Source organism: Cryobacterium sp. TMT4-10, from assembly GCF_004403275.1.
Taxonomy (GTDB): domain Bacteria; phylum Actinomycetota; class Actinomycetes; order Actinomycetales; family Microbacteriaceae; genus Cryobacterium; species Cryobacterium shii.
On the sequence record NZ_SOGU01000084.1, the window covers coordinates 1 to 56,812 of the forward strand.

Below are 56,812 nucleotides of genomic sequence, written 5' to 3' on the forward strand. Positions count from 1 at the left end.
GGTCGAAGCCCCCGTGTCGATGCGCACCGTGAATCAGCTCATCTGCGCCGGCGGGTACCGCAAGATCGTCTTCGGAGTGAACGGGGAGGTCCTCTACCTCGGCGGCAAGGAAAGATTCTTCAGCCAGGCCCAACGCCGCGCGATCGCCGCCCGTGACGGCGGCTGCATCATCCCGGGCTGCCAGGTCAACGCAGCCTGGGCCGAGGTGCACCACATCATCCCCTGGGCCAACCACGGCCCCACCGACATCAACAACGGGGTGCTGCTCTGCTGGTTCCACCATCACAGCATCGAGACCTCGGGGTGGCTGATCCGCATGGTGCGGGGCAAACCCGAGGTCATGGCCCCGGTCTGCCACGACCCGGCCCGCACCTGGGTACCGGGCCAGGACCACCGCGCCCACCGGGCCAGCGGTGCCGGCCGCGGCAACCGGGCCAGGACCCGCGCCCACCCCCAGGCCACGGTTTCAACCGACTAGCCGCCAACAGTCGCGTCAGGCTCGTGAGCGTGCGCGGAAGGCGCCGGGAGTGACCAGGAGGCCATTGCGGGGCTGCTGAGGCTGCTGAGGCTGGTGAGGCTGGTGAGGCTGCTGAGGCTTGTGAGGCCTGCTGTGACTCCTACCCGACCGTGTTCATCAGCAGTGGGCCGCAGAATGAAGAACGCCCGGCCCCGCAAGCGGGGCCGGGCGTTTCTACTGTGGAGCCACGGGGAATCGAACCCCGGACCTCCTGCTTGCAAAGCAGGCGCTCTACCAATTGAGCTATGGCCCCGCATGATCACGGGGAGTGGAATTGAAGCATGTGTGCAGTGCTACGTGGGGATACCGGGATTTGAACCTGGGACCTCTTCGTTATCAGCGAAGCGCTCTAACCAACTGAGCTATATCCCCCTCTTGGGCAGATTTGAGACTACCCGATGCGGCGGGTAAATCCCAATCGAGCCGGAAATCGGCCCGATCGGGATGACCCGAGACTAGTTGTTCGTGAAACCGACGAGCAAACCGCCGGTGATTTTCACGCTCAGGTTGTACAGAACCGCGTACACGGCTCCCAATGCGGTGATGACGACGGTGTTCAGGATGGCCACCACGAAGGCGAACCCCATGACGTTCCCGATCGAGAGGATGCTCGCCAGGTCCGAGGAGGAACCTGCGATGTCCGTGTACAGGGCGTCGATCTTGTCAAAGATTCCAGTGCCGTTCAGAACGGTGAAAATCAGGAACGTGGCGACAATGGTGACGATGCCGAGGCACAGCGCGACCAGAAACGACAGCTTGACCGCGGACCAGAAGTCGACGTAGACGAGCTTGAGCCGGACCTGCTTGGTCGTGGCCGGCTTGCGTCCGGACTTCTTGGCGAGCTTTTCGGCGACACTACTCATTTACGGGCTCTTCCTCTCCTAAGACGCTCTCCGGGTCGCCCGCGGTGATTTCGGCGACCAGATTACGCTCAGTGTTCTTCGCAATGGCGATGATTCTGTCTTCATCCGCAAACTTGGCGAAGACCACGCCCATCGTATCCCGTCCCTTGGCCGGGACCTCGGAGACGTCAGAGCGTACCACCTTGCCGCTGGCAAGTACCACCAGGACCTCGTCCTCCTCCTCGACGATGAGGGAGCCGACCAGGTCACCGCGGTCGTCATTGAGCTTGGCCACCTTGATGCCCAGGCCGCCGCGGTTCTGCAGGCGGTACTGGTCTGCGGCGGTGCGCTTGGCGTACCCGCCCTCGGTCACCACGAAGACATACCCGTCGTCAGAGACCACGGATGCGTCCAGCAGGCTGTCGGCGCCGCGGAAGTGCATGCCGATCACGCCGGAGGTGCTGCGTCCCATCGGCCGCAACGCCTCATCGGACGCCGTGAACCGGATGGACATGCCCTTGCGGGACACGAGCAGCAGGTCGGAGTCGTCCTCGACCAGCAGGGCGGAGACGAGTTCGTCACCTTCGCGCAGCTTGATCGCGATGATGCCGCCGGTGCGGTTGGTGTCGTACTCGCTGAGGGCGGTCTTCTTGATCAGCCCGTCTCGCGTGGCCAGGGTCAGATACTGGGCCACTCCGTAGTCACGGATGTCCAGAATCTGCGCGATCTGCTCGCCCGGCTGCAGTGCGAGCAGGTTGGCGACGTGCTGACCCTTGGCGTCACGGCCGGATTCTTGGGCCTCGTAAGCCTTGGCGCGGTAGACCCGCCCGGTGTTCGTGAAGAACAGGAGCCAGTGGTGCGTCGTCGTGACGAAGAAGTGCTCCACCACGTCATCGGCGCGCAGCTGGGCGCCCTTGACGCCCTTGCCGCCGCGGTGCTGGTTGCGGTAGTTGTCGCTGCGGGTTCGCTTGATGTAGCCGCCGCGGGTGACCGTGACCACCATTTCCTCTTCGGGAATGAGATCTTCGATCGACATGTCGCCGTCGAACCCGAACATGATCTCCGTGCGCCGGTCGTCGCCGAACTTGTCGGTGATCTCGGTGAGTTCCTCACTGATGATCGTGCGCTGGCGCTCCGGGCTGGCAAGGATCGACTTGAACTCCACGATCAGCAGTTCCAGCTCGGCGGCCTGGTCGATGATCTTCTGGCGTTCGAGCGCGGCCAGGCGGCGCAGCTGCATGGTCAGGATGGCGTCGGCCTGGAGCTTGTCCACGTCGAGCAGTTCCATCAGGCCGGTGCGGGCGTCGTCGACCGTGGCAGAACGACGGATGAGCGCGATCACCTCGTCGAGGGCGTCGAGGGCCTTGAGATACCCGCGCAGGATGTGCGCATCCGCTTCGGCCTTGTTCAGGCGGAACTGGGTGCGCCGAACGATCACTTCGACCTGGTGAGCGACCCAGGCGGCGATGAAACCGTCCAGGGACAGGGTGCGCGGCACCCCGTCGACGATCGCGAGCATGTTCGCGCCGAAGTTCTCCTGCAGCTGGGTGTGCTTGTAGAGGTTGTTCAGCACGACCTTGGCGACGGCATCTCGCTTGAGAACGATCACGAGGCGCTGGCCGGTCCGGCCGGAGGTCTCGTCCCGGATGTCGGCGATGCCGCCGATCTTGGCGTCCTTGACCAGATCGGCGATCTTGATCGCGAGGTTGTCGGGGTTGACCTGGTACGGCAGTTCCGTGATCACGAGGCAGGTGCGGCCCTGGAGCTCCTCGATGCTGACGACGGCGCGCATCGTGATGGATCCGCGGCCGGTACGGTAGGCATCCTGGATGCCCTTGATTCCGAGGATCTGGGCGCCGGTGGGGAAGTCAGGGCCCTTGATGCGCTGGATCAGCGCTTCGAGCAGCTCGTCCCGGGTCGCCTCGGGGTTCTCCAGGTACCACAGGGCACCGGCCGCCACCTCGCGCAGGTTGTGCGGCGGGATGTTGGTGGCCATTCCCACGGCGATACCGACCGAGCCGTTCACCAGCAGGTTCGGGAACCGCGAGGGCAGCACGGTGGGCTCGAGGGTGCGGCCGTCGTAGTTGTCCTGGAAGTCGACGGTGTCCTCGTCGATGTCGCGCACCATCTCGAGCGCGAGCGGAGCCATCTTGGTTTCGGTGTACCGCGGGGCTGCGGCGCCGTCGTTGCCGGGAGAACCGAAATTGCCCTGGCCGAGGGCCAGCGGGTAGCGCAGGCTCCACGGCTGCACGAGGCGCACGAGCGCGTCGTAGATCGAGGAGTCGCCGTGCGGGTGAAACTGGCCCATCACGTCGCCGACGACGCGGGCGCACTTCGAGAAGGCCTTGTCCGGGCGGTAGCCGCCGTCGAACATGGCGTAGATGACGCGGCGGTGCACGGGCTTCATGCCGTCGCGCACGTCGGGCAGCGCGCGCCCGACGATGACGCTCATCGCGTAGTCGAGGTAGGAGCGCTGCATTTCCAGCTGCAGATCGACCTGGTCGATCTTGCCGTGCTGCACGAGGTGCGCGGCCTTGGCGGCGGTGTCTGCTGCCAGCGACGCGGCATCGACCTCGGTGCTGCCCTCGCCCGGGGTGTTGGTGTCGCCGGTGTTAATGTCGTCAGATGTCAAGGAAACGCACGTCCTTCGCGTTTTTCTGGATGAAGTTACGGCGGGACTCGACGTCCTCGCCCATCAGGGTGGAGAAGATTTCATCGGCGGCGGCAGCGTCGTCGAGGGTGACCTGCAACAGCGTGCGAGACTCGGGAGCCATGGTGGTCTCCCACAGTTCCTTGTAATCCATCTCGCCGAGGCCCTTGTAGCGCTGAATGCCGTTGTCTTTCGGGATGCGCTTGCCGGCCGCGGCGCCATCGGCCAGCAGCGCGTCGCGTTCCCGGTCCGAGTAGACGTACTCGTGCGCCGAGTTCGCCCACTTCAGGCGGTAGAGCGGCGGCTGGGCCAGATAGACGTACCCCAGATCGATCAGGGGACGCATATACCGGAACAGCAATGTGAGCAGCAGGGTCGTGATGTGCTGGCCGTCGACGTCGGCGTCGGCCATCAAAACGATCTTGTGGTACCGCACCTTGTCCGGGTTGAACTCTTCGCCCATGCCCGCGCCGAACGCGGTGATCATGGCCTGAACCTCGGCGTTGCCGAGGGCACGGTCGAGTCGCGCCTTCTCCACGTTCAGAATCTTGCCGCGAAGCGGCAGGATGGCCTGGAATTCGGGGTTACGGCCCTGCACGGCGGACCCGCCGGCCGAGTCACCCTCGACAATGAAGATCTCGGAGAGGGACGGATCCTTGCTCTGGCAATCCTTGAGCTTGCCGGGCATGCCACCGCCCTCGAGGAGGCCCTTGCGCCGGGCGGTCTCGCGCGCCTTGCGGGCGGCCATGCGCGCGTTGGACGCCTGAAGCGCCTTGCGGATGATCTCCCGCGCCGGGTTCGGGTTGCGGTTGAACCAGTCGGACAGCTGGTCGTTGGCGACCTTCTGCACGAAGGACTTCGCCTCGGTGTTGCCCAGCTTGGTCTTTGTCTGGCCCTCGAACTGCGGCTCGGCCAGCTTGATCGACACGACGGCAGTCAGACCCTCGCGCACGTCGTCGCCGGTGAGGTTGTCATCCTTTTCCTTCAGGATGCCCTTTTCCCGAGCGTACTTGTTGACGAGCGTGGTCAGCGCGGCTCGGAAACCTTCTTCGTGCGTGCCACCCTCGTGGGTGTTGATCGTGTTCGCGTAGGTGTGCACGCTTTCGGTGTACGCGGTGGTCCACTGCATGGCCACCTCGAGCGCCATTTTCCGCTCATGGTCTTCCCACTCGAAGGAGATGATCTCGTCGTTGACGAGGTCGGCCTTCTTGGCCCGGTTCAGGTACTCGACGTAGTCGACGAGGCCCTTTTCGTAGAGGAACGTGCGGCTGACCGGCTTGCCCTCGTCGTCGAGGTGCTCCGGCCGCTCGTCCGTGAGCGTCAGGCTGAGGCCCTTGTTGAGGAATCCCATCTGCTGGAAGCGCGCGCGCAGGGTCTCGAAGTCGAATTCGATGGTCTCGAAGGTTTCCGCGCTCGGCCAGAAGGTGATGGTCGTGCCGGTCTCGTCGGAAGGTTCGTCCATCGTGAGCGGGGCGTTGGGCACGCCATCGGCGAAGCTCTGTCGCCAGACGTGTCCCTGTCGGCGCACCTCGACCTCGAGGCGGGACGACAGAGCGTTGACCACGGAACTGCCGACGCCGTGCAGACCACCGGATACCGCGTAGCCGCCGCCGCCGAACTTGCCGCCGGCGTGCAGAACGGTCAGGACGACCTCGACGGTGGAACGGCCCTCCGCCTTGTGGATGTCGACCGGGATGCCACGGCCGTTATCGGCGACGCGAACGGCGCCATCCGACAGGATTCTGATGTCGATGGTGTCGCAGTGGCCGGCGAGGGCCTCGTCGACGGAGTTGTCCACGATCTCATAGACCAGGTGGTGCAGACCGCGCGGACCGGTGGAACCGATATACATTCCGGGTCGTTTGCGAACGGCTTCAAGTCCCTCGAGAACCTGGATATCGTCGGCACCATATCCGTGCTCCGGCTCGATCTGTGGTTCAACTGACATCTGAAATTGGGCTCCTGACCGTCGCGCGGGCGACCCTTTAGCTTACCAAACGGGCCAAGCGTACGGGCCACAAACGGGCATCTGAGAGGTTTTATTCGCGGGGTTGACCTGTTTTGGCTACTTAGCCGTAGGTATCGCGCGGACCGCGCCCTGGAATTGATCTGGGACCCTTTTTCCAGGAGGGGGCGTTGGGCCCCTGAAAACGGATTGACTCGATGCCGGCATCCGGGTAACGGACCGCGATCTGAGTCATGATTTCGACCCGCATCATGCGCAGCTGCGTCGCCCACGCGGTCGACTCGCACTGCACCGTCAGCACACCCTCGTCGATTCCGGCCGGAGTGGAGTGTTTCGACGTTTCCTCGCCGGCCAACTCGATCCAGGAGGCCAGCAGCTCGGATTGGGCCAGCGGTGAATTCCAGCCCAGCTGCAGGGTGAGGGAGTTAATGGTGTCGCCCAGTCCCCGGGGGTCCCGACCCGCGCCGAAGGGAACACTCGAGCCGATCTCGGGGCCGGGTCTCCGCCGTGCGCGGATCCGTTTCGCGTTGGGATCGCCGAACACGTCTTTGAATCGCAGGTAGACCCTGGATGCCTCGCTCGGCTCAGCCATCGACGACCGCCCCGGCGTGAATGTGGATCGTGTGTGCCGTCAACTCCTCGGGAACATCCTCGAGCACCGCGGCGGTGATCAGAACCTGCTCGAAACCGGTGACGGCGGCCGCCAGCCGGCGGCGGCGGGACAGGTCCAGTTCGGCGAAGACGTCGTCGAGGATCAGCACCGGGTCGCCCGTGGCAGAATCGCGCCGCAATAACTCGGCCGACGCGAGCTTGAGGGCGAGCGCGAATGACCAGGACTCACCGTGGCTGGCATAGCCCTTGGCCGGCAGGGCATTGAGCATGAAGATCACGTCGTCGCGGTGCGGCCCGACCAGGGTCATCCCCCGGTCGATTTCCTTACGGCGCAGCCCGGCCAGGGCCGTCCGGAAAGCATCCGCCGTCGTGCCCGCGGTGTTCGTGCCGATCGATCCGTCTGGCCCGGTGCCGGACGAGGGCGGCGGGGTTACTTCGCCGGCCGCTTCGTCTTCGCTGTCCGCCCCGGTGATGCTGAGCAGGGGCACCAGTGCGGGGCCGTGATTCTCACCGGCGACGGCCTGGTACGCCGTGCCCAGTGGTTCGCCGAGAAGGCGAACGAGTTCGGAGCGTTCGTCGATGATCTCGGAACCGAGCGACACCAGGCGGTCGTCCCAGATTTCCAGCGTCCCCAGCTGCGTGGTGCGCAGTCCGGATGCCCTGGCCGACTTCAACAGGGTGTTGCGTTGGCGCAGCACCCGGTCATAGTCCGCCAGGACGCCCGTGAGCCGCGGACTGCGCAGCACCAGCAATTGATCGAGGAAGCGCCGGCGCCCGGACGGGTCTCCGCGCACGAGCGCGAGGTCTTCCGGGGCGAACAGCACGCTCGAGAAATAGCGTGTCAGCTCCCGGGTCTTTATCACGGACCGGTTGACCTGGGCCCGGTTCTGGCCGGACCGGTTGATCTGAACCTCGGTCAGGATGTCGCGCCCGTTGTACTCGAGCTTCGCCCGGATGATCCCGGCATCCTGGCCGGCGCGAATCATGGCCGCCGTATTCGATACCCGGTGAGAGCTCAGGGTACTCAGAAAGCCGAGGGCTTCGACCAGGTTCGTCTTGCCTTGGCCGTTGCGGCCCACAATGAGGTTGGGCCCGGGCGTGAACGCCACTTCGACCTGCGCGTAGTTGCGGAAGTCGGTCAGGGACAGGTGAGTTACCCGCACCCGTCTCAGTCGGCCTTTTTGACGGCGTGACCACCGAATTGGCTGCGCAGCGCCGCGACCGCCTTCATGGCCGGCGAGTCGTCCTGTCGGGAGACGAACCGCGCGAAGATGGCTGCGCTGATCGTGGGGACAGGAACGGCATTGTTGATGGCTTCTTCGATCGTCCAACGGCCTTCACCGGAGTCCTCGACGAAACCTTCGATTTCGCGCAGTTCGGGATCCTCGTCCAGGGCCTTCACCAGTAGCTCGAGCAGCCAGGACCGCACGACCGTTCCACGCTGCCAGGCCTTGAAGATGCCCGGAACGTCCTTGATTAAATCGTCGCGCTTCTCCAACAGTTCATAGCCCTCGGCGTATGACTGCATCAGGGCATATTCGATGCCGTTGTGCACCATCTTGGCGTAGTGACCGGCGCCGACCTCGCCGGCGTGCACGAAGCTCTCTTCACGTGGTCCTTCCGGGCGCAGTGCGTCGAAGACGGGCATGGCCCGCTCGACCTGCTCGGCCGAACCGCCCACCATCAGGCCGAAACCGTTCGTCAGTCCCCACACGCCGCCCGAGACCCCGGCGTCGATGTAGTGCACTCCCTTGGCGGCCAGGAGTTCAGCATGGACGAAGTCGTCCGTGAAGCGGGAATTACCTCCGTCGATGACCAGGTCCCCGGCCGTCAGGACTCCCGACAGCTCGGTGATCACGGCATCCGTCACGGCCCCGGCGGGCACCATCACCCAGACCAGACGGGGGGCGGGAAGTGCCTCGATCAGCTGGGCTACATCGGCCACATCCGACACCTGGGCGTTCCGGTCGTAGCCCGTGACCTCGTGACCCCGCTCACGGAGACGGTCGCGCATATTCGCGCCCATTTTGCCGAGACCGATGATGCCAATGTGCATTGTTGTCCTTTAAGTGCTGCCGGTTTACTGCCGGTTTTCTAGTGCTGCTGGGTGGTAGCTGGCTGATCGGCCTAGCGCAGCAGCAGGTTCGGCTGGAGCAGGTACTTATAGCTGTCGGCGCCGGCCTGCTCGCGTGAGGTCTGGCTGGTGATCAGCACGGGGCCGGGCTTGTTGGGGTTCTCGGTCTTCGTGAACGAGATGCGAACGAATTCCGAGTGCACGGCGCCGAGGCCGTCCAGGAGAAACTGAGGCTTCAGCGACACGACGGTGTCGGTGCCGGAGAGGATCGCGTCGATCGTCTCGGAGGCCTGCGCCTGCTCGGATCCGACCGCTTCGAGGGTGAGACCGTCCGCGGTGAAGGTGAAGCGGAGGGCGGCCTCACGCTCGAGCACAAGCTGGACGCGCCGGGTGGCCTCGATCAGATCTGCCGTGTTCATGACCGCGTAGTTGTCGACGTTCTCGGGGAACAGCCGGCGCACGGGCGGGTAGTTCCCCTTGATCAGCAGTGACGTGACGGTCTTTTTGTCGGCCGTGAATGCGATCAGTTCCCGGTCGTCCGTGTTCGTAATGGCGATCGAAATGGTGCCGCTGTGGCCGAACGTCTTACCGACCTCCTGAAGAGTGCGTGCCGGCACGAGGGCCGTGATGGTGTCCGTGCTTGTGGTGCTGCCCGGGTCCCAGTCGATCTCCCGGACCGCGACCCGGTAACGGTCGGTGGCGACGAGGCTGAGGCTGTTCTCGGTGATCTGCAGCTGCACGCCGGTGATGACCGGCGTCACGTCGTCGCGTGAAGCGGCAACGGCGACCTGGGCGACAGCGGCGGAGAATTCTTCGGCCGGAACGAGCCCGGACTGCGCGCTGACCTGCGGGATGCTCGGGTATTCCTCAACCGGCATGGACAGCAGGGTGAAACTCGCGCTGCCGCAGCTGACCGTGATGCGGGACTCGTTGGTGGAAAAGTGCACCGGAGCGTTCGGCATCCGGCTGGCGATGTCCGCGAGGAGTCGGCCGGAGACCAGTACCTTGCCCACTTCTTCGACATCAGCGGCGATCTCGGTCTGCGCCGAAACCTCATAGTCGAACGAGGAGAGGATGAGGCTGGTTGCGGTCGCTTCGATCAGCACGCCGCTCAAAATGGGCAACGTGGTGCGCTGGGGAAGAAGCTTGACAGCGAAGGAGACGGCTTCACTGAAGACGTCCCGGTTGGCCTGAAATCTCACGAAGTCGCTCCTGTTCGGTTTAGACCTGGATACGGCCTCAATGGTAGTCGTGTTTTTGTTGGGACCCCGTGACACCGGCGGTGGCACTAAAGGTTGTTGGATCGAGAGAGATAGAAGTTAATTGTTAATATTCTTAACCAGTGTGGAAACTGTGGATAACTTTGTGGATACGGTTCCCTGACTGGGAACTACAACCGTGTGACTTGTTAGCAGCCTGTGAGCGTTAATCGCTCCTCGGCGGTGGGCCCTCGGAGGCCCCGAGCGAGTTTGCACAGGCATGACCCGAGTTTCTACAGGTTGAACCCAGTTGTGCAAAGTGTTTCCACAGGTTTATCCACAGGTGTGAAAACTGGGTCGAAAGGGACTTATTTGTAGCGGTGGTTCTGCTTGATGCGGTTCGTGAGCTCTGTGACCTGGTTGTAGATCGAGCGTCGTTCCTTCATCAGTTCGCTGATCTTCTTGTTGGCGTACATGACCGTGGTGTGGTCGCGGTTGCCGAACAGCTGGCCGATCTTGGGCAGGGAGAGGTTGGTCAGCTCACGGCACAGGTACATCGCGATCTGGCGCGCCGTGGCGATGGCCTGGGAGCGGGAGGAGCCGTAGAGGTCGTCGACCGAGAGCTTGAAGTAGTCGGCCGTGTTCGTGATGATGTCCACCGGAGCGATGACGTTGTCCTCGTCGAGGGTGATGAGGTCTTTGAGCACGGTCTGCACGAGGTCCATGTCGACAGGGGTGCGGTTCAGGCTGGCGAATGCCGTGACCCGGATGAGTGTTCCTTCCAGTTCGCGGATGTTCGACGAGACCTTGGAGGCCATGAATTCCAGGATGTCGTGGGGGACCTGCAGCTTCTCGCTCTGGGCCTTTTTGCGCAGGATGGCGATCCGGGTCTCGAGGTCGGGCGCCTGCACATCCGTGATCAGGCCCCACTCGAACCGTGAGCGCATGCGGTCCTCGAAACCGGTGAGGTGCTTGGGCGGCAGATCGCTGGTGATGACGACCTGTTTGTTGTGGTCGTGCAGGGTGTTGAAGGTGTGGAAGAAGGCTTCCTGGGTTTCCGCTTTGCCCTGCAGAAACTGGATGTCATCGATCATCAGGATGTCGATGTTGCGGTACCGGGACTGGAAGGCGGAGCCGCGGTTGTTCGCGATCGAGTTGATGAAGTCGTTCGTGAATTCCTCGGAACTCACGTACCGAACACGGATGCCGGGGTACAGGCTCATCGCGTAGTGGCCGATGGCGTGCAACAGGTGGGTCTTGCCCAGTCCGGAGGAACCGTAGACGAACAGCGGGTTGTATGCCTTAGCCGGCGCTTCGGCGACGGCGACGGCCGCGGCATGGGCGAAACGGTTGGACTGGCCGATCACGAAATTGTCGAAGCTGTACTTCGAATTCAGCCGGGTGTCGTGCGGTCGCTCCGGCGATGTGCTCTCGAAAACCGATTGCGGGGCTGCCGGGGTCTCCACATCGGGTGCGGACGAGGACTCGTGGACCGGTCGGATCGATTCCTGTTCCAATTCAGGATTCACCACGACGTAGAAGGTCGAGACCGCAGTGGACTCGTCGAGCTGGCCCATCGCCGTGAGCAGCGGAACGCGCATACGCTGGTTCAGCATGCTCGCCGTGAATTCGTTGGGCACCTCCAGGTAGAAGGTGCCGGCAGCGATTCCCTTGGGTTCGACCAGATTGAGAAAGCCGTACAGCATCGGTGTGATGGTGTCATCGGATTCCAGACTGGTCAGTACTGACCGCCAGGTCTCCTCGATCGGCTGTTCTTCGGTGGCCATGGTTTCCCCGTATCTCTAATTGTTGCCTTCTACGGCGAGAGAGATCGAGGGCTGTGCCCGACTCCGAACGCGTGATCCAGCCAAAGCATCCACAAGGTTATCCACCGCCTGTGTGCAAATAAGGCCGAATTCTCAGGGTTTGTTGAAAACCTGTGGATAACTTTGTCTCACGGTAGCCAATCACCGACGGTGAGGCCAAATTCGTTCGCAGTTCGTGCGCGTGTCGATGACGGAAAAGGGCGAGAATGTGTGTAAAACCAACTGTTCAGGGACTGCGAGTTTGACCAGCACCGGTCGAAGCCGTAGTTTTAATCAGTTGACCCCAGCCCGAGGGCTACCTCACTCTTTCCCGGCCGCTCAGTTTGGCCTACGGAGATTTAACACGTGGAGACAAAACCATGAGCAAGAGAACGTTTCAGCCGAACAACCGCCGTCGCGCCAAGGTGCACGGCTTCCGCCTTCGCATGAAGACCCGTGCCGGCCGCGCAATTCTGGGTGCTCGCCGTCGCAAGGGTCGCATCGAACTTTCCGCTTAAGCACTCTCGTGCTCGCGGGGGCCAATCGCATCACCAGCGGCGACGACTACAAAGCAGTCGTTCGCCGGGGTGTGCGGGTCGTTGGCCCACACCTGGTGACCTACCTGCGCAGGAACCCCGATGGGGTCCCCGTGCGGTTCGGGTTCATCGTGGCGAAGAACGTCGGTGACGCGGTCAGGCGCAACCGGGTTCGGCGCCGCCTGAAAGCCGCGAGTTTCGAGTTGCTGACGGCCGTGCGCCCGGGAACGGATGTCGTCATCCGCGCACTGCCCTCCGCGACCGACGCCGAATGGTCGACCCTGCGCGCAGAACTGTCCGAGGCACTGGAGAAATACCAGCGCAACAACGGTTCCAGGGTCAAACCGACGAGCGCGATTCGAGAGAGTCGGTAAACGTCGGTGAACAGGGTCCTGGTAACACTGCTGCTCCTCCCCCGCAACGCGGGGGTTCTGCTCCTGCGGGCATATCGGGCCGTGATCTCCCCGCTTTACGGCGATGTCTGCCGGTACTACCCCTCCTGTTCGGCGTATGCACTCGGCGCCGTTCAGGAATACGGACTCATCGTGGGTTCAGCTCGAGCCGCGCTCCGGCTGGGCCGATGTCATCCATGGGCCGAAGGCGGGATTGATGACGTTCCCCTCAAGCGGAAGCGTCGCTACACCGTGACGCCGTTTGGTTTTGTTATCGCAGCGAGCCACGGAAAGGGCTGACGCAAAGATGGACCTCCTAGGTACGATTCTCTGGCCTCTGAAATGGGCCGTCGAGCTTCTGCTCGTCGCCTTCCACTGGCTGTTCTCCAACATGGGGATGGGCTACAACGACGGCATCACCTGGGTGCTCTCCATCGTCGGCCTCGTCATCGTGGTGCGGGCCGCCCTGATCCCGATCTTCGTTCGGCAGATCAAGAGCCAGCGCAAGATGCTCGAGGTTGCTCCGCAGCTCAAGAAGATCCAGGACAAGTACAAGGGCAAGAAGGACCAGTTCTCCCGCGAGGCCATGTCCCGCGAGACCATGGAGCTGTATAAGCGCACGGGCACGAACCCGCTGAGCTCCTGCCTGCCGCTGCTGCTGCAGATGCCGATCTTCTTCGCCTTGTTCTCGGTGCTCAACGACGCCCAGAAGAGCCAGGCCGGCGTCGGGCCACTGAACAGCGATCTCGCCAAGAGCTTCGGCAACGCCCTCCTCTTCGGCAACGCCCCACTGCACGACTCGTTCGCCTCCCAGTGGACCAAAATGACGTCTGGTCAGGACTTTAACGCCACGGTCATGATCATTGCAGCCACCATGGTCGTGCTGATGACCGCGTCACAGTTCATCACCCAGCTTCAGATCGTCTCGAAGAATATGTCGCCGGAAACCAAGGCGAGCCCCATGTTCAAGCAGCAGCGCATCATGCTGTACCTGCTCCCCCTCGTCTTCGCCTTCTCCGGTGTCGCCTTCCCCCTCGGCGTGATGTTCTACTGGCTCACGTCCAACATCTGGACGATGATCCAGCAGTTCCTGGTCATCCGCAACATGCCGACGCCCGGCAGCGAGGCCGCCAAGGCCCGCGAGGAGCGTCTCGCGCGCAAGGGCAAACTGATCGCCCCCGACGGTGAGATCATCGTGGTTGAAGAACCCAAGAAGCCCCAGCGTCAGCAGCCGGTTGCGAAGAATCGTGCCAAGAAGCAAACCGGCCCCAAGAAGTAAGAAGAGACGAACGTGACTGAGAACTCAGATGTGATCGCCGCGGATGCCCCGGCAGACGACTCCCCCAGCCTCGACCAGCTCGAGCAGGAGGGGGATATCGCCGCCGACTACATCGAGGAATTCCTCGACATCTGCGACCTCGACGGGGACATCGACATCGACGCGCGCAACGGTCGGGCCTACCTGTCCGTCAACTCCGCGGACGTGGCGAACCTCCGGTTGCTGTCCAAGCCGGACACGGTCAATGCTCTTCAGGAGCTGACCCGGCTCGCCGTGCAGAACAAGACCGGTTCCTTCTCCCGGTTGATCCTCGACATCGGTGGATCGCGCGACGCCCGCCAGGCGGAACTCGCGTCTCTGGTGGCCCGCGCGGTGGAGCGCATCGAAGCCGGTGCCTCCGAGGCCGCCCTGCCGCCCATGTCCTCGTACGAACGCAAGCTCGTGCACGACCTGGTCTCCCTGGCGGGCTATGTGTCCGAGTCCAGCGGCGAGGGCCGGGACCGCCACACGGTCATCTCCGCTTCCTAGTTTCACGTGAAACATTGACTGACGCACTTGAGGTCGAGCCCGCCGCGGCGGCCGTCCTGTTCGGGGACCGGATCGAGGTGGCGCGAGCGTTCGTGGAGAACCTGGCGGCTCAGGGCGAAGAGCTGGGCCTGATCGGGCCGCTCGAGTTGCCGCGGCTCTGGAGCCGCCACATCCTCAACTGCGCCATTGTCGCTCCCCTGCTTCGACCGGGCCTGGTCGGCGATGTCGGGTCCGGCGCCGGGCTGCCCGGTCTGGTTCTCGCGATCGCGCGACCGGACGTGACCTTCGTTCTGATCGAACCGATGGAGCGCCGGGTGGCATGGCTGAACTCCCAGGTCGCCGCGCTCGGGCTTTCGAACACGAGCGTCGTTCGGGCCCGCGCAGAGGAGGTGCGACTCTCCCGCCCTCTGGACCAGGTGACCGCCCGCGCGGTGAGCGCCTTCCGCACGCTGATCCCGCTGACCGCCCCCTTGCTGCGGTCCGGTGGTGAGCTGGTCCTGATGAAGGGTGCGGGCGCCACCGCCGAGGTGGAGTCCGCCGCGAAGGCTGTTCGCAAGTACCGTCTCAGCAATGTTGAGGTAATCACGCTCGGCGAGGGCGTGCTGCAGGACGTGACGAGGGTCATAAGGGCTACAGTGGATTAGGTCCCCGGTGTCTGCGTCTTGTCTGCGTTTTTCAGTGGTGAGACACAACCGGGTCGCCCGTCGGATGGCTCATCAATCGTCGAACGCAAAGGTTTCACGTGAAACATCCTGGCGAATCCCAGCAAGTCAGCAAGACCGCCGCAGGGTACGACGACACCACTCCCCTGGCCCGGGAGATCTCGGATCTGACCCGGCGCCGGCAGTTGATCGCTTCGGAACGTCTGCCGAAGCCGGACAGCACCCGGGTCATCACGATCTCCAACCAAAAGGGCGGCGTCGGCAAGACGACGACGGCGGTGAACCTGGCCGCGGCGTTGGCACGGCAGGGTGCACGTGTGCTGGTGATCGACCTGGACCCACAGGGAAACGCCTCGACTGCTCTGGGTGTGGAACACCGCGCCGACACCCCGAGTGTCTACGACGTGATCGTCAATGACGTGGAGATGGCCGGGGTCGTTCAGAGCAGTCCGGAATTCGGCAACCTGTACTGCGTCCCGGCCACGATCCACCTGGCCGGCGCCGAAATCGAGCTGGTTTCCCTGGTTGCGCGGGAGCAGAGGCTCAGCCGGGCGCTGGCGCGGCACCTGAAGTCGATGGCCGACCCCTACGACTACGTCTTCATCGACTGTCCCCCGTCGCTCGGCCTGCTCACCATCAATGCATTCGTCGCCGCCCGCGAGGTCCTGATCCCGATCCAGTGCGAGTACTACGCACTCGAGGGTCTCAGCCAGCTGCTCAAGAACATCGAGCTGATCGAGAAACACCTGAACCCCGACCTGTCCGTGTCGACGATTCTGCTGACGATGTACGACAGCCGCACCAATCTAGCGAACCAGGTGGCGCAGGATGTGCGCGATCACTTCCCGGAACAGGTGCTCAGCACCCTCATTCCGCGTTCTGTACGCGTTTCTGAGGCCCCCAGCTATGGTCAGAGTGTCATCAGCTACGACCTCAACTCAGCAGGATCGCTCTCCTACCTCGAAGCAGCAGCAGAAATCGCCCGCCGGGGCGCCCCGAAAACAGGAGAAGTTCAGTAATGGCGAAAAGAACAGGCCTCGGACGTGGCATCGGCGCGTTGATTCCCATCCACGATGACCCGACGCAGGCCCGTCCCGTCGACGTGTTCTTCCCCTACTCGGAAGAACTCCGGCCGGTGGCGAACGTGGAGCTGGTTCCGGTCCCCGGTGCGCGCCTCGCTCACCTGGATCCGGGCGACATTGTGCCCAATGCGCACCAGCCCCGCAGCGTCTTCGACGAGACAGACCTCGCCGAACTCGTACACAGCATCAAGGAAGTCGGTGTGCTGCAACCCATCGTGGTGCGCCCGATCGCTGAGATGCCGGGCAAGTTCGAGCTGGTCATGGGCGAACGCCGCCTCCGCGCCACCAAAGAGGCCGGCCTCGCTACCATCCCCGCCGTCATCCGTGAGACCGCGGATGTCGACATGCTGCGCGACGCCCTGCTGGAGAACCTGCACCGGGCGCAGCTCAATCCGCTCGAAGAGGCCTCGGCCTACCAGCAGCTGCTCGCGGATTTCGGCATCACCCAGGACGAACTCGCGTCGAAGATCGGCCGGTCGCGCCCTCAGATCACCAACACCATTCGTCTGCTCAAACTGCCCGAACCCGTGCAGCTGCGCGTCGCGGCCGGGGTCCTGACGGCCGGTCACGCCCGTGCGATCCTCTCCGTCGGCGACCTGGCGGGCATGCTCCAGCTGGCCGACAAGATTGTGAACGAGGACCTCTCCGTTCGCGCCGCGGAGGCCGCTGCCACCTCCCTGCCTCGGCTGGCACCGGTGAGGCCGGCCGCCGGGCGGCGGCAGGGACACCTGGACGAAATCGCCGAACACCTCGGAGATCGCCTGGACACCCGGGTAAAGATTCATCTCGGTGTTCGAAAAGGCCAGATCACGGTCGATTTCGCTACAATTGGCGACCTTAACCGCATCCTCGGTGTTCTGGGGGAACCCGGCTTCGGAACCAGCTAGCCCACCCCCCCGGCGGGAACATGTTTCACGTGAAACATTTGGCACGGTAATACGAGAGTGTCCATCTCGGTGCGGGTACACCGTTGTCCAAGGTGCACGGTGTCCTGGCCGGAGGCGCTTCGGCCACGGGCGAGCAACTGGCCGACTGGAATGTTTCACGTGAAACCCCCGGCGCGGTTGCTCTGCATATGGCCGCGGCCCGACTCGTCCGTGGCGAAGCTGTGGGGACTCTGTCACATCAGCGACAGCGTCACCGACAGCAGCAGGCCCGGCGCGGGCGCCGGTGATCAGAGTGAGTAGTCCTTGAGCGGTCCCTTGTTCAGGGAGGTGCGGTGGCCACCAGGGCGTGTTGGACGTGCCACGGGTCCGTAGTGAACCCCTCTCCGCGCCAGGTCCGTCTCCGTTGATCGAAGGAGCGGGACCCAACAGTGCGTCACTATTCTTCGCGAAGCCCTGGGTCGCCAGACCCGGGGTGTCTTTCTGACCATTTTCGCGTCACCAGGAGGCATGCTAAGGGACGGCCTGGGATAACAGAACGGTCTTTAGGAGGGCCAGAGGAGGTCGAGATGGAGGCGAATCAGCTGGCGGGCGTGACCAGACGGTTGGCAACTCATGTTTCACGTGAAACACTGCAGCGGACCGCGCGGTCCGATTGAGCTCGGCGGCGTCGCCGCGGTCAGGACCCGGCGATCGCCGCCCGGGCGAGGGCCTCGTAGACGGCGCCGAGCGATTCGCCGGTCGCTTCGATACTCAGCGGCGAGAGGGACGTCTCGGTCAGGCCGGGGAGCACATTCGCTTCCAGGAACCAGAGCACGCCGTCCGGGTCGACGATCAGGTCGATCCGCGAGATGTGGCGCAGGCCGAGCAGTTGGTGGATCGCGACCGCGGTTTCGGCGGCGCGGTCGGCGATTTCCTGGTGGATCCGGGCGGGAGTGTAGAACAGGGTCTCCCCCGCGTTGTAGCGGGCCTCGAAGGAGTACACGCCGTCGATGGGCACGATCTCCACGGCCGGCAGGGCCATGGGACCGTGGCCGCGGTCGATCACGGTGACGGCGAGTTCCGTTCCGGTGATCCGCTCTTCGACCAGGGCCACGGTGGCGTAGGTGTACGCGTCCACCATGGCGCGCGGCAGGCCGGCTGTGGACTCGACGATCGTGACGCCCTGGGCGGATCCGCCCTCTGAGGGCTTGACTACCAGCGGGATCGGCAGTGCGGTCAGGAGGTGCTCGAGCACGCTCGCCGCGCCGAGGTCGCGGAAGGTGTCGGTGGAGAGGGCGATGGAATCCGGAGTGGCGAACCCGGCCCGGCGGACAAGCTCCTTCGCAATCGGCTTCGACCAGGCGAGGCGGGCCGGGCCGCCCTGGGAGCCGACGTGAGGGATGCCGGTGGTTTCCAGGAGGGCCAGAAGCGCGCCGTCCTCGCCGGTGGCACCGTGCACGACGGGCCAGATGACATCGGGGTTCCGCCGGGTGAGTTCGGCGAGCATCCCGGCCTGGGGGTCCAGCACCGAGACGGTGTGTCCCAGACTGGTCAGGGCATCGGAAACCCGGCGCCCTGACCGCAGTGACACATCCCGTTCGTGGGAGATCCCACCGGCGAGAACAACAATATCAAGTGGCAAAAAATCGCTCATGATCAGGTATTTTCCTTGCTCTAGCTGGGAAAGTCGAAGAATTAGGCGGTCTCGGGCGGCGGTGAGCCGAATCGAGCGCTCTCGCGCAAGGGGTCCAGCGAGCCCGTGCCGGCGAAGGTCTCGAGCAGGTCGAGCTCGTCCCTGATCACGGTGGCGAGGCGGCGCACGCCGATCCGGATATGTTCCGGGGTCGGATAGCAGAACGACAGACGCATGTTCTGGCGTCCGTCTCCGTCGGCGAAGAACGCGGTTCCGGGCGTGTAGGCGACGAGTTCCTTGACGGCGCGCGGCAGCATCGCCTTGGAGTCGAGCCCTCCCGGCAGCGTGACCCAGACGTAGAAGCCGCCGTTGGGGTTGGTCCAGGTCAGCTCCGGCAGATACTCCTCCAGAGCGCCCAGCAGGGCGTTCTTGCGTTCGTGGTAGACCCCGCGGAAGGTGTTGATCTGGCCCTTCCAGTCCGCCGTGGCCAGGTACTCGGAGATGACCAGCTGGCTGAAGGAGCTGGGCGAGAGCACGGCGGCCTCGTTGGCGAGCACCAGCTTCTCCCGGATGGCGTGCGGGGCCAGCGCCCACCCCACCCGGAAACCGGGCGCGAGCGTCTTGGAGAACGTGCCGAGATAGACGACGCCCTCCTGCTCGAGCGAGCGCATGGCATCCGGTGCCGGCTGGTCGAAGTACAGCAGCCCGTAGGGGTTGTCCTCCAGCACGAGGATGTCGTTCTGGCGGGCGATCTCGAGAATCTCCACCCGGCGTTCCCAGCTCAGGGTCACTCCGGCCGGATTGTGGAAGTTCGGGATCGTATAGAGGAACTTGATGGTCTTGCCGGCCGCCTTCAGCCGCACGATGTGCTGGCGGAGGGCCTCGGGGATGAGTCCGTGCTCGTCCATCGGCACATGGTCGACCTCGGCCTGGTACGACTTGAAGATGACCATGGCGGTGACGTAGCTGGGGCCCTCGGACAGCACGACGTCTCCCGGGTCGAGGAAGAGCTTGCTGACCAGTTCCAGGGCGTGCTGGGAACCGGTCGTCACGACGACGTCGTCGGCGTGGGCACGGATGCCTTCCAGCGCCATGACCTCAAGGATCTGCTCTCTCAGCACGGGAACTCCCTGACCAGAGCCATATTGCAGGGCAACCGGACCCTGCTGTCGCATGACGCTGTCCATGGCGTTGATCACGAGTTCCTGCGGCAGGGCGGCGACGAACGGCATGCCTCCGGCGAGCGAGACGACCTCGGGGCGGGAGGCCACGGCGAACAGCGCCCTGACCTCGGAGGCGCGCAGCCCGGCGGCTCGATCGGCGTAGTGGTGGTACCACGGGTCGAGATTGTTACCGGTCTGGGGGGAGCGCTGTCCTGGCACGTCACTTCCGATCTGGTGAGGTTTCAATCGTATGGGGTATGGCCCGGGCGGAATCACAAAAAATGCCCGCCCGGCGTGAGCCGGGCGGGCATTGCGCCTCAGGGAGACGAGAGTGTTGCTGTTACGCGAGGTACGCGGCCAGGTCCTTCTCGAGTGCGACCTTGGGCTTGGCGCCGATGACGGTCTGGACGACCTCGCCCTTCTGGAACACCTTCATCGCGGGGATGGAGGTGATCTGGTACTTGGCAGCCAGGGCGGGGAAGTCGTCGACGTTCAGCTTGACGATGTCGAGCTTGTCAGCGTTCTCGCTGGCGATCTGGTCGAGGATCGGGCTGACGGCGCGACACGGGCCGCACCATTCCGCCCAGAAGTCGACCAGAACGGTCTTCGAGTTGTTGATGACTTCCTGGTCGAAGGTGACGTCGGTGACGGCGCGTGCAGACATGTGGTTTCTCCTTAGTTCGTGGACGTGGTGAGGACGGTCTCGCCGGCGCTGGCCAGCAGGTCCGCGGGCAGGGAAGCAAGATAGTGTTCCGCGTCGAGGGCGGCCACGGTGCCGGATGCGGCGGCCGTAACGGCCTGGCGATAGGTCGGGTCGATGACGTCCCCGGCCGCGAAGATGCCGGTCTGGCTGGTCTTCGAGGTGCGGCCGGCGACGGCGATGGTGCCCTCAGGGGTCAGGTCGAGCTGGTTGTGCACGAGGTGGGTGCGCGGGTCGTTGCCGATGGCGACGAAGATGCCGCCGACGGGGAGCGGGCTTTCCTCTCCGGAGATCGTGTTGCGCAGGACCAGGCCGTCGACGGCATCCGTGCCCGTGATGCCGGCCACTTCGGAATTCCAGACGAATTCGATCTTGGGGTTGCTGAACGCGCGCTCCTGCATGATCTTGGAGGCCCGAAGGGTGTCCTTGCGGTGCACTACGTAGACCTTGCTCGCGAACCGGGTGAGGAAGGTGGCCTCTTCCATGGCGGAGTCACCGCCGCCGATGACGGCGATGGTCTTCTCCTTGAAGAAGAAGCCGTCGCAGGTGGCGCACCAGGACACACCGCGGCCGGAGAGGCGCTCTTCGTCGTCGAGGCCCAGCTTGCGGTACGCGGAACCGGTGGCGAAGATCACGGCGAGAGCCTCATGCTTCTCGCCGCTGCCGAGGGTCACGGTCTTGGTGGTGCCGGTGAGTTCGAGTTCGGTCACATCGTCGTAGACGACCTCTGTTCCGAAGCGCTCGGCCTGCTCCTGCATCTTGGCCATGAGTTCGGGGCCCTGGACGCCCTCCGGGAAACCGGGGAAGTTCTCGACCTCGGTCGTGTTCATCAGCTCACCCCCGGCCTCGACCGAACTGGCGATCAGCAGCGGCTTGAGGTTGGCGCGTGCGGCATAGATCGCGGCGGTGAATCCGGCCGGGCCAGAGCCGATGATGATGATCTGACGCACGCGTAGACTCCTTCAAGTTGCGGGGGAAGCGATCTGGATTGCTCGCTGCCGGGTACAACACATCCTAATCCGATGATATTCCGAGCCGGCTGAGTGCGGGTCAGGCGCCGGCGCGCGGGCCGAGAACCGGTCAGCGGCGACGGATGCGATCGAGCACCGGGTCGAGGAATCCGCGCAGCTCACTGCTGCGCATGAGCAGCAGCAGGCCGAAGTAGACCGCCGACATGCCCAGGCCGATGACGCCCATGGCCAGGACCGCCTGGATCTTCCCCGACAGCGCGAATCCGGCTTCCCGGGTGCCGCCGAGTACCTGCAGGAGAGCGACCCCGGCCAGGATCGCGGGCACGGTGGCCACGGAGTACGTGGCGAGGCTGCGCAGAATGCGCCGACCGTCGATGCCGCCCAGCCGTCCCCGCAGCAGCCACGCGGCCAGCCCGGCCTGCGCGATGCCCGACACGGTGACCGTAAGGGCGACGCCGGCCGCGATCCAGGCGCTGGGCAGGAGTGCGCAGGCGAGGACGCCGATGATGACCAGGGTCACCTGGAACAGGGTGAAGAAGAACGGGGTGCGGGTGTCGCCGAGGGCGTAGAACGTGCGCTGGATGACGAACAGGACGCAGAATGCCACCAGGCCGAGCACGTAGGCGATGATCACGTTGCCGATGCTCAGCACCTGGCCGTACGGGGCCACGAAGACGCGGGCGAACGGGTAGGCGCAGACGGCGATGACGGCAGAGGCGAGCATGATGATCAGGGTGGTCCCCCGGATGGCGGAGGAGGCATCCGTTCTCACCAGAGCCAGCTTCCCCACCGAGGCGTGCTCGCTCATCCGAGTGAAGTAGGCGGTGGCGACCGACACGGTGATCACCGAATGCGGGAGCATGAAGATGAGCCAGGCCGTGTTGAGCGCGGCGACCGACGCGTCGGTGTCGCCGGCGAGCGTGACCACCCGGGTCTCGACGATTCCGGCCAGGGTGGTCAGCAGCAGCATCCCGAAGGTCCAGCTGGCCATCCGGCCGGCCACGCCGAGACCGACGCCGCGGAAGCGGAAGTCGGGGCGGAAGCGTAGGCCGATGCGGTGCCAGAAGTAGAACAAAACGACGGCCTGCAGCACGACGCCCAGCGTGGCAGTCCCGGCCAGGACGGCGATCATCGCGGGCGTGAACCCGGTGGCGAGCCGGGCGCCGTTCGGGTCGGCTCCATAGAGGGCCGAGAAGACGAGCAGGCCCGCGATGGCCACGACATTGTTGAGCACGGGCACCCAGGTGAACGGGCCGAACGACTTACGGGCGTTGAGAACCTCGCCCAGGACCGTGTACAGGCCGTAGAAGAAGATCTGCGGCAGGCACCAGAACGCGAAGGCCGTGGCGAGGGCCAGCGATTCCGGCTTCATGTTCGACCCGTAGAGCACGGTCAGCATGGGGGCGAGCGCGGTGGCTGCGATGGTCGTGGCGGCGAGGATGGCCAGGGCCAGAGTGAGGAGCTTGTTGATGTAGGCCGTGCCGCCGTCGGCGTGCAGGCTGGCCCGCACGATCTGCGGCACCAGCACGGCCGTCAGCACCCCGCCGGCGACGATGACGTAGACGGTGTTCGGCAACTGGTTCGCCACGGCGAACGCGTTCGTGCTCTGGCCGACCTGGCCGATCACCCCGGCGAGCACGATCAGCTTCACGAAGCCGAGGATGCGGGAGACGATGGTCCCGGAGGCGAGGAACGCGCTGGCCCGGCCGATGCTGTCGGTTTTAGGCACGGGGCTCCGTCGTGGGCTCGGAGGCGGCGCCGCGGATGGCCGCAGGGTCGACCTCGACATCGGGTTCGATCAGCTCGCGCCGGCGGCGCACGATGTTGCGCCAGACCCCGAAGCCGAAGAACAGCACCACGAGCGCGGCGAACAGGAGCGAGCCGAGGCCCTCCCAGTCGGCGCGCACGTTGATCGGGATGAGGTGCGGCTGGTCGATCATGCTTCCGGCGGGGGTGAACAGGGTCACGCGCAGGGTCACGGAACCGTTGCCGACCGCGGCCGTCACGGGAATCGTGACGGTGCGGGCCGACTCGGCCTCGATCGTTGACTCGACGTCGTCTTCGACCAGGAGCCGGCCGTTGGAGGGGACGACCTGCACGCGCACGGTCACCGCCTGGTCGAGGGCGTTGTCCAGGGTGACCGGAATGTCCACCTTGCTGCCGACCACGTTGATCGGGCCCTTGGTGGAGACCGTGATCGAGCTGAGCAAATCGGAGGATGCCAGCAGGCTCGTGGTCGACGCGTCCAGCCAGCTGGCCCGGTGCGACGCCCACGACGTGGCGAGCAGGGCCATCAGGTCCAGGCGGTGGCCGCCCGTGACGGCCCCGGGGTCGGACAGGGCGGAGGAGAACGCGGTTACGTCGCTTTCTCGCTCCAGGAGCCGGCGGGCCAGGTTCACGCGGTCGTCGGGCTCGGCCTGGCTGTCGAAGGTAACGTCATCCGCGGCCGCCGCGCTGCGGGCGTCCTGCAGGGAGGCCGGCGAGTGCCAGAGGAGGACCGTCAGAGCGTCGAGGGTTTGGCTGAGCCGGGCGGAGGTGGGCGGCCAGCCCCGGCCGAACGTGGCCACGAGCGTGCGGGCCGTGCCGGGCTGTTCCGCCGAAACGACGGCGAGCTGCGAACTGACCTCGGCCATCGCGACGCTCCAGGCTTCGTCCGTGGTCGCCAGGGCGGCCCGCCGGAGCGAGTCGGAGACGGGACCGTCGGATACGAGCCCCACGCCCCGCCCGGCACCCAGTGCGACAACGCTGTTCGGGGTGAGGTCGGTGGCCTGATGGGAGACGTTGGAACCGGTCAGGATGGTCGTGGTGAGGCCGTTCGCGGTGAAGGTGCCCAGGTCGGCGTCCGCGACCACTCCCTCCGCCGGCCACGCTATGTCCGTAGCGGTATATTCCCACGCCAGCAATTCTTCCGTGGTCGGCGGCGTGCCGTCGGCCGGGGACGCCGGTGGCGTCTGTGCCGGTGCCGTGGCCGGTGCCTGATTCTGCGGCGTCTGGTCCGCCGGGGTCGTCTGGGCCGGCGTCGGCGGCTGGGTGAACAGGGTCGGGTCGATGGCCTGGTCGAAGGATGTCGGTGCCAGCAGGGTGTCGCCGCCCGCCTGGGCCTGCAGCGCAATGTCGGTATCCGCATAGCTCAACGGGAATATATCGTTTCTCGCCAGTGCCAGCCGGTTCAGCCACGCGGTTGCGCTGGGCGGCGCGGACGTGCCGAGGATGCGAATGGAGGCGATGATCATCGGGTCGATGGCGAGCGTGACCGGTCGGCCGATCACGCCGTCCAGCTGTCGGGTCAGTACGCCCGTCGGGCCGGTGAAGCTCTCCAGCGCCTTGGCGGTGATCAGGCCCGTCGACTGTTCCGGAACGGTGATCGGCATGACCACCGAAAGGTTGACCGGGGTGACCTCTTCATCGGAATACCAGACGAACGTGCCGCGGCCCTGCGCCCGCGTTGTTCCCTCCGTGGAGAGGGTGACGGCGATTCCGCGGGCACCCCACGCATTGCCAGTGGTGAGACCCACGGAGTCTGCGGGCACGGTCAGGGTCAGGACCTCGGTGCTGTCGGGCTGGATCGAGACCTTCATAGCCTCGCTCATCAGCAGGTCACCCGGCCTCGTCGATTTCTCGGGATGGAGCCACTTCTCCAGGGCGCCGCGGGTGATGAGGGCGCGTTCGGCCAGATAGACGTCGAGGGTGCCCGGAGCGATCGGATCGGCGGTCGGATTCGTGATCGTCACGGTCACGGCCAGGTCCTGGCCCATTTTCAGCGGTGCCAGCGTCGTCGGCGTCACGGAGATCGCCACCGAATCGGCCGAGGTGGCGGCCGGCGATGCAGGGGATCCGGCAGCGTGCGCTCCAGTCGTGAGGCCGGCCAGCACGGGAAAGGCGGGCAGGAGAGCGGCCGAAGCCACCGGGAGCACGCCGGCGAGCAGCCCGATCAGGACGACTCCGGCAGAGGCTCGCACTCGCCGCCGGAGGCCGCGGACGGCGTCGGGGTGAGCGGGCCGGCGCGCAGGAACTGAGTCGGCCACCATAAGGGGATTCTACGGCGTGCCAGGTGGGATAACACTGCGCGGGCACGTCCGGACCGCCGCCGGCAACTAACATGGGGGGCATGCAGAGCGTCGCGACAGCCCTCACGCGGCTGGGCGACCTGGCTGCCAGCCCCACCGTTTCCCGACTGGCGAACGCGTTTTCCGCGGCCGGCCATGAACTCGCCCTCGTCGGCGGCCCGGTGCGCGACGCGTTCCTCGACCGGCCGATCCACGACCTCGATTTCACGACGGATGCCACCCCGGACGAGATCCTCAAGGTGGTCAAGCCCATCTCCGACGCCCACTGGGACATCGGCCGCGCGTTCGGCACGATCGGCGCCCTGGTCGCCGGTGAGACCGTGGAGATCACCACCTACCGGGCCGACAGCTACGACGGCCAGACCCGCAAACCGGAGGTCGTCTTCGGCCTCAGCCTCGAGGACGACCTGCTGCGCCGCGACTTCACGGTCAACGCCCTCGCCCTCCGATTGCCGGAACTGGCCCTGGTCGACCCGGCGAACGGCATCGCTGATCTTCTGGCCGGAATTCTGCGCACCCCGATTTCGCCGGAGCGGTCCTTCGGCGACGATCCGCTGCGGATGATGCGGGCCGCCCGGTTCACCGCGCAGCTGGGATTCAGCCTCGACGCGGACACCAGGGTCGCGATGGAAGCGATGGCGGACCGCATCCTGAACATCTCGGCCGAGCGCGTGTGTGACGAGCTGTCGAAGCTGCTGAAGTCGGACAGCCCGCGGGTCGGAATCGAACTCCTGGTGGACACCGGCCTGTTCGGCCGGGTGCTGCCGGAGATTCCGGCACTGCGGCTCGAGATCGACGAGCACCATCACCACAAGGATGTCTACCAGCACACCCTCACCGTGCTGGACCAGGCCATCGGCTACGAGAAGTCCCGCGCCAGTTTCAACGGGCCGGACCTGATCGTGCGGCTCGCGGCGCTCATGCACGACACCGGCAAACCGGCCACGCGCAAGCTCGAGCCGGGCGGCGTGGTCAGTTTCTACCACCACGACCTGGTCGGGGCGAAGCTGGCGAAGAAGCGCCTGCGCGCCCTGCGGTTCGACAACGACACCATTTCGGCGGTGGCCCGCCTGATCGAACTCCACCTGCGATTCTTCGGCTACACCGAGGGCGCCTGGACCGATTCCGCCGTGCGCCGCTACGTGAGGGATGCCGGCGACCAGCTGGAACGACTGCACATCCTGACCCGGGCGGACGTGACCACCCGCAACCGTCGCAAGGCCGACCGGCTCGGCTTCGCTTACGACGACCTGGAACAGCGCATCAAGGAACTCGCCGAGCAGGAAGAGATGGCGGCCGTGCGCCCCGATCTCGACGGACAGCAGATCATGGCGATCCTCGGCGTTTCGCCGGGCCGTGAGGTGGGCGAGGCCTACCGCTTCCTGCTGGAGCAGCGGCTGGACGACGGACCCCTCGGCGAGGAAGAGGCCACCCGCCGCCTGACCGCCTGGTGGGCCGCTCGGGCCCGGTAGGCCTGGCCAGACTGGCCGGACTGGCCGGACTTGCCGGACTTGCCGGACTTGCCGGACTTGCCGGATTTGCCGGGCTTGCCGGGCGCGACCGGCCCCGGGTCGACGCGGCCCGAGTCGACCCGGCTCCGCTCGCGTCGAGGTCGCCACTTCCGGTCGACGTCGGCAGGTGTGCCGGGCGAACTCGACCGCAACTGGCGAGCTCGGCGCATCCGTCTTCCCCTCCACAGGATGTGCCGACCTGGGTTCGTTCACCGTCCGCCGCATTGCCGGCCGGGCGCCGCGCGGCTCGGCCAGCATCGGGGGCGTGGATAATCGCGATTTTCCCTATCGAACTGACCTCCGGCGCACCAGCGACCAGGAGCTGATCGGTCACGACGGCCGAGCCCTGCGGCGGGGGGTCACGGCGGGTGAGCAGGAGAGGCTCCTCCGGGGCATCTATGTGTCGTCTCCGGTGTGGGCCGCCGCGGACGACGACGCCCGGTATCTGCTTCGCATTCAGGCGGTCGTCCTGACACGCCGTTCCCGGCCGGTTCTCTCGCACCTGTCGGCCGCCCGGATCTGGGGCCTTCCCGTGCTGGGCCGGTGGCCCGCCGAGGTTCACCTGATGTGCGGCGGCGATGCTCATCGCCATGCGCGCAATGGTGTCGTCTGGCACTACGACCGCATCGACGATGACGAGGTCGTCGAGATCAACGGCTTCCTCGTGACGAGCCGATTACGCACGATGGTCGATCTTGCGCGAACCGAACGATTCGCAGCCGCCGTCGTCGCCCTGGACGCCGGCCTCCGGACGCCGTTCGTGCTGCCGAGTGGCTCTCGCGAGCAGGACATCACCCACGCTGAATTCCAGGAGGCGGTCACCCGGCTGGGTGCGGTGCGCGGCTGCCGCGGCGCACGCCTGGCTGCCGCGTTCGCGGACGGGCAATCCGGTTCCGCCGGAGAATCGGTGAGCCGCGCGAACATCTACCTGGCCGGGCTGCCCGCGCCGGAGCTGCAGGTGGCTTACCTTCGGCCGGCCGGAGGGGAAGACAAAGTGGATTTCAGGTGGCACGCCCGACACAATGTTCGCCGAGTGACTCTCCTGGGCGAGTTCGACGGGAAGGTCAAGTACACACGCGACCAGTACATGGCCGGCCGCACAATCCAAGAGGTCGTGTGGGACGAGAAGGTGCGAGAGGACCGCCTGCGCGCGCCGGCTGGAGGGCCGGATCGAGGAATGGTGCGCTGGCTGTGGGATGTCGCGGTGAGTCCTGTTCGGCTCCGCGCGGTTCTGATCGGTGCCGGGCTGAGGCCGGAACGATGAGCCGCCGCACCGAGTTCGGCACTTCCGGTCGAGTTCGACCGGCGCACGTGGCGACCTCGTCCGGAAACGTCGAACTCGGCGACTCTCCCGGAACGATGAGCGTCGGCGCGGAGGGCGCCGCGCCGGAGCGTTGGCGGATCGCCGCGGCATCCGGTAGTCTTGGCAGGTTGTCTACGCGCCGGATTCCCGGCCTCCGTTTTCGACACATGCACAACCCTCCTGTTGCAGAGATTCTGCAGCCGTTTAGTCCGAAGGAGGTGGGTTAGTCATGCATCAGTACGAGTTGATGGTTATCCTCGATCCCGAGATCGATGAGCGCACCGTAGCTCCCAGCCTTGACAAGTTCCTCAACGTTGTTCGCAACGATGGTGGAACCATTGACAAGGTTGACGTTTGGGGTCGCCGCCGTCTCGCCTACGAGATCAACAAGAAGTCAGAAGGCATCTACGCCGTCGTCGACTTCACCGCGAACGCTTCTGCCACGGCCGAGCTCGACCGCCAGCTGAAGCTGTCGGAAGCCGTCATGCGCACAAAGGTTCTTCGCGCAGAAGAAGGCATCGCCCAGGTTGCCGTCGCAAGCAAGCTTGCCGCCGAGAAGGCCGCCCGCAAGGCAGCCAACCCGAAGGTCATTGCTGCGAAGGCTGAAGCCGCCGCTGCCGCTCCGACCGCCAAGGTCGCCGCGTCCGCAAAGCCCGCCTCGGCGGTTGCTGCTGCAGCGGTCAAGGCTGCTCCGGCCAAGGTCGAAGCTCCGGTCGCCGACGCTCCTGCTGCGGCAGAGGCTGAGGCTCCCGTTGCTGCCGACAAGGCAAGCGACAAGTAGCCCATGGCCGGCGAGACCGTAATTACCGTGGTGGGCAACCTCACCAGCGATCCGGAACTGCGTTACACGCAGAACGGGCTGGCGGTTGCCAACTTCACCATCGCTTCCACTCCGCGCAATTTCGATCGCGCTACGAGTGAGTGGAAAGATGGCGAGTCGCTCTTCCTGCGCGCGAGCGTTTGGCGTGAATTCGCCGAGCACGTGGCTGGTTCGCTGACCAAGGGTACCCGTGTCATCGCTACCGGGCGTCTCAAGCAGCGTTCGTATGAGACGAAGGAAGGCGAGAAGCGAACGAGCATGGAGCTCGAGATCGATGAAATCGGTCCTTCGCTGAAATACGCCACCGCTCAGCTCACTCGAGCGCAGTCATCGTCCTCCCCCCGTGGCGGCGGCGCACCTGCCGTCTCCGGGAACGACGAGCCCTGGGCCGCCAGCGCCCCCGCCGCGAACACCGGCGGAGATGTCTGGAGCACCCCGGGCAACTTCAGCGACGAGACACCCTTCTAAGCCGAGCCTCCGGGCAGTCGGCTGAAAAACACTTCATAAGAAAGTAAGGAAATCATGGCTGGAAAGTCGAGCGGCGACCGCCGCAAGCCGCTCCGCGGAGCTAAGGGTGGCAAGAACGCCGCTCCCGCGAAGTCCATCCGGGTTGGTGTCATCGATTACAAGGATGTCCCCACCCTTCGCAAGTTCATCTCCGAGCGTGGAAAGATCCGCGCCCGTCGCATCACCGGTGTTTCCGTTCAGGAACAGCGCCTCATCGCCCGCGCCGTCAAGAACGCTCGCGAAATGGCGTTGCTCCCCTACGCCGGTTCAGGCAGGTAGGACCTCATGTCAAAAATCATTCTGACGCACGAGGTCTCCGGCCTCGGTGCACCCGGTGACATCGTCGAGGTCAAGAACGGGTACGCCCGCAACTACCTCTACCCCCAGGGCTTCGCTGTCTCCTGGACCCGCGGTGGCGAGAAGCAGATCGAACAGATCAAAGCTGCTCGCGTCGCCCGCGAGCACGCCACCTTCGAAGAGGCACAGGCACTCAAGGCTGCACTCGAGAACACCAAGGTCAAGCTGGTCGTCAAGGCCGGCGAAGGCGGACGCCTGTTCGGCTCCGTCAAGACCACGGATGTTGCCGAAGCAGTGGCGGCAGCCGGTCTCGGCGCCATCGACAAGCGCAAGATCGAGCTCAGCCCGATCAAGATGACCGGTGAGCACCAGGCAACGGTTCGTCTTCGCGACGAACTGAGCGCCACCATCACACTGCTGGTGGTAGCCGCCAAATAGCATCACCCTCGAGGTGTAGCGGCGGGCTCCGAATGGAGCTCCGCCGCTACACCTTTTTAAGCTGTCCCGCTCACCCTGTTCAGGGGTGATTTCAGATCTTGAAAATGAGCCTTTGTACACAGGTTTGCTCACAGCACATGAAGCTTCAACACATTGTTTAGATTAGTTTTCCCACAGAGCTGTGAATAGTATAAAAGCCTGATCAAAATGCATTTTTTACGGGAAATTCTTAAGTTTTCCACAGGACAGTGCACAGGTTGTGCACAAGACACGCGGCGTTTCGCCCAGATTCTCCACAGGGTTATCCACAGCCCGTTTTGGAGCGGCCGAACCGGGTACGTAGGGTGGGCAGGCGGCCACAATCGAGGTGTGCGAGGGGTGCCGGCAGTCGGTGTCAGTGGGCCCTGATAGACCAGCACCACGAGCAGAAGGAGGCACGAGTGTCGATCGCTCACCTGGGTCTGGCAGATAAGCGCGGGAGTGACCAGCGCGGCGGAATGGAAGCCCGGCACACCGAGCGCACGCTCCCCCACGACCTCCTCGCCGAGCAGAGCGCGCTCGGCGGCATGATGCTGAGCAAGGACGCCGTCGCCGACGTCGTCGAAACCGTCCGGGCCGCCGACTTCTACATCCCCAAGCACGAGATCATCTTCGACGCGATCCTCTCCCTCTACGCGCAGGGCGAGCCCACCGATGTCATCGCCGTCACCGACGAACTCACCAAACTGGGCGAGCTGTCCCGGGCCGGCGGCGCGGACTACCTGCACACGCTGACCAGCCTGGTTCCGACCGCGGCCAACGCCGGTTTCTACTCCTCGATCGTCGCCGAACGCGCCCTGCTGCGCCGCCTGGTCGAGGCCGGCACCCGCATCGCACAGATGGGCTATTCCGGCGAGGGCGAGGTGCTCGACCTGGTGAACAACGCCCAGGCCGAGATCTACTCCGTCACCGGAGGCACCGAGACCGAAGATTACGTGCCCCTCACCGACGCGGTCACGGCCGCGATCGAGGAGATCGAGGCCGCCAAGCTCAAAGACGGCCAGATGACCGGTGTGCCGACCGGCTTCGCCGACATGGACGAGCTCACCAACGGATTCCACCCCGGCCAGCTGATCATCGTCGCCGCGCGACCGGCGCTGGGTAAGTCCACGTTGGCCCTCGACTTCGCCCGGGCGGCTTCAATCAAGCACGACATGCCCAGCATCTTCTTCTCCCTCGAAATGGGACGCAGTGAGATCGCCATGCGCCTGCTCGCGGCCGAGGCATCCGTGCCCCTGCAGAGCATGCGCAAGGGTGCCGTCGACGCCCGCGACTGGACCACCATCGCCGCCACGCGCGGCCGCATCAACGACGCCCCGCTCTACATCGACGACAGCCCCAACATGACGCTGGTGGAGATCCGGGCCAAGTGCCGCCGGCTCAAGCAGCGGGTCGGCCTCAAGATGGTCATCATCGACTACCTGCAGCTGATGACGTCGGGCAAAAAGGTCGAGTCGCGCCAGCAGGAGGTCAGCGAGTTCTCCCGGGCGCTCAAGCTGATGGCCAAGGAACTCCAGGTTCCCGTCATCGCGCTTTCCCAGCTCAACCGTGGTCCCGAGCAGCGTGCCGACAAGATGCCGGCCATCTCCGACCTCCGCGAGTCGGGCTCCCTCGAACAGGACGCCGACATGGTCATCCTGCTGCACCGTGAGAGCGCGTACGAGAAAGACAACCCGCGCGCCGGCGAGGCCGACCTGATCGTGGCGAAGCACCGAAACGGCCCCACCCGCACGGTGACCGTCGCGTTCCACGGCCACTACTCCCGCTTCGCCGACATGGTTCCGGGCGCGTAGCAGGCCCATTCGGCCACGGGCCGGATCGATTCTGCCGCCGGTCATATTCTCCGGCCGGCAAGTGATCACCGCTACGCTACGAACGGAAGATGCAAGTGCCGCCCCAGTTCGGATCGATCCGTTCTCGCTCTCGCGTCCGCCGCTAAGGAGACATGCGCGTGAAGGTTGGCATCAGGCGAGAACGTCTGCAGGGTGAGCGCCGCGTCGCGGCCACCCCCGAGACGGTGACCCAGCTCACGGCCCTCGGACTCGAGGTTCTGGTCGAGTCCGGTGCGGGCTCCGAATCCGGGCATCCCGATGGCTCGTACACGGATGCCGGCGCCACCGTCGTTCCCGAACTGGGCCTCGGCGAGCTCGACGTGTTCTGCCACGTGCGCCCCCTCAGCCCCGACCTCGTCGGCGGCCTCCGTTCCGGCACGATCACGATCGGCCTGGCCTCCCCCGCCTCCGAGCTTCCCACCGTCGCCGCACTGGCCACCGCGGGCGTCACCTCGTTCGCCCTCGAGCTGGTGCCGCGCATCTCCCGCGCCCAGTCGATGGACGCCCTGACCTCCCAGGCCCTCGTCTCCGGCTACCGCGTGGTGCTCGAGGCGGCCATCCGCTTCCCCCGATTCTTCCCGCTCTACATGACCGCCGCCGGCACGATCCCGCCGGCGCGCGTGCTCGTGCTGGGCGCGGGCGTCGCCGGCCTGCAGGCCATCGCCACGGCCAAGCGCCTTGGCGCCCGGGTCTCCGCGTACGACGTGCGCCCGGCCTCGGCGGACGAGGTGACCTCGATGGGCGGAACCTTCATCACCCTCGACCTGGACGCCGTGGAAGGCACCGGCGGGTACGCCCGCGAACTCAGCGAGGATCGGTCGGTGCGACAGCGGGAACTGCTGGCGCCCCACGTGGCCGCCGCCGACGTGCTGATCACCACGGCCGCCATCCCGGGCCGCCCGGCCCCGCTGCTCGTGACGCAGGACATGGTCACGGCCATGCGGATGGGCTCGGTCGTGATCGACCTTGCCGCCGAGACCGGCGGCAACGTCGAGGGCGTCGTCGCGGGGCGGGACACCCAGGTGCCCACCCGCACCGGGGACGGCACCGTCACCCTGGTCGGAATGAAGGACGCACCCTCGACGATGCCCGCCGACGCGTCCCGGCTCTTCGCCAAGAACGTGGCCAACCTGCTCGCCCTGATGACCGAAAGCGGCACGGTCTCCCCCGATTTCACGGACGAGGTCGTTGCCGGGGCCTGCCTGACGCACGGCGGCACGATCCGGCACGAGCCGACGGCCACGGCCCTGACAGGAGAACAACACTGATGGATCCGATCACTTTGCTGACAGTCGTCGTCTTGGCGGTCTTCGTCGGCTTCGAGGTCGTCTCGAAGGTGTCCAGCACCCTGCACACCCCCCTGATGAGTGGCGCCAACGCGATCCACGGCATCATCCTGATCGGCGCCATCACGGTCGCCGGCCAGACCCTCAACCTCTGGCTCCTGACGGTCGCTCTAATCGCCGTGGTTCTGGCCACCGCCAACCTGGTCGGCGGCTTCGTCGTCACCGACCGGATGCTCAAAATGTTCGCGCCGCGCAAACCGGCCGGCGCCGACACGAAGGATGCCACGAAATGAGCCTTCTCTCGCCGGAGTGGACCAGCATCCTCTACCTGATCGCCGCGGTCTGCTTCATCCTCGCCCTCAAGGGGCTCTCCTCGCCGAAGACCGCCCGCCGCGGCAACCTGATCGGTGCCGCCGGTGCGCTCCTCGCCGTGATCACCGTCTTCCTGTCGGCCCGGCTCGACAACATCCCGGCCATCCTGATCGCCATCGCGGTCGGCTCGGCGATCGCCGCCCCGATCTCTCGGCGCGTGGAGATGACGCAGATGCCCCAGCTGGTCGCCCTGTTTAACGGGGTCGGCGGCGGCGCCGCGGCGCTCGTCGCGGTGCTCGAACTCGGCAACAGCGAGGGCCCCTGGGTCAAGGTCGCCGTGGTGTTCACCATGCTCGTCGGCGCGGTCTCCTTCTCCGGCTCGGCCGTCACGGTCGGCAAACTGCAGGGCCTGATCAGCTCGCGGCCGCTCATCTTCCCCGGCCTCGCCGTCGTGATGGGTGCCATCGTTCTGGCGGCTCTCGTGGCCGGCGGCTTCGTCGTCGCGACGGGCGCGACCGGATGGGCCATCGCACTCCTTCTCCTGGGACTCCTGGTCGGCGCGCTCCTGGTGCTGCCGGTCGGCGGTGCGGACGTGCCGATCGTGATCTCCCTACTGAACGCCTTCACCGGGCTGGCAGTCGCGGCTTCCGGCATCGTGCTGGGCAACCTGCTGCTCGTCGTGGCCGGCACCCTCGTCGGCGCCAGCGGAACGATCCTGACCCGCGCCATGGCCTCCGCCATGGGCCGCGGCGTGAGCGGCATCCTGTTCGGTGCCTTCAAGGGCGGCTCGACCGCCGGATCGACCGCGCAGAGCGACCGGCCGGTGCGCAGCTCGAACCCCGAAGACGTCGCGGTGCTGCTCAACTACGCCCAGCGCGTGGTCATCGTGCCCGGCTACGGCCTGGCCGTCGCGCAGGGCCAGCACACCATCGCCGAGCTCGCCACCACCCTCGAGGCGCGCGGCGTCGAGGTGGTCTTCGCCATCCACCCGGTGGCCGGCCGGATGCCCGGGCACATGAACGTGCTGCTGGCCGAGGCGAACGTGCCCTACGAGTCGCTCAAGGAGATGGCCGAGGTCAACCCGGAGTTCAAGAACACGGATGTCGCCCTCGTCGTCGGCGCCAACGACGTGGTCAACCCCGCGGCGAAGACCTCGCCCGGCTCACCCATCTACGGCATGCCGATCCTGGATGTCGGCGAGGCCCGGCAGGTCGTGTTCCTCAAGCGGTCCATGCGCCCCGGCTTCGCGGGGATCGAGAACGAACTGCTGTTCGACCCGAAGACCACGCTGCTGTTCGGCGACGCGAAGGACTCCCTGACGAAGATGCTGAGCGCGGTCAACGCGCTCTGATCAAACGTGCTCGGGTCGGCGCTGTAGTGTTCAGACAGGAGCCGAACCCGAGCGGGTCCGCCGAGGGAGAGCCATGACGACCAGATGGGCGAGATTCGTCCGTGGCTGGCTCACGGCATCCGTCGCCGTTCTCGTCGCCGCCCTGTCCCACGTCGCGGCGGGCGGGAACGCGCCCGGCCTGCTCAGTGCCGCCCTCGCCCTCGCCTTCGCCGGCATGGCGTCGGTGTTCCTGGCCGGCAAGAGCCTGTCCCTGCTGCGCCTCACACTGTCCGTCGGCGTCAGCCAGCTGCTGCTGCACGTGCTGTTCGGACTCGGCGGCACCTCCGGCATGACCATGACGAGCTCCCACCACCACGGCGCCGTGACCGTGGCCGCCGACGCCGCGGCCCGGCCTCTGATGGCCGCCGAGGGCATCCTGCCCGACAGCGCCTGGATGTGGGTGGGGCACGGCCTGGCCGCCCTCGTCACGATCGTGGCGCTCTACCGCGGCGAGAAGACCTTCTGGGCGCTCCTCGCCGAAGCCACGAACCACCTGACCCGGGTCCTGATCCGGACCCTCGCGCCGGTCGCGATCCAGACGGATGCCGCGACCGTGCGACCCGGCTTCGGCGGAGTCTTCGTGCCGGCCGACCTCGGCGTGCTGCTCGGGAGCGTGCTGCGGCGCGGCCCGCCGGCCCGCGCCCTGAATCCCTGACCCGCCGCTCGGCCTGACTCGAACGACCCCGTTCGCGACCCGGTGTGGTCCCGGCGTTCACGCGCGCCTTCACGCACCCACCTCGACGACCGGAGTAATTCGATGACGCACGCCCCCCGACGACGCCCGGCAACGGCGGTATTTCTCACCCTGATCGTGATCGCCCTCTCCGTTTTCAGCCCGGCGGCGCCGGCGGCGACCGCTCACGACCAGGTCCAGTCGACCGTCCCGGCCGACGGGGAACGCCTCGACGTCGCGCCATCGACGGTCACCATCCGCTTCACCGACGAGATCCTCGAGATCGGTGCGATCGTGCTGGTCGTCGACAGCGAGGACCGCAACTGGGCCGAGGGCGAGATGCGCCTCGACGGGCCGGAGGCCACGCAGGCACTCGCGGCGGGGATGAAGGACGGCGCCTACCAGGTGCGCTGGCGGGTCGTGTCGGCGGACGGGCATCCGGTGTCGGGGGCGTTCGCCTTCTCGATCGGAACGGCGGCGCCGTCCGAGCCGGGCGCGGGCGCGACCGCGGCCCCGAACCCGTCGACCGGCCCCGGCGCTGCGTCCGACGCCGACGCCGACCAGTCGGATGCTGCGGGCCTCCCGCTCATCGCGGTCGGACTCATCGGGGCCGGCGGCGGCCTCGCCGCCTTCGCCCTGTTCGCCGCCTGGCGCGCCAAACGCCGCAAAAACACCTGAAACACCTGAAACACCTGAAACACCTGCAACACATCACCCTTCCCATCGGCTTGTTTCCACACCAGGAGAACCACTCATGAAGATCACCTCCACCCCCACCCGTCTCGTCGTTGCCGCCGCCGCGTTGCTGCTCACCCTCTCGGGCTGCGCCGGCACGGCCGAGACGCCGGCGCCGGCAGCCGACACGACGCCGGAGGGAAGCTCCCTGAGCATGACGGATGCCTGGGTCAAGGCCGCAGACAGCGGCATGTCCGGCGCCTTCGGGCTGCTCGAGAACTCCGGGGCGGAGGACGTCACCGTCACCTCCGCCGGGTCACCGGCGGCACCCATGCTCGAACTGCACGAGACCGTCGCCAACGACGCCGGCGACATGATCATGCAGAAGAAGGAGGACGGCTTCGTCATTCCCGCCGGCGGTTCGATCGAGCTCGCGCCCGGCGGCAACCACATCATGTTCATGGGGCTCGCCGCCCCCCTCGCGGCCGGCGACGACGTCACCGTCACGCTCAACCTGTCCGACGGCTCGAGCTTCGTCTTCACGGCCCCGGTCAAGGACTACACGGGCGCGAACGAGACCTATGAGGGTGGCAACGCCAAGTGAGTGACGGACGGCAGGAACAGCCCGACCCGGCGCGTCGGCGCCTGAGCCGGCGGCACCTCCTCCTGGGTGGTGCCGCCGCCGGCATCGGCGCGACCGGTGCCGTCGCCCTCGACCTCGCCGTCAAGGCCGGCGCCGCCGCTCCGGCGCGCACGGCCGAGCCGATGGTCAGCGGGTCGGACACCGTGCCGTTCTTCGGCGCGCACCAGGCGGGCGTGGACACCGCCCCGCAGGCGCACGCCAGCTTCGTCGCCCTGGTCCTCCGAGACGGGGTCGATCGCGCGGGGCTGCGGCGGATGATGCGCATCCTCACCGACGATGCGGCCCGCCTGACCCAGGGGGACGCCGCCCTGGCCGACTCCGAACCCGAACTGGCCGTCGTTCCAGCCCGGCTCACGGTCACTTTCGGCTTCGGGGCCGCCTTGGTGGCCCGGGCCGCCGGGACCGCCCCCGGCTGGCTGAAACCACTGCCCGCGTTCACGGTCGACCGGCTCGAGCCGGCCTGGACCGGCGGCGACCTGCTGCTGCAGATCGCCGCCGACGATCCGATGACGATCGCCCACGCCACCCGGATGCTGCTCAAGGACGTGCGCTCCTTCGCGAGCGTGCACTGGGTGCAGCCGGGATTCCGCCGCTCAGCCGGCTCGGAGAAGCCCGGCACGACCATGCGCAATCTGTTCGGCCAGGTCGACGGCACGGCGAACCCCGTGGTCGGCACGGACGACTTCAGCGCCCTGGTCTGGGGCCCGGCCGACAACCCCGCCTGGCTCACGGGCGGCACCGGCTTCGTGCTGCGCCGGATCAGCATGGACCTCGACAAGTGGGACAAGCTCGACCGGTCCGGACGTGAGTCCGCGGTCGGGCGCACGCTCGCCACCGGAGCGCCGCTGACGGGAACCAGGGAGAAGGACGTGCCCGATTTCGCGGCGACCACCGCGCTCGGGTTCCCGGTGATCCCCGAATACTCCCACCTGCGTCGGGCCCGGTCGGAGGACAGGAGCCAGCGCATCCATCGCCGAGGGTACAACTACGACGACACCCCCACCGGAACCGCCGTCTCCAATTCCGGGCTCCTCTTCGTGTCCTTCCAGGCGGACGTTGACGCGCAATTCGTGCCGATCCAGCAGCGCTTGGACACCCTCGACCTGCTGAACCAGTGGATCACCCCGATCGGCTCGGCCGTGTTCGCCATTCCGCCCGGCTGCGCGGCCGACGGCTTCATCGGCGACACCCTGCTGTGAGTGCTCATCGGGCCCGGCCGGCGCCCCGGGCGGAGGGCGCCGGGCCCATCGGGGCACATCGGGCCGGCCGCGTAGACTAGGCCAGTCTTCAACCCGCAATGAAAGAGGTCGCCGCGTGGCCAACGCCCAGGCATCACACTCCGTCGGTACCCGCTACTGGAGCGTGCCGATCGTGCGCGCCGCACTCGCCTTCGTGCCGGCAGCCGCCATCACCTTCAACGCGAACCACTCGGCGCAGTTCGGCCTGGTCGTGTTCGGCGCCTTCGCGCTGGTCAGCGGCGTGGCCGTCGGCCTGCTGAGCCGCCGCACTCTCACGGATGCCCGCGAGCGATCGCTGTTCCTCCTGCAGGGCGTGGTGGGCATGGCGGCCGGCGCGCTCGCGCTGGCCTTCAACGCCGGCGGGCTCGGCTTCTTCCTCTACCTCGTCACGGTCTGGGCGGCGGTGACCGGTTTCCTCGAGCTGTACAGCGGCATCCGTGCCCGGCGGCGCGACCCAGGTGACCGCGACTGGCTCGTGGTCGGCGCGTTCACCGCCGTGCTCGCACTGGTCTTCCTGCTGCTCCCGCCCAACCCGGTCGTGTCGGTCGGTCTGCTCGGCGCGTACCTCGTGATGCTGGGCGTCTACCTCGTCATCGCGGGGCTCTCCCTCAAGTGGGCGTCCACGCCAGATCCCCGCACGCTCACGGCCTCACCCAACGATTCGGACACCCTGTGACCCAGAACACCCCGCGCAAGCCCGGCCGCTCCGCGCTGATGACGCCCAAGGAGACCTTCGGTTTCTCCGGCGTGATGGCCCTGTTCCTGGGGCTCGTGGTGCTGATGAGCACCCGCGACGTGCTGCTCGCGCTGTTCGGCACCGCCGTGACGTTCGTCGTCGTGCTCGGAGTGATCCTGGTGCTGATGCGCGCCATGAAACCGAACAGCGCCGAGCAGACCGACACCGACGGCGAGACCCACGGCTTTAACCTCAACCCCTGACCTGCGGCGCCGCGCGGGAGCTGCGCCGCTCCGCGGGTGGCACGCCACCCGCGGAGCGGCGACCCGCTACGGCAGGTAGTCGAGCAGTGGGTCCGCGAGGCCCACGTAGCCTGCGGGCGTGAGCTCGAGCAGGCGCGCCTTGGCGGCGTCGCCGATCTCCAGGCCGGTCACGAACGCGACCAGGTCGTCCCGGTTGATGCGCTTGCCGCGGGTGAGTTCCTTGAGCAGGGCGTACGGATCCTCGATCGACGAGCGGCCCGCCGACACCTCGGCCCGGATGACGGTCTGGATCGCCTCGCCGAGGATCTCCCAGTTCGCGTCGAGGTCCCGGGCCAGGGCGTCCCGGTCGATGTCGATCTCGCCCAGACCCCGCACGATGTTGTCGAGGGCGAGCAGAGAGTGCCCGAAACCGACGCCGATGTTGCGCTGCGTGGTCGAGTCGGTCAGGTCGCGCTGCAGGCGCGAGGTCACCAGCGTTGCCGCGAGCGAGTCGAGGATCGCGCTGGAGAGCTCGAGGTTCGCTTCGGCGTTCTCGAAGCGGATGGGGTTGATCTTGTGCGGCATGGTCGATGAGCCCGTGGCTCCGGCCTGCGGGATCTGACGGAAGTAGCCCAGGGAGATGTAGGTCCAGACATCCGTGGCCAGGTTGTGCAGCACCCGGTTGACGTGGGACATGCGCGAGTAGAGCTCGGCCTGCCAGTCGTGGGACTCGATCTGGGTGGTCAGCGGGTTCCAGGTCAGGCCGAGACCCTCGACGAACTCGCGAGAGACGGCCGGCCAGTCGACGGCGGGATCGGCCGCGACGTGGGCGGCGAAAGTGCCGGTGGCACCGCTGAACTTGCCCAGGTACTCGCTGTTCTCGACCTGCTTCGCCAGGCGCTCGAGACGGTAGACGAACACCGCCAGCTCCTTGCCGACCGTGGTGGGCGTGGCCGGCTGGCCGTGGGTGTGGGCGAGCATCGAGTCGGCCCGGTAGTCGAGGGCGCGCAGGCGCAGGGCCCCGATCACGGCGCGGAACTTGGGCAGCCAGACCTCACGCACGGCGTCACTCACGGTCAGTGCGTAGGAGAGGTTGTTGATGTCCTCGCTGGTGGCGGCGAAGTGGGTGAGCTCGCTGATGTGGTCGAGTCCGAGCGTGGTCAGGCGGCGACGCACGAGGTATTCGACGGCTTTCACATCGTGCCGGGTGGTGGCTTCCAGCGTGGCGAGTTCATCGATCTCGGCCTGGCCGAAGTCGGTGACCAGGGCGCGCAGGGACAACTTCTGCTCGGGCGTCAGCGGCACGGAACCGAACAGGCTGCGGTCGGTGAGCGTGATCAGCCACTCGACTTCGACCTGCACGCGAGCCCGGTTGAGGCCGGCCTCTGACAGGTACTCCCCCAGTTCGGTGACGGCGGCGCGGTAGCGGCCATCGAGTGGGCTGAGGACCTGGGGCGGTAACGGACTCATCGGACTCCCTGTCGGATTGCGGGTGCAAGTTGCGCGAAGAGCGCTTCATTTGCGCTCTCAATCATGCCAAGAACCGTGTCAAAAAATGCATCGTCGGAATAGTACGGGTCCGGCACGTCCCGCAGGCCGGCCTGGGCCGGGTCGAAACTGAGCAGCAGGCGCACCTTGCTGCGGTCCCGGTCGGTGGCGGCCCAGTTGCGGAGGATCCGTTCCTGCCCCCGGTCGAGCACCACGACCAGGTCGAGGTCGTCGAACCAGGCCGGGTCGAACTGGCGTGCCCGGTGATGGCTCCCGTCGTAGCCTCGCTTGGCCAGGGCGGTGATCGTGCGGATGTCCGCCTGCTCGCCCACGTGCCAGTCACCGGTGCCGGCGGAACTGGTGGTGATCAGCCGGCCCAGGCCGGAACGCGTGACCAGGTCACGCAGCATGACCTCGGCCATCGGCGAACGGCAGATGTTCCCGGTGCAGACGAAGACGATCCGGAACGGCGTCGATTCGTCCGGTGTGATCGACGCGAAAGCCATACCTCCATTGTGTTGCACCCGCCACCCCTCCACAGCCGTCCGCCGGTCGTACATTCCGTGAACTTGCGGGTGGACCCCGCCCGGCCACCGGGAGGTGGCACGCTCGCTGGCAGCATCGTCGCGACGGGGGTGCAGGGAGGAGGGCCGTGTTCGGTTCAGACGGCACGTTCATCAGCGACTCCGGCCTGCCGGCTCGCCTGGCCGAGCTCCGGGAACGACGGATGCTGCTCCGCGCCCTGCGGGACGACGTCGAGATCGCCGCCCGCTCCCTGGCGCCGACCGACCTGACCGGGTCCTGGCGGTCCGCGGCGCAGCGCGGCTACGCCGAGCGGCGCAGCGAACTCGCCGGGGAACTCCACCGGGCCGCCCGCCACCTGGAGGACGCCCTCGCCGCGGTGGCGGCGGAGATCGAGGAGGTCCAGGTCGTCCTGGCCGCGGCGTCGACCCGGACCCCGGGGGCTCCGTGACGGGGCTTCCGGCGACCCCGGCGACCCCGGCGGCGGACGAGGATCCCGCGGCCACCCTGATCGTGTCCGGCGGGGGCACCACCCTCGTGGCCACGGATGTGCTGCTGGCAGAGGCGTCGTGGCTGCGTGCGCTGCAGGCCGACGCCGAGGGGTGGCAGGCGCGGCTGGCGGGCATCCGTGCCCTGGACTCCGCGCCGGCGCCGTCCCCGGCCTGGACGGGCGGCGAAGCGGCCGGCTGCGTCTTCGGGGTCGGCCGGGCCATCGACCGGGTGGCGGAGCACAGCCGCCACCTCGCCGACTCGCTCATCGCCGCCGCGGAGGGGTACGGCGAGGCGGAACGGCGGAGCGAGCGCGTCGCCCGTGCGGGCGGCGTCTGGCTGGGATTCACGCTCGGCCGGCTGGCGCCGTTCCTGGCGCTGGCCGCCCTGCCGGCACTGACCAGCGGCGCTGCCGGATTCCTGCTCGGCAGCCTGCTCACCGGGCCCGGCGACGGCCCCGCGACGGCGGCTGGCTGGTTGCGGGCGAATCCGCGCGCGCTGACCGACCCCGTCGTGGTCGCGGCGGTGCGGGTGCTCGTGTCCTCGGTGGATGACGCGGCGGTCGGAGCCGCGGGTCTGCCCTATCCGGTCTCCGCCCTGCTCGGGGACGAGGGCCTCGGCCTGCTCGGTGTGGCCACGTCGGCGGCGGGGGTGCGGGCGCTGTCCCGCCCGCTCGGCCTGTTCCGGGAGACGCCGGTGTCGGTGGTGCCCGTGCCGGTGGTGCCCGTGCCGGTGGTGCCCCTGGGCGGGCCGGGAGTGGCCGGGCAGCGGCCCGCGACCCGGGCGACGCCTCCGCCCGCCGGGTTCGCCGACCTGGCCGACCGCATCCCGTCGGTGTCCGAGGACGGCTCCCAGGTGCGCATCGAGCGGTACGGCAGCGCCGAGAGCCCGTCCTGGGTGGTCTACATCGGCGGCACGGTGGAATGGAGCCCGGTCGCCGCGGAACAGCCCTGGGACCTCACCTCCGACCTCTCCGCCGTCGCCGACCAGGACTCCGGCTCCTACCGGGCGGTGGTGCAGGCCATGCGGGAGGCCGGGGTGCGGCCGGCGGACCCGGTGATTCCGGTGGGCCACTCGCAGGGCGGCCTCGTCGCCGCGCAGGTGGCGGCGTCCGGGGAGTTCAACACGGTCGCGGTCGCCACGTTCGGGGCGCCCGACGGCCAGATCACGCTGCCTCCCGGCGTGGACGCCGTGACGGTCGAACACTCCGACGATCTGATCCCGGCGCTGGGCGGCACGCCGGGTGCCGAGGATGATCGCCTGCTCGTGCGGCGAGAGGTGTTCGCGGGGCGGGAGGTGCCGCCGGATCAGCCGCTGCCGGCCCACGCCCTCACCGCCTATCGGGCCACCGGGCGGCTGATGGACGAGTCCCCGGAGCCGCGCCTGCAGGAGTTTCGGGCAACCATGGCGACCGTGGTCGGCGCGGAACCGGGACAGGCCTCCCGGTGGCGGGGCATCCGGGTGGCCGGTGAGTGACCAATGGGCGACTCGCCGGCGCCCATACGGTCTTACCGGCTGGGTCTGGCGGGCCGGAACACCAGGTTCAGCAGCCAGCTGATGATGCCCAGTACCAGGGCGCCGAGCACGCCCCACCAGAAGTCCTCGATCACGAGGCCGAAACCGATCACGTCCGTGAACCAGGCGACCAGCATCAGCAGGAGGCCGTTCACGATCAGCGAGATCAGGCCCAGGGTGAGGACGTAGAGCGGGAAGGCGATGATGCGCACGAACGTGCCGACGACGCCGTTGACGAAACCGAACAGGAGCGCGATCAGCAGGTAGCTCATGACCACGGAGAAGGTGTCGTTCGCATAGGGCTGCAGGGAAACGCCGGCGACGAGCACCGTGGTGAGCCACAGGGCGACGGCATTGAGGGTCAGCTTGAGCAGGAATCGGGCCATGCCTCCATGATGGCACCGCGCCCGGCGATGCGCAGGGCCGGCCACCGGGCCGAACGTCGCCAGCATTATGCGGCCACGCGAATATGCTCCGGCGTAGAATCGCCGAGTGAGCCCTTCAGACCAGCCCTCGGTCCGCCTGCGCCCCGAGATTGTCGCACTGCCGGCCTATCGGCAGGGACAAGCCGCCGCCACCACCGCGTTCAAACTCTCGAGCAACGAGAACCCCTTCGACCCGCTGCCCGGCGTCATCGCCGCGGTCAACTCCGAAACGGCGTACAACCGCTACCCGGATGCCTCCGCCCTGGCCCTGCGGGAACGCCTGGCCGCCCGCTTCGATCGCAGCGTCGACGAGGTGCATGTCGGGGCGGGATCGGTGGCCCTGCTGGCCCAGCTCATCCTCGCCGCCGCGGGTCCGGGCGACGAGGTGCTCTACTCCTGGCGGTCGTTCGAGGCCTACCCGAGCCTGGTCACCGTCGCCGGGGCCACGAGCATCCGGGTGCCGAACCGGGACGACCACGGTCACGATCTGCCCGAGATGGCCACCCGCATCACCGAGCGCACCCGCGTGGTCATCGTCTGCAGCCCGAACAACCCGACCGGCACCATCGTCACCGCCGACGAGTTCGAGGCCTTCATGGCGGTCGTCCCGAGGGATCTGCTCGTCATTCTGGACGAGGCATATATCGAGTTCGTCACCGATCCGGAGGCGGTCAACGGCGTGCCGCTCCTGAAGCGGTTCCCGAACCTGGTCGTGCTGCGCACCTTCTCCAAGGCCTACGGCCTGGCCGGCCTCCGCGTCGGCTACGCCCTCGGTCCCGTCGCCGTTCTGGACGGCGCCCGTGCCACCGCGATCCCGCTGTCGGTGACCGGTGTGGCCGGGGCCGCGGCGATCGCGTCACTTGACGCCACCGACCAGCTGCTGCGGCGGGTGCGCACCCTGACCGAACGCCGCGACGCGGCCTGGCGCGCGCTGACCGAACAGGGCTGGAACATCCCCGCACCGCAGGGCAACTTCATCTGGCTGCCCACCGGTGAGGAAACCACCGACATCGCCGACGTGCTTTCGGCGGTCGGCCTGATCGTGCGCCCCTTCCCGGAGGGCATCCGGATCTCGATCGGCGAGGAAGAATCTGTGGAAAAGCTCCTGGCTATCTGCTCAGACATTGTCGACGATCTACCAACGGGACACTCGGCCCGGCGGCTAGGTTAGTACGATGCCAGCGACTGAAGACGCCTCGCCCATGGTGCGACTCCTCTCCCCCGAGGGCGTCTTCGCGCCGAGCGAATCCGCCGCCGAATTCCTGCCCTACCTGGACCGGCTGACCGAGGCCGACTACCGGCGTTTCTACCGGGACATGGTGGTCGTCCGCCGATTCGACACCGAGGCCGCCAACCTGCAGCGCCAGGGCCAGCTGGCCCTCTGGGTGCCCAGCCACGGCCAGGAGGCCGCCCAGGTCGGTTCCGCCCATGCGACCAGGCCGCAGGACCACGTCTTCCCCTCCTACCGGGAGCACGTCGTCGGCATGATCCGAGGACTCGACCTGGTCGACATCCTGCGGATGCTGCGCGGCGTCACGCTCGGCGGCTGGACCCCCGAAGAACACGGTAACTTCCACCTGTACACCCTGGTGCTCGCCTCCCAGACCCTCCACGCCACGGGCTACGCGATGGGCATGCAGCTCGACGGCGCCACCGCGACCGGCAACCCCGAGACCGACCAGGCCGTCATCGTGTACTACGGCGACGGGGCGTCGTCGCAGGGCGACGCCAACGAGGCGCTCGTCTTCGCGGCGAGCTACCAGACCCCGCAGGTGTTCTTCCTGCAGAACAACCACTGGGCCATCTCGGTGCCGGTCACCCGCCAGTCGCGCACCCCCCTCTACCTGCGCGCCGGCGGGTTCGGCATGCCAGGCACCCAGATCGACGGCAATGACGTGCTCGCCAGCTACGCCGTGACCGCCAAGCACCTCGACGACGCGCGCGCCGGCAAGGGTCCGGCCCTGATCGAGGCACTCACCTACCGCGTCGGCGCCCACACCACGGCGGACGACCCCACGAAATACCGCGACCCGGAGGAGCTCGCCTACTGGGTGGCCCGGGACCCGATCGTGCGGTTCCGCAGCTACCTGCGGGGCCTCGGCGTCGAACAGGAGTTCCTCGACGCCGTCGACGAGGAGGCGGAAGACCACGCCGCGGATGTGCGCCGCCGGGCCCTGGACATCCGCTCACCCGAGACGAACGTCATCTTCGACAACGTCTACGCCGAACCTCACCCCCTGATCGACGAGGAGAAGGCCTGGCTCGCCCGGTACGAAGCATCCTTCGAAGGAGGCGCCGCGTGAGCGACACGATCGAAATGAGCCCCGCCGGCACCCCGGCGAGCACCCCGGCGAGCACCCCGACCGTGGCCAACCTGCCGATGACCAAGGCGCTGAACGCCGGCCTCCGCCAGGCCATGCGGGACAACCCCAAGGTCCTGATGATGGGCGAGGACATCGGCCCGCTCGGCGGGGTCTTCCGCGTCACCGAGGGCCTTTTCGCCGAATTCGGCGACAAGCGCGTGCTCGACACCCCGCTGGCCGAGTCCGGCATCATCGGCACGGCGATCGGGCTGGCTCTGCGCGGCTACCGCCCCGTCTGCGAGATCCAGTTCGACGGATTCGTGTTCCCCGGCTTCGACCAGATCACCAGCCAGCTCTCGCGCATGCGCAACCGGCATGAGGGTGAAGTGATCATGCCCGTCGTGATCCGCATCCCCTACGGCGGCCACATCGGCTCGATCGAGCACCACCAGGAGAGCCCGGAGGCCTACTTCGCGCACACGCCGGGACTGCGCGTGGTGAGCCCGTCGAACCCCCACGACGCGTACTGGATGATGCAGGAAGCCATCCGGAGCGACGACCCGGTCATCTTCTTCGAGCCCAAGAGCCGCTACTGGCCCAAGGGCGAAGTCAATCTGGCCGAGAGCGGCACGCCGCTGCACGCCAGCCGCGTGGTGCGGAGCGGTACGGATGCCACTGTCGTCGGCCACGGCGCCATGGTGAGCGTGCTGCTGCAGGCCGCCGACCTCGCCGCGGAGGAGGGCACCAGCATCGAGGTCATCGACCTGCGGTCGATCTCGCCGATCGACTACGGCCCGATCCTCACCTCGGTCGAGAAGACCGGGCACCTGGTCGTCGCGCAGGAGGCCCACGGCTTCGTCAGTGTCGGCTCGGAGATCGCCGCCACCGTGATGGAGAAGGCGTTCTACCTGCTCGAAGCCCCCGTGTTGCGGGTCTCCGGGTTCGACACCCCGTTCCCGCCGGCCGCCGTGGAGACGCACTTCCTGCCCAGCCCGGACCGCGTGCTCGAAGCCGTCGACCGCGCCCTCTCCTACTGAGACCACCCGAGATGACCACGCAGTCCCCCCGGCAGTCACCTTTCCGGTCCAGAGTGACCGTTCCGCGGGGCACTCTGGACCGGAACGGCCACTCTCGCCTCACCAATCGCAAGGAGCTCGCTTCATGAGCGTGTCGAAATTCACCCTGCCCGATGTCGGCGAGGGTCTCACCGAGGCCGAAATCGTCGAGTGGAAGGTGGCGCCCGGCGACACCGTCGCGATCAACCAGGTGCTGGTCGAGATCGAGACCGCCAAATCGCTGGTCGAACTCCCGTCGCCCTATGTCGGCGTGGTCGGCGAGATCCTGGTGCAGCCCGGAACGACCGTCGACGTCGGAACCGTGATCATCACCATCGTCTCCGACGCCGGCACCGATGCCGAGGTGTCCGCTCCCCCGACGGGGGCGAATGAGAACGAGCTGGCCGGCGCGGCAGCGGATGCCGGTTCCACGATCTCCGACGAACCGGCCGAGAAGGCCGGCCCCGTGCTCGTCGGCCGCGGTGCCACCGCGACCATGCCCACCCGGCGGAAGCGCCACGGCAGCACCCCGGTCGCCCACGAATCGATCGCGCCGCCGCCCGTCATCGCCCCGCGCGCCGCGGCGGCGCCCCTTCCCCGGCTCCCGCGTGCGGCATCCGCCGGACCGGTCATCGCCAAACCGCCGATCCGCAAGCTCGCCAAGGATCTCGGAGTCGACCTGTCCCTGGTCGAGGCGACCGGCCCGGTCGGCGACGTGACCCGGGAGGACGTGCTGCGCGCCGCCACCCAGGCCAGCGTCTTCCGCAACATCCAGACGCCGGAGTGGCCGAGCGACCGCGAGGAGCGCATCGCCGTCAAGGGCGTGCGCAAGGCCATCGCCCAGGCCATGGTCTCCAGCGCGTTCACCGCACCGCACGTGAGCCTCTTCGTCGATGTCGACGCCACCCGCACCATGGAATTCGTCAAGCGGCTCAAGGCATCCACCGACTTCGCCGGCGTGCGGGTCTCCCCGCTGCTGATCATGGCCAAGGCCATGATCTGGGCGGTGCGGCGCAACCCCACGGTCAACTCGATCTTCACCGACGAGGAAATCGTGATCAAGCACTACGTCAACCTCGGCATCGCGGCGGCGACCCCGCGGGGCCTGATCGTGCCCAATGTCAAGGAGGCCCAGGACATGAGCCTGCTGGAACTCGCGGGCGCGCTCGAACGACTCACCCTCACCGCGCGCGACGGCAAGACCACCCCCGCCGACATGTCGGGCGGCACGATCACGATCACCAACATCGGCGTGTTCGGGATGGACACGGGCACCCCCATCCTCAACTCCGGCGAGGCCGGCATCGTCGCCCTCGGCACGATCAAGCAGAAGCCGTGGGTGGTGGACGGCGAGGTGCGCGCCCGCTTCGTGACCACGATCGGCGCGAGTTTCGACCACCGGGTCGTCGACGGGGATGTCGCGAGCCGGTTCCTGGCGGATGTCGCCAGCATCATCGAGGAGCCCGCGCTGCTCCTCGAATAGCCGGTTGAATATTTGGGAAGCCTTGCCTCACCAGTTCTTTTGCTCGCCGGTGAGGTAAGGCTTTCCACGCTGGCGGGGGATGCCGGCTTGTGTTCTGATATTCGTTATGACCTCACTCACGTCCGCTGGAATCGCTTCCCTCAGTCCCTCGGTTGCTGTTGCCGCCGCCGAACCGAAGCGCACCGAGAGCCATGCCGGCCGGCTCAACTGGCTGCGTGCCGGGGTGCTCGGCGCCAACGACGGCATCGTCTCCGTTGCGGCCCTCGTCGTCGGTGTGGCCGGGGCGACCGGCTCCACCGCCGCCATCGCGGCGGCAGGCACCGCCGGCCTCGTCGGTGGGGCCATCTCCATGGCCCTCGGCGAATACGTCTCGGTCAGCAGTCAGAGTGACAGCCAGCGCACCCTGATCGAGCGCGAGAAGCGCGAGCTCAGTATCGACCCCGAAGGCGAACTGCAGGAACTCGCGGAACTCTACGAAAAGCAGGGACTCGCCCCCGCCACGGCCCGGCAGGTCGCCGTGGAATTCACGGCGATCGATCCCGTGCGTGCCCACCTGCTCGCCGAGCACAACATCGCCGAGGACGACGTCGTCAGCGCCTGGCACGCCGCCTGGGTCTCGGCCGCGGCCTTCACCCTCGGCGCGTTGCTTCCGTTCCTGGCAATCCTGCTCCTGCCCGAGAGCGTGCGCATTCCGATCACCTTCGGTGCCGTGCTCATCGCCCTCGCGGCGCTCGGCATGACCGGCGCCCACCTCGGCGGCAGCCCGAAGCTCCGCGCGACCATCCGGGTCGTGCTCGGCGGGGCCGCGGCTCTGGTCGTCACCTTCCTGATCGGTTCCCTGCTCGGCACGTCGGGCATCGTCTAAACCGGCCCCGCCCCGTCCTGACCCCCGAAAAGGTCCCGGGTCACCTCTCGCGCGGCGCGCACCTAATGGTTTTGACAATCATTATCAATAGGCCTAGCCTTGAACCGTGATCAAGAAGCGATTCGTCCTCCCTGTGCTTGCGGCCGCGACCGCTCTGCTCCTGGCCGGCTGCGCTCCGACCGGGGGAGTTGATTCCGGCGCTGCCGACGACCTCCAGGTGGTCGCGACGACCACGCAGGTGGCCGATTTCACTCGCAATGTCGTCGGCGACACCGTCGGCGTCTCGGTCACCCAGCTCATCCTGCCCAACCAGAGCGCGCACAGCTTCGACCCTTCGGTGGCTGACCTGACCGCCCTCGGAGCAGCCGATGTTCTCGTGATCAACGGCGTCGGACTCGAGGAGTGGCTCTCCGACGCGATCAGCGCCAGCGGATTCGACGGCGTGACCATCACCGCAGCGACGGGAGTCGAGGTCCTCGGCGGCACCGAGAAATCCGGCAACCCGCACATCTGGACCGACGTGTCCAACGCGGAGACCATGGTGCAGACCATCGCCGACGGCCTCGGTGCCGCGAGTGTCGACCAGGCCGCGGACTTCGCTGCGAATGCGGCAGCCTACCGGGGCCGACTGGCCGAACTCGACACCTGGATCCGCACCAATATCGACGCCGTTCCCGCGGCGGAGCGCCTGCTCGTGAGCAACCACGACGCGTTCACCTACTTCACCGAGGCCTACGGCATCACGTTCGTCGGTTCCATCATCCCGAGCTTCGACGACAATGCCGAGCCCAGCGCCGCTGCGATCGACAAGCTCGTCGCCGACATCAGGGCCACGGGGGTGAAAGCCGTCTTCTCCGAGGCGTCGATCAGCCCGAAGGCCGCCGACACCATCGCCACAGAGGCGGGCGTCGCCGTGTACTCGGGGGAGGAGGCGCTGTTTAGCGACTCGCTCGGCGCAAAGGGCAGCGACGGCGCCACGTACATCGACTCCCAGGTGCACAACGTCACCCTGATCCTGGAGTCCTGGGGGGCCACGCCCACCGCGGTTCCCGCAGACCTGCGATAGTTGATCTGTGAACGAGAACCCTTCTCAAGTGCGGGCCGGCGCCCCCCTGGCCCTCAGAGTGGTGGGGGCCGCCTTCTCGTACGGCCACCTGCCGGCACTCGAGGGCATCACCTTCGACCTGCGGGCGGGCGAGGCCGTTGCCCTGATCGGGCCGAACGGCTCAGGCAAGTCCACGTTGCTCAAGGGCATCCTCGGCCTGGTGCAGCGGGTGAGCGGCACCGTGGAGGTGCTCGGCGAACCGACGGCCCCGGTCGGCTCGATCGGCTACGTGCCCCAGGCCGGCGACCTCGATCCCCAGTTCCCGGTGACCCTGGAGCAGGTGGTCCTGATGGGGCGCTACCGCACCCTGGGCTGGCTGCGCCTGCCCGGCAAGCGTGACCGCGAGGCCGTTGCCCGGGCCCTGGACGCCGTCGGGCTCACCCAGCGCGCGAAGACCCGGTTCGGCGAGCTGTCCGGCGGCCAGCAGCAGCGCGGCCTGCTCGCGCGGGCCGTGGCGTCCGGCCCGCGGCTGCTGCTGCTCGACGAGCCGTTCAACGGCCTCGACCAGCAGAACCGGGACGCCCTCGTCGGCACCGTGAAACGGCTGAAGGAGGAGGGGGTGGCCGTGCTCGTCTCCACCCATGACCTGCAGCTTGCCCGCGAAGTCTGTGAAGAGGTCCTGCTGCTCAACGGCACGCAGGTGGCGTTCGGCCCCCGCGAGTCGGTGCTGAGCCTGGAGAACGTGCAGCGCACCTTCCACGAGGTCGGCGTGGAGCTCGACGAGCACACCGTCGTCCTGCCGGACCACTCGGGACACTGACGTGGAGCTCCTGAACCCGCTCGTCGACGCGTTCGCCCTGCCGTTCATGACGCGGGCGCTCGTGGTGCTGGGCGCGCTCAGCCTCGTGGCCGGCGTGGTCGGTGTGCTCGTCAACCTGCGGGGACTCGAATTCATCAGCGACGGGCTGACGCACGCCGTCTTCCCCGGCATCGCCATCGGATTCGTCTGGGGCGGGCGTGACGGACTGTTCGCCGGAGCAATGGTCGCCGCGCTCTTCGCCGCGGTCGTGCTCACCCTGATCGTGCGCCGGTCGGTGAGTTCGGATGCCGCGATCGCCATCGTCTTCACCGCGATGTTCAGCGTCGGCGTGATCCTGGTCTCGCGCGAGACGAACTACGTCGGGCAGCTGGAACAGCTCCTGTTCGGCCGACTGCTCACGGTCAGCCCGATCGAGGTCATCCAGACGGTCGTCATCTGCGGCATCGCCCTGCTCCTGGTCGCCTTCACATTGAAGGAAGAGGTGTTCCGGGCATTCGACCGGGTCGGCTTCGCCGCCTACGGGTACCGACCGCTGGCGCTCGACCTCGTGCTCAACGTGGCCATCGCGTTCGTCGTGGTCGCGGCCTCCAGCGCCGTCGGCAACCTGCTCGTGCTGGCCGTGCTGATCGTTCCGGGCGCCGTAGCGCGGCTGGTCACGGCGCGGCTGTGGCTCCTGTTCCCGATCGCGGCCGGGTTCGCGGCCCTGGGCTCCTGGCTGGGCCTGGCCCTCGGCTTCCAGGCCTCCGTGCAGTCCGGGATCGACCTGCCCAGCGGGGCGACCGTCGTGCTGGTGCTCGTCGCCGGCTACGCCATCGTGCTGCTGCTGCGCCTGGCCGTCGACGGGCTGCGGCGGCCCAGGGTCGCGCGCTGATGGGCTACTTCGAGAAGGCCCTCCTGGCGGCGGCCGGGATCGGCGCCCTTTCCGGCCTGGTCGGCGCGCTCGTCGTGCTCCGCCGGCGGACGTTCTTCGCGCAGGCCCTCACCCACGCGACCTTCCCCGGCGCGGTCGCCGCCACGATCCTCGGCATCAGCATCCCGCTCGGCGCCGCGCTGGCGAGCATCCTGATCGTGGGAATCATGACCCTGATCGGGCGGGTGAAGCGTCAGGGCAGCCAGGTGGCCTCCGGCATCCTGCTCACCGCCGGCTTCGCGCTCGGCGTGCTCCTGCAGGCGCTCAACCCGTCGCTGCCGGTGCAGGTGGACTCCTATCTCGTGGGGTCCATCCTGACCGTCACCACCGGCGACCTGATCCTGGCCTTTTCGGTGCTGGTCGCGGCCGTGGCGGTGATGCTCTTCCTGGGCAAGGAAATCCTGTTCTCCACGTTCGACTCGAACGGATTCCGCGCGGCCGGCTACCGGGAATGGCCGATCGAGCTGCTCACCCTGGCCCTCATCACGGCAACCGTGGTCACGGCGATGCCGGCCGTCGGCGCGATCCTCGCGATCGCTCTGATCGCGGCACCCGCCGCCGCCGCCCGGCTGGTCGTGCGCACCACCACCCAGATCCTGGTCGTCGCACCGGTGCTGGGTGCGGTGGCCGGGCTCGTCGGTGTGCTCCTGTCCCGGGCGATCGACGTCGCCGCCGGACCCGCGATCGCCCTCACCGCGGCGGCGTTCTTCGTGCTCGCCCTGGGCGGTCGCCGGCTCGTCCGGGCCCCGTTACGGTTGAGACTATGAAGCGGAACACCTGGCAGCGGGAGGCCGTGCGCACGGCGCTGGGCGCGGCCGAGGGATTCGTCAGCGCACAGGGGCTCCACTCCAACCTGCACGCGACCGGGTCACCGATCGGTCTGGCCACGGTGTACCGGGCGCTCGCCGACCTGGCCCTCGAGGGTGAAGCCGATTCCCTGCAGTCGCCCGAGGGCGAGGGCCTGTACCGCGCCTGCAGCACGACCGACCACCATCACCACCTGATCTGCCGCAATTGCGGCCTCACGGTCGAGATCGAAGCGGATGCCGTCGAGACCTGGGCGAAGAACGTCGCCGCCGAGAACGGGTTCACCCAGGCCGCCCACGTGGTCGACGTCTTCGGCCTCTGCGCCGCCTGCACCGCCGCCGCCCCCGCCGTCTCACCTCCCGCCGCACCCCCCGCCCCAGTCCTCGAGTAGCGAACGAATTCGACGAAGATTCTGCTCCCACAACCCTGTTTTCCCGGCTTCAGCGCCAAAAATGGCAGAATCTCCGTCGAATTGGTTGAGTTTGCGCCGGGGGAGAGCAGCGCGTAGTGTTGGACGCTGCTGCGCATATCTGTGCGTGCACTGCTGGTTCGCCTCGCTTCCGCCTTCGCGGGAATGTCGTCGTGCCAGCCGACAAGAGATCTTGGGAAGGGCATTCGCCCTTCGGTATTGGAGGAGAACCATGGCAGCTACTTGCCAGGTGACCGGAGCCGTTCCCGGCTTCGGACACAACATTTCACACTCGCACCGACGCACCAAGCGTCGTTTCGACCCGAACGTTCAGACCAAGAAGTACTACGTACCGTCGCTTCGCCGTAACGTCACGCTGACCCTGTCCGTCAAGGGCATCAAGGTCATCGACGCTCGTGGCATCGAGTCGGTCGTCAAGGACCTTCTCGCCCGTGGGGAGAAAATCTAATGGCCAAGCAGCATGACGTCCGCCCGATCATCAAGCTCCGTTCGACGGCTGGAACCGGTTACACGTACGTGACCAAGAAGAACCGTCGCAACGACCCCGACCGTCTCGTGCTCAAGAAGTACGACCCCGTAGTGCGCAAGCACGTTGACTTCCGTGAGGAGCGCTAAAAATGGCGAAGAAGAGCATGATTGCCAAGAACAACCAGCGCAAGGTTATCGTCGAGCGCTACGCAGCGAAGCGCCTTGAGCTCAAGAAGGCCCTCGTTGACCCGGCCGGCACCGACGAGTCGCGTGAAGCAGCTCGCCTCGGCCTGCAGAAGCTTCCCCGCAACGCGTCGCCGGTTCGCCTGCGCAACCGCGACGCGGTTGACGGCCGTCCCCGTGGACACCTCAGCAAGTTCGGTATCTCGCGCGTTCGTTTCCGCGACATGGCTCACCGCGGCGAACTGCCCGGCATCACCAAGTCCAGTTGGTAGAGCGCGCGTGACCGCCTAGTCGGTCATTCGGAACCTCCGGTTCCGGAAAAAAGAGAAGATTTCGACTTCGGTCGGCGTCTTCTCTTTTTTTGTCTCATTTTTCGCGTAGAGCGGAAATGGGGCCGTTCCGGAGGGGCAAACCGCCTCGAAACGCCGTAAATCCGCGGAATTCCGGGGAACTCTGCTAGATTCAACCCGGTCCAACCGGCCAACGGAGGCGCTTTTCGAAGCGTCGCCCGACATACGTGAATACCTGTTTTTACAGACAAAGGTCCGAGGAGGACACTCAATGGCTGACAAGTCGCTGAACAAGACCGAGCTCGTTGCCAAGGTTGCCGCAGACTCTGGCCAGAGCCAGGCTGCAGTCGACGGCGTTCTGAACGCTTTCTTTGCAACTCTCGCTGACACCGTCGCGAACGACGGCAAGGTCACCATCCCAGGCTGGCTCGGAGTCGAGCGCACCGCAACCGCAGCGCGCACCGGCCGCAACCCGCAGACCGGCGAAGAGATCGCCATCGCCGCCGGCCACCGCGTCAAGCTGACCGCCGGCAGCAAGCTCAAGGCTGCCGCCAAGTAGGTTTCGCCCCAAGAGGGCAGGGCGTCGACTTCGGTCGACGCCCTGTTTGCTTTTAACGGCCCCCTGTCATGATGGGGGGCGACGACCGCGGGGGAGTCACGGCGCGGCCCACGAGGTTAGGCTTAGTCGGTGCCTCGTCTCGTACGTATTTCCGGTCCGGCAGTACTCCTGCTGGTCGCCATGCTTGCGACGCTCGTGGCCCTGGCCTACGGCGGCGGCTCGGCCGCCCAACTGCTGGCCGATCCCGGGCCGGTCGTGCGCTGGGGCCTTCCCCTGGCCAAACTGCTGGTGAACGTCTCCGCGGCGGGAACCATCGGTGCCCTCGTGCTCACCGTCTTCGCGCTGAGCCCGCGTGAGCCCGAGTACAACACGGCGATCGACTTCGCCTCCGGCTCCGCAGCGGTCTTCACCGTTGCATCCGCCCTGACCGGCTTCTTCACCTTCCTGCAGGTGACGACCATCCCGCTCAGCTTCGACGACCGGTTCAGCGCGACCGCCGGACAATTCTTCAGCGACATCGAAATCGGCCAGGCGTGGCTGGGCACCACCCTGATCGCGGCCGCCGTCACCGTGCTCTGCTTCGCGGTGCGCTCCCAGACCGGGCTCGTCTTCGTCACGGTCCTCGCGGTGGGCGCTCTCGTGCCGATGGCGCTGCAGGGGCACGCGGCCGGCGCCGAGGGACACAATATCGCCATCACGGCGCTGGGGCTGCACCTCGTCTTCGCCGCGATCTGGTTGGGCGGCCTGCTCACCATCATCGTGCTCCGCAAGCAGCTGGCCGGCGGCCGCATCGATGTGGTCATCGACCGGTACTCCACGCTCGCCCTGGTCAGCTTCATCGTGGTCGCGGCCTCGGGCTACGTCGGCGCGGAACTGCGGCTGGGCACCTGGGAACGCTTGTTCACGCCGTACGGCATCCTGGTGCTGGTCAAGGTCTTCGCCCTCACCGCGCTGGGCGTCTTCGGCGCCGTGCAGCGCCGAACCCTGATCCGACGGATGCAACGCTCCGAGCAGGCCGGGAGGCCGCACGCCGGTCGCTGGTTCTGGTGGCTCGTCGTGGCCGAGCTCGGGTTCATGGGGTTGGCCTCCGGCGTGGCGGCCGCTCTCGCGAAGACGGCGACCCCGGTGGCGCAGGTCACGGCGACCCAGGTGCCCACGTCGACGCCCGCCCAAATCCTAACCGGCGAGCTCCTGCCGCCCGAACTCACCTTCGGTCGCTACTTCACCGAGTGGAGCTTCGACCTGGCCTGGGTGCTGTTCTGCGCCTTCGGGATCTTCTTCTACGTCGCCGGGGTGGCCCGCCTGCGCCGCCGCGGTGACCAGTGGCCGGTGTTCCGCACAGTGCTGTGGGTGACCGGCATGCTCGTCCTCTTCTACATCACCAACGGCGGGGCGAACCTCTACGCGCAGTACCTGTTCTCCTCGCACATGCTTATGCACATGGCCCTGACCATGCTGGTGCCGGTGTTCCTGGTGCCGGGGGCGCCGGTGACGCTCGCCGCCCGCGCGATCCGCAAGCGGCAGGACGGCAGCCGCGGTCCGCGCGAGTGGATCCTTCTCGCCGTGCACTCACGGTACGCGGGCATCCTGGCCAATCCGCTGGTCGCCGCTGCCCTCTTCGCCGGGTCGCTGTGGGTCTTCTACTACTCGTCGCTGTTCAGCTGGGCGACCACCGATCACATCGGCCACGAGTGGATGGTGGTGCACTTCCTGATCACCGGCTACCTGT

General features: G+C 66.9%; 58 protein-coding genes, 2 tRNA genes and 1 pseudogene (1 of these 61 cut by a window edge). 42 read left to right on the forward strand and 19 right to left on the reverse strand.

The window, feature by feature from the left end; all coding sequences use genetic code 11:
* Window positions 1–478: HNH endonuclease signature motif containing protein (locus E3T42_RS11070; RefSeq protein WP_134403020.1), on the forward strand; the 478-nt coding region annotated here is incomplete at its 5' end.
* Between the two features lie 219 nt (window positions 479–697).
* Here the strand turns inward: E3T42_RS11070 and E3T42_RS11075 are convergent.
* From E3T42_RS11075 to dnaA, 10 genes are all read right to left on the reverse strand, one after another.
* A tRNA-Ala gene (locus E3T42_RS11075) sits at window positions 698–770 on the reverse strand.
* A 45-nt stretch (window positions 771–815) separates the two neighbouring features.
* A tRNA-Ile gene (locus E3T42_RS11080) sits at window positions 816–889 on the reverse strand.
* Between the two features lie 83 nt (window positions 890–972).
* Window positions 973–1,380 (reverse strand): DUF3566 domain-containing protein, encoded by a 408-nt coding sequence (locus tag E3T42_RS11085; RefSeq protein ID WP_134365374.1) that lies wholly within the window; start codon window positions 1,378–1,380, stop codon window positions 973–975.
* Entirely contained in the window at window positions 1,373–3,916 is a 2,544-nt protein-coding gene (gyrA, locus tag E3T42_RS11090) for a DNA gyrase subunit A (protein WP_241976063.1), read from the reverse strand. The genes E3T42_RS11085 and gyrA overlap by 8 nt, the downstream gene beginning before the upstream one ends.
* 64 nt (window positions 3,917–3,980) lie before the next feature.
* Window positions 3,981–5,957, reverse strand: coding sequence for a DNA topoisomerase (ATP-hydrolyzing) subunit B (gene gyrB, locus E3T42_RS11095; RefSeq protein ID WP_134365372.1), 1,977 nt, complete (start codon window positions 5,955–5,957; stop codon window positions 3,981–3,983).
* 121 nt (window positions 5,958–6,078) lie between these two features.
* Window positions 6,079–6,567, reverse strand: a complete 489-nt coding sequence (locus E3T42_RS11100) for a DUF721 domain-containing protein (RefSeq protein WP_134365371.1) — start codon at window positions 6,565–6,567, stop codon at window positions 6,079–6,081.
* A complete protein-coding gene (gene recF / locus E3T42_RS11105) occupies window positions 6,560–7,750 on the reverse strand; it encodes a DNA replication/repair protein RecF (RefSeq protein ID WP_134365370.1) in 1,191 nt (396 codons plus the stop codon). The genes E3T42_RS11100 and recF overlap by 8 nt, the downstream gene beginning before the upstream one ends.
* Before the next feature lie 5 nt (window positions 7,751–7,755).
* The gene (gnd, locus tag E3T42_RS11110; protein WP_134365369.1) at window positions 7,756–8,643 is read right to left on the reverse strand and encodes a phosphogluconate dehydrogenase (NAD(+)-dependent, decarboxylating); all 888 of its coding nucleotides are present in this window, start codon (window positions 8,641–8,643) and stop codon (window positions 7,756–7,758) included.
* A gap of 71 nt (window positions 8,644–8,714) precedes the next feature.
* Complete coding sequence (dnaN, locus tag E3T42_RS11115; RefSeq protein ID WP_134365368.1) at window positions 8,715–9,863, reverse strand: DNA polymerase III subunit beta; 1,149 nt, start codon at window positions 9,861–9,863, stop codon at window positions 8,715–8,717.
* Between the two features lie 365 nt (window positions 9,864–10,228).
* Window positions 10,229–11,647: a chromosomal replication initiator protein DnaA gene (gene dnaA, locus E3T42_RS11120; RefSeq protein ID WP_134365367.1), complete on the reverse strand. Its 1,419-nt coding sequence runs from the start codon at window positions 11,645–11,647 to the stop codon at window positions 10,229–10,231.
* Between the two features lie 398 nt (window positions 11,648–12,045).
* Here dnaA and rpmH point away from each other — a divergent pair, with 398 nt between their 5' ends.
* The 8 genes from rpmH to E3T42_RS11160 all read left to right on the forward strand — a co-directional run bounded on the left by rpmH (window position 12,046) and on the right by E3T42_RS11160 (window position 17,031).
* A complete protein-coding gene (gene rpmH, locus E3T42_RS11125; RefSeq protein ID WP_104100646.1) occupies window positions 12,046–12,183 on the forward strand; it encodes a 50S ribosomal protein L34 in 138 nt (45 codons plus the stop codon).
* Window positions 12,184–12,191: 8 nt separating this feature from the next.
* A complete protein-coding gene (rnpA, locus tag E3T42_RS11130) occupies window positions 12,192–12,575 on the forward strand; it encodes a ribonuclease P protein component (RefSeq protein WP_134403021.1) in 384 nt (127 codons plus the stop codon).
* Between the two features lie 6 nt (window positions 12,576–12,581).
* Window positions 12,582–12,893 (forward strand): membrane protein insertion efficiency factor YidD, encoded by a 312-nt coding sequence (gene yidD, locus E3T42_RS11135; protein WP_134403022.1) that lies wholly within the window; start codon window positions 12,582–12,584, stop codon window positions 12,891–12,893.
* A gap of 7 nt (window positions 12,894–12,900) precedes the next feature.
* A complete protein-coding gene (gene yidC / locus E3T42_RS11140; RefSeq protein ID WP_134365364.1) occupies window positions 12,901–13,872 on the forward strand; it encodes a membrane protein insertase YidC in 972 nt (323 codons plus the stop codon).
* 12 nt (window positions 13,873–13,884) lie between these two features.
* Window positions 13,885–14,400, forward strand: coding sequence for a R3H domain-containing nucleic acid-binding protein (locus E3T42_RS11145; protein WP_134365363.1), 516 nt, complete (start codon window positions 13,885–13,887; stop codon window positions 14,398–14,400).
* 14 nt (window positions 14,401–14,414) lie between these two features.
* A complete protein-coding gene (gene rsmG / locus E3T42_RS11150; protein ID WP_134365362.1) occupies window positions 14,415–15,044 on the forward strand; it encodes a 16S rRNA (guanine(527)-N(7))-methyltransferase RsmG in 630 nt (209 codons plus the stop codon).
* A gap of 98 nt (window positions 15,045–15,142) precedes the next feature.
* Entirely contained in the window at window positions 15,143–16,081 is a 939-nt protein-coding gene (locus tag E3T42_RS11155; protein ID WP_134365361.1) for a ParA family protein, read from the forward strand.
* Complete coding sequence (locus E3T42_RS11160) at window positions 16,081–17,031, forward strand: ParB/RepB/Spo0J family partition protein (RefSeq protein WP_134403023.1); 951 nt, start codon at window positions 16,081–16,083, stop codon at window positions 17,029–17,031. The genes E3T42_RS11155 and E3T42_RS11160 overlap by 1 nt, the downstream gene beginning before the upstream one ends.
* Before the next feature lie 676 nt (window positions 17,032–17,707).
* On the opposite strand, the gene E3T42_RS11165 is transcribed toward E3T42_RS11160, so the two are convergent.
* From E3T42_RS11165 to E3T42_RS16765, 6 genes are all read right to left on the reverse strand, one after another.
* A complete protein-coding gene (locus E3T42_RS11165; protein ID WP_134403024.1) occupies window positions 17,708–18,664 on the reverse strand; it encodes an ATP-grasp domain-containing protein in 957 nt (318 codons plus the stop codon).
* A 41-nt stretch (window positions 18,665–18,705) separates the two neighbouring features.
* Complete coding sequence (locus E3T42_RS11170; protein ID WP_134403025.1) at window positions 18,706–20,025, reverse strand: PLP-dependent aminotransferase family protein; 1,320 nt, start codon at window positions 20,023–20,025, stop codon at window positions 18,706–18,708.
* A gap of 121 nt (window positions 20,026–20,146) precedes the next feature.
* Window positions 20,147–20,470 carry a thioredoxin gene (gene trxA, locus E3T42_RS11175; RefSeq protein WP_134365357.1) on the reverse strand — a complete coding sequence of 108 codons (324 nt, stop codon included), beginning with the start codon at window positions 20,468–20,470 and terminating at the stop codon, window positions 20,147–20,149.
* An 11-nt stretch (window positions 20,471–20,481) separates the two neighbouring features.
* A complete protein-coding gene (gene trxB / locus E3T42_RS11180) occupies window positions 20,482–21,456 on the reverse strand; it encodes a thioredoxin-disulfide reductase (RefSeq protein WP_134403026.1) in 975 nt (324 codons plus the stop codon).
* 130 nt (window positions 21,457–21,586) lie between these two features.
* On the reverse strand, window positions 21,587–23,206 hold the full coding sequence (murJ, locus tag E3T42_RS11185) for a lipid II flippase MurJ (protein WP_338145008.1): 1,620 nt from the start codon (window positions 23,204–23,206) through the stop codon (window positions 21,587–21,589).
* The gene (locus tag E3T42_RS16765) at window positions 23,199–25,505 is read right to left on the reverse strand and encodes a DUF6049 family protein (RefSeq protein WP_160141134.1); all 2,307 of its coding nucleotides are present in this window, start codon (window positions 25,503–25,505) and stop codon (window positions 23,199–23,201) included. The genes murJ and E3T42_RS16765 overlap by 8 nt, the downstream gene beginning before the upstream one ends.
* Window positions 25,506–25,585: 80 nt before the next feature.
* Between E3T42_RS16765 and E3T42_RS11195 the strand changes: the two genes are divergently transcribed.
* The 16 genes and pseudogenes from E3T42_RS11195 (at window position 25,586) to E3T42_RS11275 (ending at window position 39,447) form a co-directional block, all read left to right on the forward strand.
* On the forward strand, window positions 25,586–27,016 hold the full coding sequence (locus E3T42_RS11195; protein WP_134365354.1) for a CCA tRNA nucleotidyltransferase: 1,431 nt from the start codon (window positions 25,586–25,588) through the stop codon (window positions 27,014–27,016).
* A 304-nt stretch (window positions 27,017–27,320) separates the two neighbouring features.
* Window positions 27,321–28,319, forward strand: coding sequence for a hypothetical protein (locus tag E3T42_RS11205; RefSeq protein ID WP_134365353.1), 999 nt, complete (start codon window positions 27,321–27,323; stop codon window positions 28,317–28,319).
* 268 nt (window positions 28,320–28,587) lie between these two features.
* Window positions 28,588–28,956, forward strand: a pseudogene (rpsF, locus tag E3T42_RS11210) (30S ribosomal protein S6); the annotation flags it as partial.
* 186 nt (window positions 28,957–29,142) lie between these two features.
* Entirely contained in the window at window positions 29,143–29,646 is a 504-nt protein-coding gene (locus E3T42_RS11215) for a single-stranded DNA-binding protein (RefSeq protein WP_134365351.1), read from the forward strand.
* Window positions 29,647–29,700: 54 nt separating this feature from the next.
* Window positions 29,701–29,964 (forward strand): 30S ribosomal protein S18, encoded by a 264-nt coding sequence (rpsR, locus tag E3T42_RS11220; RefSeq protein WP_035835236.1) that lies wholly within the window; start codon window positions 29,701–29,703, stop codon window positions 29,962–29,964.
* A 6-nt stretch (window positions 29,965–29,970) separates the two neighbouring features.
* Window positions 29,971–30,420 carry a 50S ribosomal protein L9 gene (gene rplI, locus E3T42_RS11225; RefSeq protein ID WP_134403029.1) on the forward strand — a complete coding sequence of 150 codons (450 nt, stop codon included), beginning with the start codon at window positions 29,971–29,973 and terminating at the stop codon, window positions 30,418–30,420.
* Window positions 30,421–30,860: 440 nt separating this feature from the next.
* A complete protein-coding gene (gene dnaB, locus E3T42_RS11230) occupies window positions 30,861–32,252 on the forward strand; it encodes a replicative DNA helicase (RefSeq protein WP_134365349.1) in 1,392 nt (463 codons plus the stop codon).
* 158 nt (window positions 32,253–32,410) lie between these two features.
* On the forward strand, window positions 32,411–33,559 hold the full coding sequence (locus E3T42_RS11235; RefSeq protein WP_134403037.1) for a Re/Si-specific NAD(P)(+) transhydrogenase subunit alpha: 1,149 nt from the start codon (window positions 32,411–32,413) through the stop codon (window positions 33,557–33,559).
* Window positions 33,559–33,870 (forward strand): NAD(P) transhydrogenase subunit alpha, encoded by a 312-nt coding sequence (locus E3T42_RS11240; RefSeq protein ID WP_134365348.1) that lies wholly within the window; start codon window positions 33,559–33,561, stop codon window positions 33,868–33,870. The genes E3T42_RS11235 and E3T42_RS11240 overlap by 1 nt, the downstream gene beginning before the upstream one ends.
* Window positions 33,867–35,240 carry an NAD(P)(+) transhydrogenase (Re/Si-specific) subunit beta gene (locus E3T42_RS11245; protein WP_134365347.1) on the forward strand — a complete coding sequence of 458 codons (1,374 nt, stop codon included), beginning with the start codon at window positions 33,867–33,869 and terminating at the stop codon, window positions 35,238–35,240. Before E3T42_RS11240 ends, E3T42_RS11245 begins: the two co-directional genes overlap by 4 nt.
* A 73-nt stretch (window positions 35,241–35,313) precedes the next feature.
* Entirely contained in the window at window positions 35,314–35,934 is a 621-nt protein-coding gene (locus E3T42_RS11250; protein WP_134365346.1) for a hypothetical protein, read from the forward strand.
* A 102-nt stretch (window positions 35,935–36,036) separates the two neighbouring features.
* Window positions 36,037–36,630, forward strand: a complete 594-nt coding sequence (locus E3T42_RS11255; RefSeq protein WP_134365345.1) for a copper resistance CopC family protein — start codon at window positions 36,037–36,039, stop codon at window positions 36,628–36,630.
* A 76-nt stretch (window positions 36,631–36,706) separates the two neighbouring features.
* Complete coding sequence (locus E3T42_RS11260; protein WP_134403030.1) at window positions 36,707–37,231, forward strand: copper chaperone PCu(A)C; 525 nt, start codon at window positions 36,707–36,709, stop codon at window positions 37,229–37,231.
* Complete coding sequence (locus E3T42_RS11265; RefSeq protein WP_134403031.1) at window positions 37,228–38,469, forward strand: Dyp-type peroxidase; 1,242 nt, start codon at window positions 37,228–37,230, stop codon at window positions 38,467–38,469. Before E3T42_RS11260 ends, E3T42_RS11265 begins: the two co-directional genes overlap by 4 nt.
* Before the next feature lie 115 nt (window positions 38,470–38,584).
* Window positions 38,585–39,184 (forward strand): DUF308 domain-containing protein, encoded by a 600-nt coding sequence (locus E3T42_RS11270; protein ID WP_134365342.1) that lies wholly within the window; start codon window positions 38,585–38,587, stop codon window positions 39,182–39,184.
* Window positions 39,181–39,447 (forward strand): hypothetical protein, encoded by a 267-nt coding sequence (locus E3T42_RS11275; RefSeq protein WP_134365341.1) that lies wholly within the window; start codon window positions 39,181–39,183, stop codon window positions 39,445–39,447. Before E3T42_RS11270 ends, E3T42_RS11275 begins: the two co-directional genes overlap by 4 nt.
* Before the next feature lie 66 nt (window positions 39,448–39,513).
* On the opposite strand, the gene purB is transcribed toward E3T42_RS11275, so the two are convergent.
* Window positions 39,514–40,896, reverse strand: coding sequence for an adenylosuccinate lyase (gene purB / locus E3T42_RS11280; RefSeq protein ID WP_134365340.1), 1,383 nt, complete (start codon window positions 40,894–40,896; stop codon window positions 39,514–39,516).
* The gene (locus tag E3T42_RS11285) at window positions 40,893–41,420 is read right to left on the reverse strand and encodes a low molecular weight protein-tyrosine-phosphatase (RefSeq protein WP_134365339.1); all 528 of its coding nucleotides are present in this window, start codon (window positions 41,418–41,420) and stop codon (window positions 40,893–40,895) included. Before E3T42_RS11285 ends, purB begins: the two co-directional genes overlap by 4 nt.
* A 146-nt stretch (window positions 41,421–41,566) precedes the next feature.
* Between E3T42_RS11285 and E3T42_RS11290 the strand changes: the two genes are divergently transcribed.
* The gene (locus E3T42_RS11290; protein ID WP_134365338.1) at window positions 41,567–41,887 is read left to right on the forward strand and encodes a hypothetical protein; all 321 of its coding nucleotides are present in this window, start codon (window positions 41,567–41,569) and stop codon (window positions 41,885–41,887) included.
* A complete protein-coding gene (locus E3T42_RS11295) occupies window positions 41,884–43,401 on the forward strand; it encodes a hypothetical protein (RefSeq protein WP_134403032.1) in 1,518 nt (505 codons plus the stop codon). The genes E3T42_RS11290 and E3T42_RS11295 overlap by 4 nt, the downstream gene beginning before the upstream one ends.
* A 32-nt stretch (window positions 43,402–43,433) precedes the next feature.
* Here the strand turns inward: E3T42_RS11295 and E3T42_RS11300 are convergent, their stop codons facing one another.
* A complete protein-coding gene (locus E3T42_RS11300; RefSeq protein ID WP_134365336.1) occupies window positions 43,434–43,826 on the reverse strand; it encodes a phage holin family protein in 393 nt (130 codons plus the stop codon).
* A 106-nt stretch (window positions 43,827–43,932) separates the two neighbouring features.
* Here E3T42_RS11300 and E3T42_RS11305 point away from each other — a divergent pair, with 106 nt between their 5' ends.
* The 15 genes from E3T42_RS11305 to E3T42_RS11375 all read left to right on the forward strand — a co-directional run.
* Window positions 43,933–45,036 carry a histidinol-phosphate transaminase gene (locus E3T42_RS11305; protein ID WP_134365335.1) on the forward strand — a complete coding sequence of 368 codons (1,104 nt, stop codon included), beginning with the start codon at window positions 43,933–43,935 and terminating at the stop codon, window positions 45,034–45,036.
* Between the two features lie 4 nt (window positions 45,037–45,040).
* Window positions 45,041–46,168: a thiamine pyrophosphate-dependent dehydrogenase E1 component subunit alpha gene (locus tag E3T42_RS11310; protein ID WP_134403033.1), complete on the forward strand. Its 1,128-nt coding sequence runs from the start codon at window positions 45,041–45,043 to the stop codon at window positions 46,166–46,168.
* A 14-nt stretch (window positions 46,169–46,182) separates the two neighbouring features.
* A complete protein-coding gene (locus E3T42_RS11315) occupies window positions 46,183–47,205 on the forward strand; it encodes an alpha-ketoacid dehydrogenase subunit beta (RefSeq protein WP_134403038.1) in 1,023 nt (340 codons plus the stop codon).
* 124 nt (window positions 47,206–47,329) lie between these two features.
* Window positions 47,330–48,706, forward strand: coding sequence for a dihydrolipoamide acetyltransferase family protein (locus E3T42_RS11320; RefSeq protein WP_134365333.1), 1,377 nt, complete (start codon window positions 47,330–47,332; stop codon window positions 48,704–48,706).
* Window positions 48,707–48,812: 106 nt separating this feature from the next.
* On the forward strand, window positions 48,813–49,571 hold the full coding sequence (locus E3T42_RS11325; protein ID WP_134365332.1) for a VIT1/CCC1 transporter family protein: 759 nt from the start codon (window positions 48,813–48,815) through the stop codon (window positions 49,569–49,571).
* 106 nt (window positions 49,572–49,677) lie between these two features.
* Window positions 49,678–50,637: a metal ABC transporter substrate-binding protein gene (locus E3T42_RS11330; RefSeq protein ID WP_198415947.1), complete on the forward strand. Its 960-nt coding sequence runs from the start codon at window positions 49,678–49,680 to the stop codon at window positions 50,635–50,637.
* 7 nt (window positions 50,638–50,644) lie between these two features.
* The gene (locus E3T42_RS11335) at window positions 50,645–51,436 is read left to right on the forward strand and encodes a metal ABC transporter ATP-binding protein (protein WP_134365331.1); all 792 of its coding nucleotides are present in this window, start codon (window positions 50,645–50,647) and stop codon (window positions 51,434–51,436) included.
* A 1-nt stretch (window position 51,437) separates the two neighbouring features.
* Window positions 51,438–52,307: a metal ABC transporter permease gene (locus E3T42_RS11340; RefSeq protein WP_241976055.1), complete on the forward strand. Its 870-nt coding sequence runs from the start codon at window positions 51,438–51,440 to the stop codon at window positions 52,305–52,307.
* Entirely contained in the window at window positions 52,307–53,113 is an 807-nt protein-coding gene (locus tag E3T42_RS11345; RefSeq protein WP_134365330.1) for a metal ABC transporter permease, read from the forward strand. The genes E3T42_RS11340 and E3T42_RS11345 overlap by 1 nt, the downstream gene beginning before the upstream one ends.
* Entirely contained in the window at window positions 53,110–53,544 is a 435-nt protein-coding gene (locus tag E3T42_RS11350) for a Fur family transcriptional regulator (RefSeq protein ID WP_134365329.1), read from the forward strand. Before E3T42_RS11345 ends, E3T42_RS11350 begins: the two co-directional genes overlap by 4 nt.
* Before the next feature lie 250 nt (window positions 53,545–53,794).
* The gene (gene rpmB, locus E3T42_RS11355) at window positions 53,795–54,031 is read left to right on the forward strand and encodes a 50S ribosomal protein L28 (RefSeq protein ID WP_104099753.1); all 237 of its coding nucleotides are present in this window, start codon (window positions 53,795–53,797) and stop codon (window positions 54,029–54,031) included.
* Window positions 54,031–54,198: a 50S ribosomal protein L33 gene (rpmG, locus tag E3T42_RS11360; RefSeq protein WP_104099752.1), complete on the forward strand. Its 168-nt coding sequence runs from the start codon at window positions 54,031–54,033 to the stop codon at window positions 54,196–54,198. The genes rpmB and rpmG overlap by 1 nt, the downstream gene beginning before the upstream one ends.
* 2 nt (window positions 54,199–54,200) lie before the next feature.
* Window positions 54,201–54,506 carry a 30S ribosomal protein S14 gene (gene rpsN, locus E3T42_RS11365; RefSeq protein WP_134364793.1) on the forward strand — a complete coding sequence of 102 codons (306 nt, stop codon included), beginning with the start codon at window positions 54,201–54,203 and terminating at the stop codon, window positions 54,504–54,506.
* Between the two features lie 289 nt (window positions 54,507–54,795).
* Window positions 54,796–55,083 (forward strand): HU family DNA-binding protein, encoded by a 288-nt coding sequence (locus E3T42_RS11370; RefSeq protein ID WP_066598601.1) that lies wholly within the window; start codon window positions 54,796–54,798, stop codon window positions 55,081–55,083.
* 180 nt (window positions 55,084–55,263) lie between these two features.
* A protein-coding gene (locus tag E3T42_RS11375) for a cytochrome c oxidase assembly protein (RefSeq protein WP_160141135.1) crosses the window boundary here: on the forward strand, window positions 55,264–56,812 show its 5' portion. The gene runs 401 nt beyond the window's last position; the window shows 1,549 of its 1,950 coding nt (coding positions 1–1,549); it begins with the start codon at window positions 55,264–55,266; the stop codon falls past the right edge of the window.

Bases quoted from the DNA above. Each gene is read 5' to 3' on its own strand.
- E3T42_RS11215 (WP_134365351.1), top strand. From the start codon at position 29,143: ATGGCCGGCGAGACCGTAATTACCGTGGTGGGCAACCTCACCAGCGAT.
- E3T42_RS11100 (WP_134365371.1), bottom strand. From the start codon at position 6,567: ATGGCTGAGCCGAGCGAGGCATCCAGGGTCTACCTGCGATTCAAAGAC.
- E3T42_RS11195 (WP_134365354.1), top strand. From the start codon at position 25,586: ATGCAGAGCGTCGCGACAGCCCTCACGCGGCTGGGCGACCTGGCTGCC.
- E3T42_RS11260 (WP_134403030.1), top strand. From the start codon at position 36,707: ATGAAGATCACCTCCACCCCCACCCGTCTCGTCGTTGCCGCCGCCGCG.
- E3T42_RS11240 (WP_134365348.1), top strand. From the start codon at position 33,559: ATGGATCCGATCACTTTGCTGACAGTCGTCGTCTTGGCGGTCTTCGTC.
- rpmG (WP_104099752.1), top strand. From the start codon at position 54,031: ATGGCCAAGCAGCATGACGTCCGCCCGATCATCAAGCTCCGTTCGACG.
- purB (WP_134365340.1), bottom strand. From the start codon at position 40,896: ATGAGTCCGTTACCGCCCCAGGTCCTCAGCCCACTCGATGGCCGCTAC.
- rpsN (WP_134364793.1), top strand. From the start codon at position 54,201: ATGGCGAAGAAGAGCATGATTGCCAAGAACAACCAGCGCAAGGTTATC.
- gnd (WP_134365369.1), bottom strand. From the start codon at position 8,643: ATGCACATTGGCATCATCGGTCTCGGCAAAATGGGCGCGAATATGCGC.
- rpmH (WP_104100646.1), top strand. From the start codon at position 12,046: ATGAGCAAGAGAACGTTTCAGCCGAACAACCGCCGTCGCGCCAAGGTG.
- E3T42_RS11315 (WP_134403038.1), top strand. From the start codon at position 46,183: ATGAGCCCCGCCGGCACCCCGGCGAGCACCCCGGCGAGCACCCCGACC.
- E3T42_RS11320 (WP_134365333.1), top strand. From the start codon at position 47,330: ATGAGCGTGTCGAAATTCACCCTGCCCGATGTCGGCGAGGGTCTCACC.
- trxA (WP_134365357.1), bottom strand. From the start codon at position 20,470: ATGTCTGCACGCGCCGTCACCGACGTCACCTTCGACCAGGAAGTCATC.
- E3T42_RS11160 (WP_134403023.1), top strand. From the start codon at position 16,081: ATGGCGAAAAGAACAGGCCTCGGACGTGGCATCGGCGCGTTGATTCCC.
- E3T42_RS11345 (WP_134365330.1), top strand. From the start codon at position 52,307: ATGGGCTACTTCGAGAAGGCCCTCCTGGCGGCGGCCGGGATCGGCGCC.
- E3T42_RS11250 (WP_134365346.1), top strand. From the start codon at position 35,314: ATGACGACCAGATGGGCGAGATTCGTCCGTGGCTGGCTCACGGCATCC.
- E3T42_RS11165 (WP_134403024.1), bottom strand. From the start codon at position 18,664: ATGAGCGATTTTTTGCCACTTGATATTGTTGTTCTCGCCGGTGGGATC.
- E3T42_RS16765 (WP_160141134.1), bottom strand. From the start codon at position 25,505: ATGGTGGCCGACTCAGTTCCTGCGCGCCGGCCCGCTCACCCCGACGCC.
- rpmB (WP_104099753.1), top strand. From the start codon at position 53,795: ATGGCAGCTACTTGCCAGGTGACCGGAGCCGTTCCCGGCTTCGGACAC.
- E3T42_RS11325 (WP_134365332.1), top strand. From the start codon at position 48,813: ATGACCTCACTCACGTCCGCTGGAATCGCTTCCCTCAGTCCCTCGGTT.
- gyrB (WP_134365372.1), bottom strand. From the start codon at position 5,957: ATGTCAGTTGAACCACAGATCGAGCCGGAGCACGGATATGGTGCCGAC.
- yidC (WP_134365364.1), top strand. From the start codon at position 12,901: ATGGACCTCCTAGGTACGATTCTCTGGCCTCTGAAATGGGCCGTCGAG.
- E3T42_RS11255 (WP_134365345.1), top strand. From the start codon at position 36,037: ATGACGCACGCCCCCCGACGACGCCCGGCAACGGCGGTATTTCTCACC.
- E3T42_RS11370 (WP_066598601.1), top strand. From the start codon at position 54,796: ATGGCTGACAAGTCGCTGAACAAGACCGAGCTCGTTGCCAAGGTTGCC.
- E3T42_RS11350 (WP_134365329.1), top strand. From the start codon at position 53,110: ATGAAGCGGAACACCTGGCAGCGGGAGGCCGTGCGCACGGCGCTGGGC.
- E3T42_RS11085 (WP_134365374.1), bottom strand. From the start codon at position 1,380: ATGAGTAGTGTCGCCGAAAAGCTCGCCAAGAAGTCCGGACGCAAGCCG.
- dnaA (WP_134365367.1), bottom strand. From the start codon at position 11,647: ATGGCCACCGAAGAACAGCCGATCGAGGAGACCTGGCGGTCAGTACTG.
- E3T42_RS11300 (WP_134365336.1), bottom strand. From the start codon at position 43,826: ATGGCCCGATTCCTGCTCAAGCTGACCCTCAATGCCGTCGCCCTGTGG.
- rplI (WP_134403029.1), top strand. From the start codon at position 29,971: ATGTCAAAAATCATTCTGACGCACGAGGTCTCCGGCCTCGGTGCACCC.
- E3T42_RS11285 (WP_134365339.1), bottom strand. From the start codon at position 41,420: ATGGCTTTCGCGTCGATCACACCGGACGAATCGACGCCGTTCCGGATC.
- E3T42_RS11245 (WP_134365347.1), top strand. From the start codon at position 33,867: ATGAGCCTTCTCTCGCCGGAGTGGACCAGCATCCTCTACCTGATCGCC.
- rpsR (WP_035835236.1), top strand. From the start codon at position 29,701: ATGGCTGGAAAGTCGAGCGGCGACCGCCGCAAGCCGCTCCGCGGAGCT.
- E3T42_RS11310 (WP_134403033.1), top strand. From the start codon at position 45,041: ATGCCAGCGACTGAAGACGCCTCGCCCATGGTGCGACTCCTCTCCCCC.